This is a genomic window from Lacticaseibacillus thailandensis DSM 22698 = JCM 13996 (assembly GCF_001436135.1).
In the GTDB taxonomy this organism is placed as follows: Bacteria; Bacillota; Bacilli; order Lactobacillales; family Lactobacillaceae; genus Lacticaseibacillus; species Lacticaseibacillus thailandensis.
Genome location: NZ_AYZK01000010.1, coordinates 1 through 41339, shown reverse-complemented (window position 1 = coordinate 41339; position 41339 = coordinate 1). Strand labels below are relative to the sequence as shown.

The following is a 41339-nucleotide window of genomic DNA, read 5'->3' as shown; positions in this document are numbered from 1 at the left end:
GCAGCGTACTACGCTCTGTATTTCTTTTGTACCCAGTTCGATATCCACGTCAGGACCGTAATGATGACCAAGTAAATCAGTGCGACCATCGTCCAAATCTTAAAGCCCTCCATGTTGCGGGCAATGATTATCTTCCCCATCTGGGTCAATTCGAGTAATCCCAGCACGGACAAAATCGACGTATCCTTTAACGTGATGATGAACTGGTTGACGAACGACGGGATCATGATGCGGATCCCTTGCGGCATGATGACCCGGCGCATGGCTTTGCCCCACGGTAGCCCCAAACTACGCGCGGCTTCCATCTGCCCGGCGTCGACGGCCTGCATACCGCCCTTCACAAAGGCGGCCGTGTAGGCCCCTTCATTCAGTGTCAAGGTGACGACCCCAGCAATAAACGCCGGAATCTTCGTGCCAATCAAACTCGGAATCCCCGTGTAGATGAAGAGGGCCAACACCATCAACGGCAAACCACGGAAGATGTAAATGAAGACGTTCGCCGCTCCTTGTGCCCACGGGTTGGGGATGACGCCAACAAGCCCAATGAGGATGCCAATAATGGTGGCACCAATAATACCAACCAGTGTCAGTTCGATCGTCTTACCCAGGCCGCCCATTAGTGTACCCCAGTTGGATTTGAGCAAGCCCATAAATGAATTATTACTGTCCTGGCTTTGCTTGTTCTTTTTGGCCTGTGACTTCGTAGTACCGTTACCAACGTACTTGTTGATGATTTGGTCATACTTACCGTTAGCTTTGAGTTTCTTCAAACCCTGGTTGATTTTGACCAGTAGCTTGTGCTGTTGTGACTTTGGTAAGGCGATACCGTAACCGCCAGTTTGGGCGGGCTTGCTAATGATATGTAGTTTAACGCCCGTTGCCATGGCGTACTGAATAACGGGTTTGTCATCCACGCACGCTGCGGAGTTACCCGTCGTCACGTCCTGGTACATGTTGTCAGAGTCGTCAAAGGTGACAGTGTTAAAGCCGTACTTTTTCTTCACACTGTTGGCATAGTCCGCCGCAGCGGTCCCGGTCTTGATGGCGACCCGCTTACCGCGCAAGTCCTTCATACTTTTGATGTTGCTCCCAGACTTGCTGGCAAAGACGATGCCGGATGGGTAGTAGGAGTCACTCATCGCAAACTTGGCTTTACGTTCCGGCGTGATGTTCATGCCGGCGATGACCCCGTCGATTTGGCCCGCTTCAAGCGATTGGACGGCGGTGTTAAAGCCCAGCTCCTTGACTTTGACCTTAAATCCTTCCTCCTTGGCGATGGCCCGGATCAGGTCAATATCGATGCCGACGTACACGTTGTGCTTGTTGGCGAATTCAAATGGTGGGTAGGTCACGTCCGTACCAAAGGTGTAAGTCTTGGTGGCAGCATTAACGGTTTGCGGCTGATTATTAGGGGCGGTCCAAACCGTTACCACTAGACACAACGCGGCCAACCAGGCCCAGAACCATTTTCTGCTCATAAAAATAGCACCACTTTCTCAAAATTTACTAATTGGGTTAAGCTTACTTTTTCAGCACGGCTCTGTCTACGCTTTGGGTTAGGTTTACTAACAAGAAAACGTTTACTACGCAACGAATGGTTGTCAGCGTGTTCACAGGGCGACTGCCAGCCACAAAAAAGGTGGGCGCCTGGGCCCCCACCTAGTGGTTATTCGTTGGTTTCATTCGGGAAAATAGTGCGGTGCGTGGTGGTGATGACGCCGCAGACACCAAGAATTGCGGCAATTACGGCCGCCAGCAGAAGGACGGCCACCCGCGAGGGGATGAGGCCGAACACCAGGGGACCGACCGCACCGAGTAGGTACCCCAGGGACTGGGACATACCCGAAAGTCGGGCGGTATCGACGGCGGAGACGGCCTTCTTTTGGAACAAGATGATGGCCAGATTGAACGCTGCACCACTACCAAAGCCAGCAATCACGGCGCAAAGGCAGTTCAGGGCAAAGTTGGTGCCAAACACCAGCATGCCCAAGACGCCGAACAGGTAACCACCGGCACTAATGGCAACCACGATGGCCTCACCATGCCGCCGGTAAGCTAGGGTGGGGACCAGAATTGAGAACGGTAACCCGGCAAACTGGAAGACCGTGGTCAGCGTGGTGGCTGCCACTTGGCTGAAGCCGGCTGTGGCCCACAATGACGGTAGCCACGTTAATAGGGAATAATAGAGCAGCGACTGCAGGCCAAACACCAGCATGATGGCCCACGACAGGGGTGCACTCATGATGGGGCGCCGGGGCCGCACTACTTTGCCGGTTGCCAGCGTTTGGGGGTGTCCGAACAGGGGAATACACAGGAACCAGAAGATCAGGGCCACGATACTGACGAGTGACAGGAGCGCCATGGTGGCACGGCTGCCCATGTGTAGTGACATCACACCGGCAAAGGCGGTAGCTAGCGATGCCACAATACTCATGGTGGTGCTGTACACCGCGGTCAGCGGGCCGATGCGGTCCGGAAATTTTTCCTTGATGAGTGCTGGTAGTAACACGTTGCCCCCGGCAATGCCGATGCCGACCAGGGCGGTCCCGAGGAGGAGCGCCCACGCCCCCGTGATAATGCGTAGGTAACTTCCCACCACCAGAATGGCCATAGTTAATAGCAGGGTTTGGCCGTTACCCCGGCGAATGCCTAGTTGTGCCACCACGGGTGAGATGACCGCAAACATGAGCAGGGGGATGGTGGTTAGCAGTCCGGCTAGACTGGTCGGCAACCCCGCGGCCCGGCGCACGCTGTCAAGCATGGGCGGCATCATGGTGATAGGCAGACGGAGGTTGGCGCCGATTAGGAGAATCCCAGTGGTAAGCATGATGATGGCACGACGAGTTGGTCTGGACATGATAGCGCCTCCTGCAAGTTAGTATCTTCAGATTACCACAAGGTGTGTGGTCCATTAGCACTTTTTGTTAGTGTGCGATGCAGTCTTCGTTATCAAAGTGGTAGCTTAGTGCTGCTGGCAACCGGCTACTGGCGGAACACTTTGTTTTTCAATTGGGCAATGTTCACGGTGCCCGTTACGGTTGGGCCATCACTTGTTTTGGGGGAATAAGTCATGGATGAACGAGAATTGGTGGAACTGCAGGCGGCGGTCAATGATGACCGATTATTGGAACGTAACTTTATGCGGTATATCCGGATTCCGCGGCGGTTGATGGCAATGTATAATATTCGCGGGTTCGACCGGGCGGACTGGTATCAGGAAGCGCGCATTGCGCACTTCAAGGCGGTGCAACAATTTAATGGTGCTGGGGGCTCACAATTCGGTTGCTACTACCGGTTGATTTTATCGTCGCACTTCTACTCGTTGATGCGGCGGGCGATGGCGCAAAAACGGATCGGCGACCTCTATACGCAGCCGCAGGCCTTGCTCGGTGAAGACGATGAGTGGGGGTGCAGTGCGTACGGTGCGCGCTCACGGTCCATCGAGTCAGAGTGCATTATTCGGGCGGACATCGAGCATTTATGGTCGCGGCTTAGTGCCACGGAGGCGGAAGCTTTGCGGCTGACGTTGTCGGGCCGACCGAACGATTCGCGGCGCCACCGTCAGGCGATGGGGCGGGTGCGCGTTAAGATCAAGGCATTTCTGTATGCTTGACCCAGATATTGCTGGGTTGTGATAACTAGACGGACGGGGGTGCTGGCGGCCAACTGCGCGCGCCGACCTAGCTTGCACTGCTCGCAGCAATCATGGTAAAATATTGAAGATATTATTAGAGGAGGTGCGCTATGAGTGTTCGTAAGGTAGCAATGGCATGTAGCGTGTGCGGGCACCGGAATTACTTTATTCCGGAAAAGAAGGAGCGCACCGAGCGCTTGACGTTAAACAAGTTTTGCAAGTATTGTGGCAAGGTAACACCGCATCAGGAAACACGGTAAGGAGACAGTTATGAACTTCATTAAGGGTGTATTTCACGAAATGAAAATGACCACTTGGCCAACATGGAAGGAAAACCGGCGCGATACCACTACGGTCATCGTGACGTCGATCCTGTTTGCCGTCTACTTTGCTTTGTGCGACTGGGCTATTACGGCAATTCTGGAAAAGTTTGTTTTCTAGCTGAGCCTGGGGGACAACTTCGTGACAACGTACTGAAAATTTGTTATCATGAAAGCAACTTAAAACCAACACCCACGGGTGGCGGTTTTTTTATTTGGTCACGATTGAAAGGAAGACAATCATGGAATCATCCTCAAAGCAATGGTACGTGTTACATACGTACGCTGGTTACGAAAATAAGGTTAAGACGAACTTGGAATCACGTGCTGCTTCAATGAACATGGAAGACTACATTTTCCGGGTAATTGTGCCGGAAGAAGAACAGCACAAGATCAAGGACGGCAAGGACAAGGTGGAGGTCGAAAAGACTTTTCCGGGTTACGTATTGGTTGAAATGGTCATGACCGACGAATCCTGGTTTGTGGCTCGGAACACGCCTGGTGTAACTGGTTTTGTTGGTAGTCATGGTGGTGGGAGCAAACCCGCACCACTGATGCCCGACGAAGTGGAAAAGATCCTGCGTGAGATCGGTATGAGCACGCGCACCGTGGACGTCGACTTTGAAGTGGGCGAAAAGGTTAAGATCGTTGATGGTGCGTTCTCCGGCATGGCCGGGACCGTCACTGAGGTCGACAAGGAGCACTACAAGCTGCACGTGAACATCGAAATGTTCGGTCGGGAAACGGCGGCTGAACTTGACTTTGCGCAGGCGGATAAATTCTAAGTGTCTTAAGTACAAATAAATAGTGGTACGTTGTGCACCCGCCGGCTGGGCGTTGCATGACGTACCGCTTTTTTTGCATTGTTACCTGACGGGCACCGGGACTTCAACGATGCGTTCAGCGCCCGTAACAATGTGCGCCCGCCCGTTCGTTTGGTCCGTAATCTGGGCGCGCACGTCGTCAACATCGGGGGTTGGCACGTAGATGGTCGTGGTCACGTCCGCGAGAAAACTCGGGTGCTCCTCGGGCCAACCCTGGGCGGCCAAAAAGGCGGTCAGGGGCTGGTAGTTCGCGTAATCGACCGTGATGTTGAGTGCCTGCCGTGGTTCCAGGGCCACGATGCCCAACGCCTGGATGGTCGCGGTGACCGCCTGCGTGTACGCACGAATAAGGCCGGATGCCCCCAGCTTGATGCCACCAAAGTAGCGGGTGGTCACGGCCGCCGTATCCGTCAACTCATGCACTTGTAAGCCCCGCAAAGTGGGGGCGCCAGCCGTGCCGGAAGGCTCGCCGTCGTCGCTAGCCCGCTCAATTAGGGGTGCGGTGCCGAAGCGGGCGGCGCCCACGTTGTGGTTGGCCTTTTTGTTGGCGGCACGTACTGTCGCCCAGAAGTCGTTAAATTCTTCCTGGGTATGGACGCGCTGAATGGTGGTAATGAACCGCGATTTTTTGATCACGATTTCGTGTTGGCCGCTAGTGGCAATAGTTTTGACCGTCAAGTTAGCGAAATCTCCCTTCGAGGTGATGTGGTGATGGATACCAGTAATGTTTGGCCGGCGCTAGCAGGACAACAGTTGACTGCACGGGAAGCGCAGCACGCCGGCGTACCTGCGCATATTTTAGCACAGATTCTGAGTGTCCCCGCGGTGGCGCGGGGCAAGTATGGTTGGCACTGTGCACGGTGCCAAGGATGGGTGGCCTCCAATGTGGGGACGTTACCGGCCCAGTGGGGCTATTGCCCGGAATGTATCGTGTTGGGACGGTTGACGAGCACAGACCAATTGTACCGGTTTCCCAACCAGCCATTACCGCCCCAGCCAGACTTACGCATGTCCTGGTCAGGGCAGCTCACTGCGCAACAGACACGGGTCGCTGGCGAGCTCATTACGGCGTTCGATGCGGGCGAGCGGCGCCTCTTGTGGGCGGTCACGGGTGCGGGCAAGACCGAAATGTTGTTTCCGGTGATCGAACACGCCCTGCGTCAGGGCGGCCGGGTCGCCATCGTCTCCCCACGGGTGGACGTGATTCTTGAACTGGCGCCGCGGTTGCAGCGGGCGTTCACGACGGTGGAGCAGGCGGTGCGGTATGGTGGCACTGGTCCCGCGTCGTCGGTGCCATTGTTGCTGGCGACGACGCACCAATTATTGCGGTACTATGCCGCCTTTGCCCTGGTTGTAGTGGACGAGGTCGATGCGTTTCCGTTCACAACTGAGCCCATGTTGGCGCGGGCGGTGAACCAAGCAGCGTGTGGAACGGTGCTGTACCTAACGGCGACGCCCGGTCCGGATTTGTTACGCCAGGTGCGCCGGCACCAACTGGCAGTCAGCTACCTACCGCGGCGGTTCCACGGGGCGCCACTGCCGGAGCCGGATGTGGTCCTAGCGCGGGGTGGTGGCCTGAGCCTGCCGCGCCGTTTGTTGCAGCAACTCAGGATGGTAATGACGACGGAGCAATCGCAGGTCATGATCTTTGTGCCAGCCATCCGGCAGTTGCGCCAGGTGCAGGCTACCCTAGCCAAACAGGGCATTGTGGCGGCGACGGTTTACGCCGGTGATCCGGCGCGGGCGGAGAAGGTCAAAGCGTTTCGGGACGGCCACCCGCGGGTCTTAGTGACGACGACCATTCTGGAACGCGGGGTGACCATCTACAATTGTGCGGTCATGGTGTTACAGGCCGATGCACCCCTTTTTGGGGTCTCGGCGTTGGTCCAGATGGCCGGTCGTGCGGGGCGTGACCGGGAACATGCAGATAACCCGGTTTGGTTTGTGTGCGCCCACTATACACTCAGCATTCGGCGGGCGTGCCGGCAGATTCGGCAGCTCAACGCGCGGGGGGAGTCTTGATGGAGTGCTGTCTGTGCCACCGACCGTTGACTCAGAGCTGGCGGTTAGCCGCGCTGATGGCCAGTGCCCCACTTGTCCCACCGGACTTATGCGGTGAGTGCCGCCGTGACTTTGACCGTATCGACCCCGACCACGTCTGCACCGGGTGTGGGCGCCCCAGTCACGCTGAGTTGTGTGGGGATTGTCAATACTGGCGCCACCGCGATGGCGTGACGTTACATAACCGAGCCGTCTACCACTATAATGCCGCGCTTAAGGACGTCATGCACCAGTACAAAGCGGTGGGTGATTACCGCCTGCACACGGCGTTTCGGGCGGATCTGTGCACGTTGTGTCGGGGCGTAGGCCGGTTGGTGCCGTTGACGACCGAACCCAGCCACTATGCGCGCCGCGGCTTTGACCCGGTGGTGGGGTTGTTTGGCCACCTTAAGCTGTGGGGTTGTCTGACTAAAAATGACACGGATCTGCCGCAATCGCGTAAGAAGCGCGGGGCCCGACTACGGACGCCGCAAAGCTTTGTGTGTACGGCGTCGACGGCGGAGTTGGCCCGAGTGCGGCAAATTTGCTTGGTGGATGATTTATACACGACTGGAACAACACTGCACCACGCCGCACAAGCACTCCGGGACGCAGGATACCGGGGAATAATCATTTCGCGGACGCTCATTCGGTAACAACTTTGGAAAAAGATAATTGTTTCACTAGACGCGTAACGTTATAATGAGTTTAAGGAAGTTAAGCGCTTCCGCAAACACCCGTCGCCATTGGGTAATGGTGACCGAAAGGGGAGAGGTTTTATGCTTACTTACAATGTACGTGGCGAGAACATCGAGGTTACTGAGGCGATTCGTAACTACGTGGAAAAGCGTATCAACAAACTGAACAAGTATTTCAGTGAGGGTGCACAGGCAATTGCCCATGTGAACCTCAAGGTCTACTCGAACAAGCAGGCCAAAGTCGAGGTGACGATTCCAATGCCGTACCTGACGTTGCGGGCTGAGGAAAAGAACCCAGACTTGTACGCGGCGATTGACCTGGTTACGGATAAGTTGGAACGCCAGATCCGTAAGTTTAAGACCAAGATTAACCGTAAGTCCCGTGAAAAGGGCTTTGCTGACCTGGTAGAAACGCCTGAGGAACCAGACTTGGAAGAAGCTGACGACGACTCCACGGAGGCCACGGACTTGAACGTTGTCCGGACGAAGCGGGTGGCCCTGAAGCCGATGGACTCACAGGAAGCCATCTTGCAGATGAACATGTTGGGCCACAACTTCTTCATCTTCGAAGATGCGGAGACTAACGGCACGAGCATTGTGTACAAGCGTCGTGATGGCCGCTACGGCTTGATCGAAACCGACGAATAAATTGCAATTAACACGGCGGGTTCCCACACGGGAATCCGCCTTTTGCGTCCCGTTGTGTTGTTAGTGGGCCGTTATAAGCGGGTGGGACGCATCTGCATGTGGGGGTGTGACGGTACTTGGCCCCAGCAGCGGTCATTGTGGAGCCCCCATCAAGTCATAGTCGCTCTCACTATCGGTGTGGCCAGCTCCCAACACTACCCCCAAACACTACCCCCCAAAAGACGTCACAAAATTGTTAACTACCATTAGTACAATTGCAATGCTATCAATGTTACAATTAACCAGATGTTGTACGCACTGTTAGTGTGGGAGAGGATTTACTAATGCCAAATATGATTCGTAAGTGGGTGGAGAGTGACGCCCGCGAAGTGAAAAGAATTGGAAAAATTGCTGACAAGGTCATGAGTTACGCCGACGACTTTGCCAAGCTTTCTGACGAGGAACTTCAGGCCAAAACCCCCGCGTTTAAGGAACGCCTAGCGCAGGGTGAGACCCTTGATGATATCCTGCCAGAAGCCTTTGCCGTGGCCCGTGAAGGTGCGCGCCGCGTTCTGGGCCTGTACCCATACCGGGTGCAGATCATCGGTGGAATTACCCTGCACGAAGGGAACATTGCCGAAATGAAGACCGGGGAAGGTAAGACGCTGACTGCCACCATGCCGGTGTACCTCAACGCGTTGTCTGGCCTCGGGGTGCACGTTATCACCGTCAACGAATACCTGAGTGAACGTGACGCCACCGAAATGGGTGAACTGTACAACTGGCTCGGCCTTTCGGTGGGACTCAACTTGAGCGACAAGTCGCCCGAAGAAAAGCGTGAAGCCTATAACTCCGATATTACGTACTCCACGAACAGTGAGCTTGGGTTTGACTACCTCCGTGACAACATGGTGGCCTACAAGGAACAAATGGTGCAGCGCGGGCTCAACTTTGCCGTAGTCGACGAAGTTGATTCAATCCTAATCGATGAAGCGCGGACGCCACTGATTATTTCTGGTGGGGCCACCAAGTCGACCGGGTTGTACGTGCGTGCCGACGCGTTCGTGAAGACCCTCAAGGAAACCGAGGATTTCAAGATCGACTGGGCCACCAAGACTATTGGTTTAACCGAGTCCGGGATCATCAAGGCCGAATCGCACTTTGGCCTGGACAACCTGTATGATACTGAAAACACGGCCCTGACCCACCACTTGGACCAAGCCCTGCGTGCCAACTTTATCATGCAGCGGGACATTGATTACATGGTCAAAGACGGTGAGGTTCTGATCGTCGATTCCTTTACCGGGCGGGCAATGGAGGGCCGGCGGTTCTCTGATGGCCTGCACCAGGCCATTGAAGCCAAGGAAGGCGTCGAGATTCAGGACGAAAACCAGACCATGGCGAACATTACGTACCAAAACCTATTCCGGATGTACACTAAGCTGGCCGGGATGACCGGGACTGCGAAGACGGAAGCGGAAGAATTCCGCGAAATCTACAACATGTTGGTCATCACGATTCCAACCAACAAGCCGGTTATCCGTTTGGACGAAGCCGACGTGCTCTACCCAACGTTGGAGAGTAAGTTCAACGCCGTGGCGGCCGACATTGAGCGGCGTCACAAGAAGGGCCAGCCGGTCCTGGTGGGGACGGTCGCCATTGAGTCCAGTGAGCGGTTGAGTGACCTGCTGGACAAATTACACATTCCGCACACGGTCCTGAACGCCAAGAACCACCTCAAGGAAGCCGAAATTGTTATGAACGCGGGTCAGCGTGGGGCCGTCACGATCGCCACCAACATGGCTGGTCGTGGGACCGACATTAAGTTGGGACCCGGCGTGAAGGCGTTGGGCGGCCTGGCCGTGCTGGGGACCGAACGACATGAATCCCGGCGGATCGACAACCAGTTGCGTGGTCGTTCCGGCCGTCAGGGGGACCCGGGGATCACCCAGTTCTACCTGTCACTAGAAGATGACCTGATGAAGCGGTTCGGTTCTGACCGAATCAAAGCCGTGCTGCAGTCCTTGCAGGTTGCGGATGATGATCAGGTCATCAAGTCCCGGATGGTGAGCCGCCAGGTTGAGTCCGCGCAGAAGCGGGTTGAAGGTAACAACTACGATACCCGTAAGCAGACGTTGCAGTACGACGACGTGATGCGCGAACAGTGTGAGGTCATCTACAAGCAGCGGCAACAGGTCATTAACGAAACCGACACGCTCAAGCCAGTCCTGATGGCTATGATCAAGCGCACGATCAACCGGATCGTGGACACGCACATTCAGGGCACGGATCCAGCCAAGTGGGACAGTGATGCTTTGCTTGATTGGGTGCACGCCAACATGGTGAGCGACGAAGCCTTTACCCAGGCCGATATTGATGGGCACACGGCGGACGAAATCAAAGCCAAGCTGATGGACCTGGTTGAAGCTAACTACCAGGATAAGTCTGAGCAATTGCCAGATAAGTCACAGATGCTGGAATTTGAAAAAGTAGTTATTTTGCGGGTGGTCGACTCCTTATGGCCGGACCACATTGACGCCATGGACCAGCTACGTCAGGCCATTGGGCTGCGTGGCTACGGGCAGATGAACCCCCTGGTTGAATACCAGGAAGAAGGGTTCCGGATGTTTGAAGAGATGGTCGGTGCCATCGACGAAAACACGACCCGGTTGTTCATGAAGGCGCAGATTCGTCAAAATATCGAACGTTAAACCACAACTTTACGTGGCGTGTTGCAGCCAGCTGGTCCTTGGACTTGCTGGCTGAACGCGCGTATGGCGGTTGTGCGGGGCACGGGTGCCGTAACGGGGCCCTTGCCCGTACATACTAAATTATGAGTGAGGTTATCAACATGGAATTAAGCCAAATTCGTAATGCGCTAACTGATTTGGGTGCTAAGATCACCCAGTTTAGGGGGTCGCTTTGACCTCGATGCGCTGAACGAAAGCATTAGTGTGAACGAGGCGCAAATGGCAGCGCCCGGTTTCTGGGACGACGCGGAGCATGCTCAACAAGTCATCGATGCGACCAACGCCATGAAGAGTAAGCACGACGCGTTTTACAAACTAAGTGACGCTTACGACGACTTGCAGGCGGCCTATGAGCTACTACAGGAAGAACCCGACGCCGATTTACAGGCTGAAACGGAACAGCAATTGAGCAAGTTGCAGGCGGCAATGCAAAAGTATGAGCTGAACTTACTGTTGTCAGGACCGTACGATGATAGCAACACCATTCTGGAAATTCATCCGGGTGCCGGGGGGACCGAAGCCCAGGATTGGGGCAGCATGCTGCTTCGCATGTACCAACGCTGGGCGGACCAGAACGGTTACAGCGTGGAGGTGGCCGACTACCTGGCTGGTGATGAAGCCGGGCTCAAGAGCGTGACGCTACTGATCAAGGGCACGAATGCCTACGGGATGTTGCGGGGCGAAAAAGGGGTCCACCGGCTAGTGCGGATCTCGCCGTTTGATTCGGCGTCACGTCGCCACACCAGCTTTGCGTCGGTCGACGTGATGCCGGAACTGAATAAGGACATTGACGTTGACCTGCGCTGGGACGACATCAAGATGGAAGTCTTCCGTAGTAGTGGTGCCGGGGGGCAACACATCAACAAGACCAGTTCTGCCGTGCGGTTGATCCACATTCCGACCGGGTTGGTCACGAGTTCTCAGGCCGAACGGTCGCAATTCCAGAACAAGGAAACGGCCTACAACATGTTGAAGGCTAAGTTGTACCAAAAGGAGCAGGAAGAGCAGGAACGGAAGGAAGCGGAAATTCGTGGTGTGCAGTTGGACACCGCCTTTGGCTCCCAGATCCGGTCATACGTCTTCCACCCGTACACGATGGTCAAGGACCACCGGACGAATTACGAAACGGGGAACGGTCAGGCCGTCATGGATGGTGATTTGAACCCATTTATCTATGCTTACTTACAATGGCAGTTATCCCAGAAGAATCCCGATTGAGGAAGGAAGGTTCCGCTAAATGATTGTGTTCGACAAGGTCACCAAAACGTACGACAACGGTGTTACCGGGATTAAGGACCTGACCCTGAAAGTCCAGCAGGGCGAGTTTGTTTATATTGTTGGTCAAAGTGGCGCGGGGAAATCCACGCTGATCAAGATGCTGTACCACGAATTGGTGCCGACCAGTGGTCACCTGACCATCAACGACTTTGACTTCGACACCATGCGGCCCCAGGACGTGCCGATGTTGCGGCGGTCGATGGGGGTCGTGTTCCAAGACTTCAAGCTGTTGCCGCGGATGACGGTCTTCGAAAACGTGGCCTACGCGATGCAGGTAATCGAGACTCCGGATGCGGACATCAAGCCGCGCGTGCTGGACGTACTCAAGCAGGTCGGGTTGGAACAAAAGATTCGGCGGTTCCCTAACGAGCTATCTGGTGGTGAGCAACAGCGGGTGTCCATCGCTCGCGCCATCGTCAACAAGCCGACCGTGGTCATTGCCGATGAACCGACGGGGAACTTGGACCCAGATACCAGTGAGGAAATCATGGATATTCTGGACCGGGTGCATGCCGCCGGGACTACCGTCATTATGGCGACGCATAACCGGGATATTGTTAATTCACGGACCCACCGGGTAATTGAAATTGCCGGCGGGGCCGTGGTTCGTGATGAAGCAGAGGGGGCCTACGAAGTTGAAGACTAACGTGATCAAGCGGCATGTCCGCGACAGTTTAAGGAGTTTGCGCCGCAACGGCTGGATGTCCGTCGCTTCCATTTCTGCGGTGACGGTGACCCTGTTTATGGTGGGGATTTTCCTCGCCGTCTTGTTTAACGTGAACCACGTTAGCCACCAGGTTGAAAATGACGTGCGGGTGCGGGTATCTGTGGACCGCAAGACGCCCCAGGCAGCCAAGGATAAACTAGCAAAGCAGCTCAAGGCGATCCCCCACGTGGAGAAGGTCACTTACCGTTCACGGAACGCCGAACTGAACTCCATCGTGACGGGTTACGGTCAACAATGGAAGATGTTCCGTGGGGACGATAACCCGTTGAATGACGTCTTTGTGCTGAAGACTAAGAGTTCCGCTAACACGATTGCGGTTACCAAGAAGGCCCGCAAGCTCGCCAACGTGGACTCTGCGAGTTACGGTGGCGATACGGCCCGCAAGCTGTTCAAAGTGGCGGATAAAGTCCGCAACTGGGGGATTGGCTTCACGGTACTGTTGCTACTCGTGGCGGTCTTCCTGATTAGTAATACCATCCGGATCACCATCATGTCCCGGCGTGAAGAGATTGCCGTTATGCGGTTGGTCGGCGCGACGAACAGTTACATTCGTTGGCCGTTTCTGCTGGAAGGTGCATGGACCGGGTTGTTCGGTTCCATCATTCCCATCGTGATTGTGGATATGGGCTATGCGGCGGTGATCAGTCACAGTGGCCTGACCGTGGCGTCGAATGGCTACGCCTTCTTCAGTACGATGCCGTTCCTGTTCTGGCTGGACGTCTTGTTAGCCGGTATTGGGATCGTGATTGGGGCCGCGGGTGCTGGCTTGTCCATGCGGCGGTACCTGAGGGTTTAAAAGTTGATTGTACGTAACGGTTACCTCAAAGCCGCGGTAGCAGCCGCGGCTTTTTGCGTGGCACGGTGTCCCGTGGTTGGTCAACGCTGGCACGTAGCGTCGGTGCATCGTGCCGACCATAAAATCGTGGTCACCAGGTGCGCAGAGGGACCGGGTTGTTTGGTATACTGACAGTAAACAAGTGGAGGTGCCATGATTGTGGGAGTTGAGCAGTTAAACCTATTTTTTCTGGTGAGCACCATCGTGGTGGCCCTCGTTGTACGCATTCAGGCGGGGCGGCGGCTCCGGCACGAGCGGGCGGCTGTACGGTTAGCGGTCACGCGTAACCTCCTCGAGGAAGGCTACTACTGGTTAGCAACTCTCTTGCCGGGCATAATGCTGAGTGTGTTGATGCTGGCATTAGGTGTGACGTTACCAATAGGGGTTGCGGCCGTCCTGGGACTGCTAGCGCTATTGGCGGCGTTGTTCATGCCTGGTTTTACGCCGCTGTACCTGGGCCTCGCGGGCGCGATTGCTTGGATCATACCCTCAGCAGTAGGGCGCGCGGTCGGATTAGCGGGCGGTTCAGTTGGCCACTGGGCACCGGTTTTTCTATTACTGACGGGGTGTGCGTTGTTAGTGAATGCGCGGACTGCCATTCGTGGTCACCGCCCCGTGTCGTCACCGCGGGTGGTGACGCGTGGTGGCCATACTTGGGCCCGTTACCGGGTGCGGCAACTGTTGTGGTTACCCGTTTTGCTACCCGTTTCGGGGCACTGGTTACCCGCATTACCTTGGTGGACGCACCTAAACTTTGCTTTGGGTCAGGCGCATTTTAGCTTGCTGGCATTACCCCTATTTTTGGGCTTTGCCTTTACACACCAGAGTGCTCAATCGCGACCAGCCCTCAAGCGGACTGCCTGGGTTGAGGGCCTGGTGGGCCTGTTCGCGGTCTTGACTGCCGGTGGTGTGCAGTGGCATTTACTGCCAGCGGTATCCGCTTTGCTGGGCTACGCGGACGTATGCGTCGTTGCAATGGTATTATTGTGGTGTATACGACGGTCGCAGCCCCAGGTGACGTTGGTTCACCCGGGGGTCCGCGTGGTCGGCGTAGTTGCTGACACTCCAGCGGCCCGCATGGGGTTAGCGCCGGGGGATGTTGTTTGGCAGTGCAATGGGGTTGACGTAACGGACACCGCGGTCTTGTATAACGCTTCGCAGCATCTGGGTACCTTCTGTCGGTTACGGGTCCAGGACACTGCAGGTGAGTTTCGGTTGGTTGAAACCGCAATTTACACGGGGACGCCGCACCTTTTGGGGATAATCACTTTTCCGGAGGATTGATCAATGAAGAAGATTCTGGTAGTGGACGATGAACCAGCAATTGTGACGTTGCTGAAGTATAATTTGGAAGCTGAGCACTATTCGGTGACCGCCACCGGTGACGGGCAGGATGCCGTGGCCTTGGCGTTGAACAATGACTTTGACTTCATTATTTTGGACCTGATGTTACCCGGCATGGACGGCATTGACGTAACCAAGGAGTTGCGCAAAGCCGATGTGACGACGCCCATCATGATTCTGACGGCGAAGGATTCCGAGGCTGATAAGATCATCGGGCTGGAGCTGGGGGCGGATGACTACGTCACCAAGCCGTTCTCACCGCGGGAAATTATTGCCCGCATCAAAGCCATTGAGCGCCGGGTCGGCAACACCAAGGACGAAGGCGCCAAAGTGCTCAAGGTCGGGGAATTGACCATCGAACCGTTGAACCACCGCGCCACCATGCGTGGCGAACGGCTCCACCTGACCCCGAAAGAGTTTGAGTTGCTCCAGTACTTTGCCACGCACCACGGGAAGGTTTTGTCCCGTGATGTGTTGCTCAATGGCGTCTGGGGGTACGATTACCCTGGTGAGACGCGGATGGTTGATATTCAGGTCAGCCACCTGCGCGAAAAGATTGAGCGTGACCCTAAGCACGCGGAATATTTACAGACCGTGCGCGGATTCGGCTACCAGTTGGAGGATCCTAATGCTTAAACATGCATGCCGGCGATTAATGGTAATAGCCCTGCTAGCGATAGCGGGCTTTTTTGCCCTCATTTGCTTACAAAATACGATTTTAGCCCGCAAACAGTACGATACCTACCAGCAATTGGCCATGGTGGCGCGGTCCGGTGGCTACCGGGAACAGCGTCTGGGGCGAATCAGCGAAGTGAATTTGGATGGACACTCGCACATTGCTGCGGTGGTGCGGGACCGGATTCGGAGCGGGGATGACCTGAATAATCAGGGCCACGTGTACATCCATCTCAAGGGTAAGCGCCAGTTCGTTTACATCGTGTCAGACTCGCTGGGCGATTGGGGCTTTGTCGGTCGGTCGTGGAATGTCGGTACGGTCGGGCGCACCGAGGGAATTGTGTACGCCGTCATTTACTGGGTACTGGTGCTGATCTTGCTGCTATGGAGTGCCCGGGATGACCGGCACCTGCAGGCAGAGATCAGGGCCCTAGCGGATAACATTCACCGCGTGCGCTACGACCACCAGGCACACCCCTTATTGGTGCCGCCGAGTTCCCGGGTTTACCCGTTGGCTTACCAGATTCAGGGTTTGGAAGGTGACGTTACCCATTGGCGGCGCAAGTTGACGGTGCGGTCCGAACGCTTTGTGCAGTTAGTTGACCACCTTCCGCAAGGGGTCATGCTTATTAACGGGCAGCGCCAGGTTACCATCGTGAACACCGCGATGGCCACCCTGTTGGGTCACGAAATCAGTCGTGACCGGCACCCGTACGTGGATGACATTCAGACCTTTGCGCTGAGCCACATGATTGAACACACCGCCCGTGACGCGCAGAGTCGGCACCAGGAGTTACAGTTGCAGGACGATACGGTCGACGTGGACGCCACCACGGTTGCCATCCGCAAGGGACCGGACGAGATTCAGGTGCTGGTCATTTTGTATGACGTCACCTTTATGCGCCAGGTAGAAAAAATGCAGTCCGACTTTGTGCAAAACGTGAGTCATGAATTGAAGACACCCGTCACCGCCATCACTGGCTTTGCAGAAACCCTGCTGGCGGGGGCCAAAGATGACCCGGAAGCGCTGGATAAGTTTCTCCACATCATTCAAACCGAGTCGCAGCGGTTGACCCAACTGATTCAGGACACGCTAGCCCTTTCCCGGGTAGGGTCCAGTAACGACCACATCGAAAAAGTACCGGTGGCGCCGTTAGTGCAAAACGCGCTGAACAGTATCCAGCAACCACTCAAGGACCGGAAGCTACACGTCAACGTGGAGTTAGATGCGGACTTGTCACTCGATACCAACCGGCGTAAGCTCAGTCAGATTGTGCGCAATCTGGTCAACAACGCCGTCTTCTATAACAAAGAGGGCGGGACTGTCTCCATCGTTGGCGTGCGCACTAATGGTGGAATCCGCCTCCAAGTTTCCGATACCGGGGTGGGAATCGCCGATGATGAGCAACAACGCGTCTTTGAACGATTCTACCGGGTCGACAAGGCCCGTTCCCGCAATAGCGGTGGGACCGGGCTGGGTCTGGCAATTGTTTCCGAACTAGTGGCGGACCTCGGGGGTTCGATCCACCTGGCCAGTCAGCTCGGCGTAGGGAGTACCTTTACCGTGGCGCTGCCGAACGCGGTGGCCAGTGAACACAATCAGGATAACTAGTACTTCAAAACGAAGCTGGTGGTGACACGCCGCCAGCTTTTTTAGTTGTGATCCTCGGAAACGCGACTATTTACACAACCATTACACTAAGGTGACTACGTAATTTACTTGTACCCAGTACACTTAGCGTAGACAGAAATCGTGGAGGTAGCACCGTGAAAAAGCTGGGCTTGTTCACAGTTTTAATACTTATGCTGGTCGGGCTGACCGCGTGCTCTACTAGCGGGAGCGGCGAGTCAATCACCGTGGTAGGTAGTTCTGCCTTACAACCACTAGTGGAAGCGGCGGGTGAGCAGTACGCGAGCGACCATTATGGGGTGTTTGTGAACGTCCAGGGCGGTGGTTCCGGGACGGGCTTATCCCAGATCCAACAGGGTGCCGTGTCAATCGGTAACTCGGACCTCTTTGCGAGTGAAAAGAAGGGCATCGATAGCCACAAGCTAGTGGACCACAAAGTTGCGGTGGTCGGCATTACTCCGGTGGTCAACAAAAAGGTGGGTGTAACGAATTTAACGACGGCGCAGTTGCGCAACATCTTTGCGGGCAAGATCACCAACTGGCGACAAGTTGGCGGCCCCAACCTACCCGTGGTGCTCGTAAACCGGGCGCAGGGGTCCGGCACCCGCGCCACCTTTGAACGGTGGGTCATGGGCGACGTCCCCACGATGACCGCTCAGGAACAGGACTCCACCGGGATGGTGCGCCAAATCGTGGCCAGTACTCCCGGGGCAATTTCCTACATGGCGTTCTCGTACGTCAATAAGGACATCCGCACGGTCAAAGTCGATGGTGTGGCGCCCACGGAGCACAACGTGCATACCAATCGGTGGCATATCTGGGCGTATGAGCACATGTACACGCGGGGTCCGGCGACGGGCCTGACCAAACGGTTTATCCAGTATATTCTTAGCCCGCAGGTACAGCGGACGCTGGTCAAACGAATGGGTTACATCCCCATCAATGACATGCAGGTTGAGCGCAATGCTCAGGGTCGCGTGACGCGGCAGTAGGAGGAAAGCATGCAAGAAGATCAAATTCGTGCCGCTATGTTGCGCAAGTCGCGGGCGGCCAAAATTGAACAGCGGGGGCGGGCCATCAGTTTTGCCTGCATCGCCCTGATCGTGCTGGTGGTGATCGCCATCTTTTACTTTGTAGCTTCCAAAGGGTTAGCGACGTTCTACCATAACGGGGTGAACGTCTGGGAGTTTTTGAGCAAGAAGAGTTGGTCGCCAAGCACGATTGGGCCCCACGGTAAACCAGAAGTAGGGGCGTTGCCGATGATCGTCGGCAGTTTCAGCGTGACGTTCCTGGCGGCCGTGGTTGCGACCCCCTTTGCCATTGGGGCGGCGCTGTTCATGACCGAAATTGCGTCCAACTGGGGGGCGAAGATTCTCCAGCCGGTCATCGATTTATTGGTGGGCATTCCGTCGGTTGTGTACGGCTTTATTGGTTTGAGCGTGGTCGTACCGGCCATTCGGAACGTCTTTGGTGGCACCGGGTTCGGGATCCTGGCCGGGACGTTTGTGTTATTCGTCATGATTTTGCCGACTGTGACTTCGATGACCGTGGATGCCATTCACGCGGTGCCGAGTTACTACCGGTCCGCGTCGGCAGCGCTGGGCGCCACCCGGTGGCAGACCACGTCACGCGTAGTGCTCCGGGCGGCGGTGCCGGGAATCCTGACCGGGATCGTCTTCGGCATGGCCCGGGCGTTTGGTGAAGCCTTAGCGGTGCAGATGGTGATTGGGAACGCCGCAATGTTGCCGAAGAACCTGATCAGCCCAGCCAGCACGCTGACTTCGGTGTTGACCAGTGGTATTGGGAACACGGTCATGGGCAGTTTGGAAAACAACGCGCTCTGGTCGTTGGCCCTGGTCTTACTGTTAATGTCGTTAGTCTTTAACCTGGTAATTCGTTGGATCGGCGGACGGGGGGCCCTGAAATGAACGCAAAACGTGTGGATAAAATTGCTACGGTCGTGATCGACATCATTGCGGGCATCATCGTGCTGATCCTGGCGAGCCTGTTGGGGTACATCCTGGTGCGGGGATTACCGCACGTGTCGTGGCACTTTCTGACCAGTCCGGCCAAAGCCTTCCAGGCGGGTGGTGGCATTGGCGTGCAGCTCTTCAACTCCTTTTACCTGTTGTTACTGGCGATGCTGATCTCACTGCCCATCTCCTTGGGGGCCGGCATTTTCCTGTCCGAATACGCGGGCAAAGGGTGGTTGGTCGACGTGGTGCGCACCGCCATTGAAATTTTGAGCAGTTTACCCTCCGTGGTGGTTGGTCTCTTTGGCTTTTTGCTCTTCGTCATTCAGTTTAAGTTTGGCTTTTCCATCATCAGTGGTGCGTTGGCGCTCACCATGTTCAACCTGCCGTTACTCACCCGTAGCATTGAGGATTCCCTCGAGCAGGTGCCGTTTAGCCAGCGAGAAGCGGGACTGTCCCTGGGCATCTCGCGTTGGGAAACGGTCATCCACGTGGTGATTCCGGAAGCCTTACCGGGCATTATTTCGGGGGTGATCCTGGGGGCCGGTCGGGTGTTTGGTGAAGCGGCTGCGCTCATTTATACGGCGGGGCAAAGCGCGCCCGCATTGAACTTTGGTGACTGGAATCCGTTTGACATTCAGAGCCCGTTGAGCCCGTTGCGGCCTGCGGAAACGTTGGCGGTCCACATCTGGAAGATCAACGCGGAGGGCATTCAGCCGGACGCCACCGCGGTGTCGGCTGGGGCCTCAGCGGTGTTGATCATCGTGGTGTTACTGTTTAACTTGCTGGCACGACGTATTGGTAACTTTGTTTACCGCAAGATGACGGCGGCTTAACGGGAAAGGAGTACGCATGGCAAACTATTCACTAGACGACCGGTTCATTCGCACACTACCCGATAGTACCGAAGTGGCGGTTGCCACCAAGGATTTGCGGGTCTTTTACGGTGATCATGAAGCTATTCACGGAGTATCATTACCGTTTGAACGCTATAAGATTACCGCGCTGATTGGACCGAGTGGTTCGGGCAAATCGACCTACCTGCGTTCAATCAACCGGATGAACGACAACATTTACGGTAGTCGGGTGACCGGGCAAATCATGTACCGCGGCGTGGACATTAATAGCGACGCGGTGGACGTCTACGAAATGCGGAAACACATCGGCATGGTGTTTCAACGACCGAATCCGTTCGCCAAGTCGATCTATGACAACATCACCTTTGCGTTGAAGCGGTTCGGGGTGCGGGATAAAGCCACACTGGATCAGGTCGTCGAAACGACCCTCAAGCAAGCGGCGTTGTGGGACCAAGTGAAGGATAAGTTGCACCAAAGCGCCCTCGCTTTGTCCGGTGGGCAACAGCAGCGGCTTTGTATTGCTCGGGCCATTGCGATGAAGCCGGATATCCTGTTGATGGATGAACCGGCTTCCGCGCTGGATCCCATCTCCACGGCGGCGCTAGAAGATACCATGAAGGCGTTGACGGAGCAACTGACGATCATTATCGTGACGCACAACATGCAGCAAGCGGCGCGGGTGAGTGACTACACGGCGTTCTTCTACAACGGCCAGTGCCTAGAGTTTGACGAAACCCGCAAGATTTTCACCCGTCCGAAGATTCAGGCCACGGATGACTACGTTTCTGGCAACTTTGGCTAAGTGTTGACCGCGGGAGTTGATGGAGGATAATTGATGACCCACAAGAATATTATTACGAGCCGGGACGTCCACATTTATTATGGTGACTTTGAAGCCATCAAGGGCGTCGACATCGATTTTCCCGAGCACGAAATTACCGCCCTTATCGGGCCCAGCGGCTGTGGTAAGTCGACCTATCTGCGGACCCTGGACCGGATGAACGACCTGGTGCCCGGAGCCCGGACGACCGGGGATATCCGCTTGAACGGTGAGGATATTTACGCCGCGAACACCGATGTGGTCCAGTTACGAAAGCGGGTCGGCATGGTGTTCCAGCAGCCCAACCCGTTTCCGTTCAGCATATACGACAACGTGGTGTACGGCTTGCGGTTGGCGGGGATCCGTGACCGGGCAATGTTAGACGAAGCCTGCGAGCAAAGCCTCAAGCAGGCGGCCATCTGGGATGAAGTCAAGGATCAGCTCCACGACTCTGCCTTGGGCTTATCTGGGGGTCAGCAGCAGCGGGTCGTTATGGCGCGGGTGCTGGCCGTCCAGCCCGAAGTGATCTTGCTGGATGAGCCGACGAGTGCGTTGGACCCCATTTCTTCGTCACAAATCGAAGATACGTTGCTCGAACTCCGGGAGCAGTATACAATCATTATCGTGACCCACAATATGCAGCAGGCCTCGCGGATTTCGGACCGCACGGCGTTCTTCTTGCAGGGTAACATCATTGAGGTGGGTCCCACTAAGGGCATCTTTATGGACCCACAACACAAGGAAACCGAAGACTACATTTCTGGTCGTTTTGGTTAAATACGGGGGATTAAATTAATGCGTGAGGAATTTACCGACGAGCTCAACGAACTGCACGTGCGGTTTTCAGAAATGGGGATGATGGTCAACGAAGCCATCTCCAAATCGGTGCGGGCGTTCATCAACCACGATAAGGACATGGCGCGGCAGGTGATTGCCGATGATAACCACATTAACGAGCGGGAAGTTGACCTGGAAAAACGCAGCTTTGAGATGATTGCCCTCCAGCAACCTGTTGCCAGTGAACTGCGGATGGTGGTCACCGTGATGAAGGCGGTCAACGACTTGGAGCGGATGGGCGACCATGCGGTGTCCATTGCCAAGTCGACCATTCGCGTGAAGGGTAATACCCGGGTCCCGGCGATCGAGGAAATGCTGGCGGCGATGGCGGACGCGGTCAAAGAAATGGTGGCTGAAGTCCTCGATGCTTACGTCAAGGAGGACGAGCATCGGGCGCGTTGGATTGCCGGCCAAGATCACGGAATTAACGACTTTTCCTACAAGATCTACCAGGAATGTATCAAGCAGATGCAGGCTGATGCGGAAACCGTTGTGGGCGGAATGGACTACATGTTAGTGGCGTCATACCTAGAACGAATCGGGGATTACGTGACGAACATTTGTGAGTGGATCGTCTACCTCAAAACTGGCAAAATTGTCGAGTTGCAATCGAGCGACCGGGAAGACAAGTTCTAACAAATAGCGACAAAAGTAAACAGGCTTGAACTACAATAAACGGCAACGTCTGGTGACGGTGCCGTTTATTTGGGTCTGGCCACCACTTTTGCGGGTAGTGGTTCCGGTTTTGTATCCGGTTGCGGTAGAATGACATTAATCATATACATATTACGGATTGGTGGAGGAATCAACATGCTTTATTTTGAAAATGATTACGCCGAGGGCGCGGCCCCGGCAGTCTTGCAGGCGCTCATTGATAGTAACATGGAACACTTACCGGGTTATGGGGAGGACCGATACAGCCAGGCCGCTGCGGACAAGATCCGCACGGCGATGGCTTGTCCGGACGCTACCGTAAAGTTCATCACTGGGGGCACACAGACGAACGCGCTGGCGTTGGACCTGTTGTTACAGCCGTACGAAGGGGTGATTGCACCCGACACGGCACACATCAACACCCATGAGGCGGGGGCAATCGAGTTAACGGGGCACAAAGTACTGCCGCAACCCAGCAAGTTAGGCAAAATTGACGCCGCCACGATTGAGCAATTTTTGACCGCGTGGATTTCCGACGGGAGCCATGAGCACATGGTGCAGCCGGGGATGGTGTACCTGACGTTCCCAACGGAGTACGGCACCCTGTACACGGCTGACGAACTGCGGGCGATTGCAACGGTGTGCCGGCAACATGATCTGCGTCTGTATATTGACGGCGCGCGCTTAGCGTACGGTCTGGCCGCGTCCAACGATGTGACTTTGCCCCTCCTGGCGCAGCTGTGTGATGCCTTCTACATTGGTGGCACTAAGTGTGGTGCGCTGGCCGGTGAAGCGTTGGTCTTCACGAGACCTGATGGCGTTCCGGCCCATCTGGTCAACCGTATCAAGCAGCACGGGGCGCTGGTGGCTAAGGGGCGGTTGCTCGGCGTACAGTTTGGTGTGTTATTCACGGACGGATTATATGAACAACTCGGCAAACACGCACTGCGGATGGCGGACAACCTGCGCCGTGCGCTAGTGGCTAATGGTATTCCGCGGTTCATTGAATCACCAACTAACCAGCAGTTTCCAGTTGTCAGCACTAGCCAACAAGCCCAACTAGCCCAAAACGTGCGCTTTAGCGTTTGGGGCAAGTATGACGATGACCACACGGTGATCCGGCTGGCCACAAGCTGGGCGACCACGGAGGATGACGTGACGGCGCTGGCAAAGGAATTGCAGCGGATTGGCGCCTAACGTAACGGAGGTTTGAGATGACGGTTAAGGGGACTATTGCAAGCATGGGGGATGAACTCAGTGTCGCCGAACACAAGGTGGCAGAATACATTCTTCAGTTTCCAGAGAACGTTTTGTTGATGAACGGTCAGCAGTTGGCGCAGGCAGCGGGAACAAGTGCACCCACCGTCAGTCGGCTCGTTAAGCATTTAGGTTTTAAAACGTATACGCAACTTAAAGTACAGTTGAGTGCTGATCAAGGTGCAGGTACTGATGAGTTTGATGGTGACGAAGAAATTCGCGCCGATGAAAGCCTGCACAGTATTACTACCAAATTATTGAAAAATGCCGAACGTTCGCTCCACGAAACCATTGACCAAGTCCATGAGGACACCATTAACAATCTAGTTAAGCAGCTAGAACAAGCTGATATAATTTTGTGCTTTAGGGTAGGGGCTTCATACTTGGTGGCGCAAAATATTGCTCAAAAATGGTCCCGCATTGGTTGTAACGTTATTGCTAGTGATGATTTGAACCAATTGTTACCATCAGTAGTCGACAGTAATAAAAAAATCCTCTTTTGGTTTATTTCAAATTCCGGAGAATCCCCCGAAGCCGTGATGGGCGCCCGTATGGCCCGACAACACGCTGTCATTACTGTGGGGCTCACACGTTTAGGGGAAAACTCGCTGGCACGCAATGTTGATATTCTGGTGCAGACCTCTCAGCCGGCGGAGGCTACGGTGCGGTTTGCAGCTACGCAATCTTTGCACGCGCAGTTTATGTTGATTGATACTATTTACTATGCATACGTTAGCAAGCATTATCAAAACAGTAAGCGTCGTATCTTGGACTCACGGTCGTTATTGGCAGAATACAAGCGGCGGTTTATGAACAGTACGCATAATTAGCATCGTTCACGGACAAGTTATCCAATTATTTCGGAAATTGTATTTCACCAATATGATAAAACGTTGAAATTAAATTTTACACATGATACACTTAGGTCGTTAGGAAAGGGCTTACATCCGTTCCTAATGGCTTTTTATTTAACGTTGAACTGGAGGTGACTAACAATTGATTGGTTTTGCAGTTTACCTGAGTCATAAACTTAATCTTGAGACGCGGCAATACATTCATCGAATGGCGCAAAGTGGCTTTAGTACTGTCTTTACCTCGTTACATATTCCGGAGGATGATGCCAGCAGCCTGGTGCCTCGATTACAACAACTGACTGGTTGGTGTAAAGAGGAAGGTCTCACCGTTATTGCCGATATTTCGGATACAGGCTTTGAGCAATTAGGCTGGTGTACGGATGATGTCGATACTGTACTGGCATCGGGACTAACAGGTTTACGTGTCGATGATGGTATTGGGATGAAGTCCGTGGCGGCTATGAGTCGGTATATGATGATTGCGCTCAATGCCAGCACGTTAAGCGCCCAAAATTTACAGGAATTACGGCGAGCTGGTGCGGATTTCAGTCATATTGAGGCTTGGCATAACTACTATCCGCGGCCGGAAACGGGTCTGGACACTGAATGGTTTAATCGAAAAAATACATGGCTACACAGTCAGGGACTGAAGGTTATGGCCTTTATTGCTGGAGATGGCCAACGGCGTGGTCCAGTCTTTGCCGGCCTACCCACCCTGGAAGGCCAACGCGGTATGTTACCTTTATGGGCATTTGTGGAGTTACAACAAATGGGTGTTGACGGTGTCTTTATTGGTGATGAGATGATCAGTGAAACGAGCGTGGCAACCATAGAGGCCTACGTAACTCAGCAGGTCTTAACCATTCACGTTGTCGGTTTACCAACAGTTTTGGCCCAAACCCAGTGGCATAACCGTCCTGATGTTGCCCGTGATGTTGTGAGGTTGCAAGAAGCACGCCGGCGTCAATTGGTGGGTACTGAGCCGGATATGGTTGCGCATGCGCGACCTGTGGGTAGTTTGACCGTTGATAATGATGGTTACGGTCGTTACCGGGGTGAAATTCAAATCACCAAACATGATTTACCGGCTGATGCCAGGGTGAATGTGATTGGACGCGTGGTTCGCGATGATTGGGTTGGCCTTTCACTGATTGGTGCTCATCAGGCCATTCAGCTGGTTCAGTCCGTTGCCGGGAAGCACTTTGATAGGTAGTAAAGTAGGGGGGAATAAGGCTGATGGATTTAGCAAGTTTAACCACGGAAAGTCGCAATGAACGTACCACGTATTTAGATCAAATGAGTATTCATGAATTTGCCGAAACGATGAATGCTGAGGATCGGACAGTGGCGGATAGTGTGCACCGCGCACTGCCCGCAATTGAGCAAGCCATTGCGCGTATTGCGCAAACTTTTAAGCAAGGTGGTCGGCTTTTCTATATTGGCGCAGGTACGAGTGGTCGGCTAGGCGTTTTGGACGCAGCAGAATGTGTTCCTACCTTCGGTACTGAACCAAGCATGGTACAAGGCTTAATTGCAGGTGGTATGTCGGCTATGACCGTTGCAGTTGAAGGTGCCGAAGATAACCTGAAGTTGGCTGCAGATGACCTGGCGGAGCGGCGTCTGGCTGACGTCGATACTGTAGTAGGGATTGCCGCCTCGGGACGGACGCCATACGTTGTGGGGGGCCTTGATTATGCTGCGGAGACTGGCGCCGGAACAATCAGCTTGGCTTGCAACGCTGGGGCCTTAATTTCGGACCATGCCCAAATTAATATTGAAGTACCCGTGGGCCCGGAGGTGTTGACTGGCTCAACACGGTTGAAGGCGGGCACAGCACAGAAAATGGTGCTGAATATGCTGTCGACTGGCGCCATGGTGCAGATTGGCAAGGTGTACGGCAACTTAATGGTTGACGTACGTCCAACTAATGCCAAGTTGATTGAACGAAGCCAGCGCATCATTATGCAGGCCACGGACTGTACTCAGGACGTGGCAACGAATGCCTTTAAGGAGGCCGGCGAGAATGTTAAGTTGGCCATTGTTATGGTGCTAACCGGGCTCGATCGCGCTACCGCAGCTGAACGGTTGGCGCAAGCTGAAGGGTTTATTGGTCGTATTAAGACAAATTAGGTGTCAGATAATTAACATAAGGAGGTAAACATCATGGCAGATAAGTACCAGACTATCGCAACTGGCATATATGCACATATAGGTGGTCCCCAAAACGTAGCAAAGTTGATTCACTGTATGACGCGGGTACGGATTACGGTGCGTGATGATAGTAAGGTAGATGTTGACGGGCTCAAGAAAGTGCCTGGCGTTTTGGGAGTTGCCCAGGAAGATACCTTACAGGTTATTGTGGGCCCTGGCGTTGTGAACAAAGTCGCCCAGGCGATGGTTGATCAGGTTGGTGTTGGTTTGGGTGAGCCTTTTCCCGATGCTAATAGTTCCGAATCATACGCGGCTGGGAAGTCAGCTGTAGAGGCGAAAGCAGCCGAAGTACATGCGGCACAAAAGGCACAGTTGAAGCAGACATGGTGGCGGCAAGCGCTGAAACATATTAGTGCCATCTTCATTCCATTGATCCCGGCGTTTGTTGGTGCTGGGCTGATTTCTGGTATTGCAGGCATTTTGGCTAACATGCAGACAGCTGGTGATTTAGGTACCAATTGGACTACGTTTATTACTGTGCTGAAAGTTATCAACAGTGGTTTGTTTACTTACCTAAATATTTATGTCGGGATTAATGCGGCGAAGGAATTCAAGGCAACCCCAGGATTAGGCGGTATCATTGCTGGTTTGATTTACCTTCCAGGAGTGGTTGCCCCGGTTACCTTGCCTAACATCTTTACTGGTTCAGCATTGGTTGCTGGTTCTGGTGGGATCATTGGGGTACTTTTTGCCGTTTGGGTAATGTCATACGTAGAAAAATTCTTCCACAAGGTTATTCCAGATTCTGTTGATATCATTTTCTCACCCTTTCTAACGTTACTGATTGTCGGTTGCTTTACGATTTTTCTGGTTATGCCCGCAGCTGGTTGGGTTTCCAGCTCCCTTGTTGGTTCGATTAATTGGATTCTGCACGTTGGTGGTGCTTTTGCCGGCTTCATGCTCGGACTATTCTTCCTCCCAATGGTTATGCTGGGACTACACCAGATTTTGACTCCAATTCACCTCGAGATGATCAAGAGTTTGGGCAACACGCCGCTGTTACCAATTCTGGCTATGGCCGGTGCGGGTCAGGTTGGTGCCGCAATTGCGCTGTGGATTCGTTGCCGCAAGAATAAGCAACTGACGGGAATGATTAAAGGTGCGTTGCCCGTCGGTGTTCTCGGTGTTGGTGAACCCCTGATTTACGGTGTATCACTTCCACTGGGTCGGCCATTCATTACGGCCTGTGTTGGTGGTGGTATCGGTGGTGCTGTGATTGGTGCCATCGGTGGTATTGGTGCTACTTCCATTGGTCCTTCGGGTGTGGCCCTAATTCCCCTGATTGCTAATGGCAAGTGGTTAGGTTACGTATTTGGCCTCCTTGCAGCGTACGCTGGTGGCTTCTTGGCAACCTTCTTCTTTGGGGTACCAAAGTCGGCGATGCTAGCGCACGACGTTGAAGGTAACTTGATTAATGCCAGTGGCGCTACAGTCGCATCCGCTACCGATGCGTCCAGCATTGATGTTGACCAAATTATGAATGCCACACCAGTTGCTGGAGCGGATACTAACTTGGTTGCTACTGCTTCTGGACAGCTAATACAGATGTCGGCAGTGAAGGATGCCACGTTTGCTCAAAAGATGCTTGGTGATGGGTTTGCGATTGTTCCTAACATGGAAGCGATTGTTGCTCCTGCAGATGGGACGATCATCAGTTTGACTGAGACAAAGCATGCATTTACACTCAAGACAGATTCAGGCTTGGAGCTATTGGTACACATGGGTATTGACACAGTTGAATTAGGCGGCAAACCGTTTAACTTCAACATCAAGCCAGGTGACCATGTAAGTCATGGCCAACAGTTGGGTACCATGGACCTCAAGCAGGTGCAGGCTGCGGGTAAAGATACGACAGTCATTACGGTCATTACCAACATGGACGCTGTGGCAACGCTATCACAATATAATGATGGTGCGGTCGAAGTTGGTAGCCCGGTTATGCAGGCTCACAACAAGTAGTCCTGACAATAGACTATTCATTGCTGCTACTGCACCAAAAGCGCGGCGCGAACTTACCCAGATGTTCGCTCCGCGCTTTTATTGTGGCGTAACTAATTGATGAATTCGGTATGCTGGGCCTTCCAGTCTAGCAGCTTAATGTGGACCCAGAAGCCGTAGATACCCAGAGTGATGACAGATAGCAGCAACCACTTGATCCAGTTGCCAAACAAGCCGACCGCCGAGCCGTTAAAATGCATCCGGTGGCCGTCGATCACGGTGTGGTTAATGCGCCAACCGTACCGCATGGTAATCGACCAGGGGTAACAAATACCACCGGTGCAAACCGTAACAATTGTGCCGAGGATGCTCCAGCCAATCAGGCTAAGCAGACCACCGTCGAAAAACGAGTGCCGTCCATGCTTTGTTTCCACGAATTATTCTCCTTTAACCTTACGCAATCGCACCCTCAACGGTTTCAATGTCACCCTGGCCGTTACGTTCCACGATGGCCGTGATGGCCGCCGTGATACCCCGTACGTCGTCATCTAGACTCAGTGACGGGGTGTTCGGTCGGTTAGTGACCTGATCCGGCAGGAAGGGGATGTGCATGAACCCGGCCTGGATTTGCGGGAACTCTTTGTCCCGCATGTACTGCACCTGGTACATGATGTGGTTGCAGACGTACGTCCCGGCACTATTGGAGACGCTGGCGGGCAAGCCCGCCGCCCGAATCGCTCGGGTCATGGCCTTGATAGGTAATTGGGCAAAGTAGGCGTTGGCGCCGTCCGCGTGAATGGTGTGGTTGAGGGGTTGGTAACCCGCATTGTCCGCTATGCGCCCATCATCCAGGTTGATGGCGATACGCTCGGGGGTCAGGCCAAAGCGGCCCCCAGCCTGGCCAATGCTGAGCACATAGTCGGGTTGTTCGCGTACGATGGCATCGTGCACCACCTCAGCACAGCGGTTAAAGATAGTAGGGATTTCCAGCGGCACGATGGTCGCACCTGTAATGGTGTCAGGAAGCCGCTTCACGGCTTCAATTGCCGGATTAATTTTGTCGGGTCCAAAGGGGTCAAAGCCAGTCACAAGAATTTTCATCATAATACCTCCGTAGTGTGGTGTAAATTAAAATGCCAATAAGTACATTAAGCCAATTTGTAGGACCAGCAGGATAATCGCGACGGGTACCTGCTGACGAATGACGCCCATTTCGTCGTCCATTTTCATTAGTGCAACCGGCAGCGAGTTGAAGTTGGCCGCCATTGGGGTCAGCAGGGTGCCGCAGTACCCAGAAGTCATCCCCATCGCCGCGACCACGGCGATGTTGCCACCCTGAGCGATGACAAACGGCACCCCAATGGCAGCGGTGATGACCGCAAAGGCGGCAAAGGCGTTACCCATGATGGCGGTGAACAGTGCCATGGCAACACAGTAGAGGACTACGCCACCGAACTGATTACCAGCTGGGAAAACGCCGGCAATCAGCTTGGCCGTCAACGTGCCCACGCCCGCGGCGGTAAACACCGCGCCGAGGGTTGCCAGCAACTGGGGCAGTACCCCGGGGGCACCGACTGAGCGGACCATCCGCTGGGTGTCCCGGTAGACTTGCTTACCAGAAGTACGGGTCAGGATGACGGCGACAATCAGGGAGACCAAGGCACCAATCCCAATACCGATTTGGCCGCCCAAACTGGTAAACTGCGCGATGGCGATGGAGACGACGGCCAGGACGATGCTGGCAGAAAGATCCAACCGCCTAGCTGGTGCGCCGCGTTGGTAGCGGTCTTAACGTTCACGGCTGGCAGGTGCCCAACCTTGATCTGCCTAGCCAGGGCGAGCACCCCGATAATGATCAGCATGGCCCCCACCACGGTGGCGGGGATGAAGTCGCCAAAGGCAAAGATGACCGCCAGAAAGGTCCAGAAAATACCGGTCCCGTATCGTGCCGGATTCTCGCGGTCGCGGAAGGATTCAATGGCGGCTAGCGCCATCATGGCCCCAATGAGGGCGTAAAGTGCAATGAGTAAGTTATTCATCATTAGTGTTTGCCCCCCTGATCATTGTTGGCCCGAAAGCGTCGGTCAAATAGCGTGTTGTAGATGATGGTTACCACCAGCATGGTGATAGCGACCGGAATGCTGGCGATGACGATGCTCATGGCGCTGACTGGTTTGCCGAGTGACTTCATGGTGCTGGCGATCAACAACACCCCACCGGAGGCTACGAAGAGGTTTTGGGCAAAGAAGTTACCGAGGTTGTCGACCGCGGCACTCCGTCCCTTGGTCAAATCCACTTCGGCGGGAGTCAGGTGGTGGTGCTGTTCTGCTGCGGCTTGCACCATCGGTTGAATCAGGGGCCGCACGAACTGCACTTGGCCAGAGAGGCTAATGCCAAAGACGTTGGCCAGGGCGCGAATGATGACGTATAAGTTGAGGATGCGGCCGGGGGTCAATCGCTTCAGCTTTTGAATGGCGGCGACCGCCACCTGTTTGAGTCCGTGGCTTTCGACCAGACCAATCATTGGCAGGGTGAGGAAGAAGAGCGAGACCATGCGGTTGTCCAGAAAGCTTTGACCCAGGGTGTGCAACAAGTCGGGCACCGACATGCCGGCAAATAACCCGGTGGCCAGTGCGGCGATGACGACGACCGCGGTGGTGTCCCACTTGAGGGCAAAGCCAACCACAATGATGACGATCCCCAGTAACTTTAAGTATTCCATGTGGAGCCTCCTTTGCGTATGGTAATCAATGGTTTCGTGATGCCAATAACGCGCCAATCAGTTGTTGCATGACCGCCCGCCACTCGTTATAGGTTGCCGCGTCGGTTTGGTGCAACGCTTGGACGATCAACTTGGCGCTTTGGGGAAAGTTGCGGCGGAGCTCCGTGAGGGTCGACACTTCAGTCTGTTGGATGATGCGGTACGCCGCGTTGAGGGCCGCGGCTTTGGTGGCGTCATCCATGCTGTCGACCCATAGGTTGATGGTGCGTTGGGCGTGCTGTGATAGGGCGCTGGTGGTGGGGAGGTAGACAAAGTCGTTGTCCCTGACCGCCCACGTGAACGGGTCGTGTTGACGCGGCCCGTGCGCCGTACTTTGTACCACCTGGAAGTTATGGGTGCGTTCCATGATCATGCCGATCACCGAATTTTGGGGCACCAACTTATGCACGATACCGTTGGCGCTAGCTGGTAGTGGTGCGCCCAGACCCGGGCCATCCAGGTTGTACACGGCAATGACTCGTCGTTGGGTGGTCGGACCCGCGTGTAGGTAAGCGTACGTGGCTAAGTTGCCGCCCTTTGAGTGCCCACCCAGGTAGAACCTACCCGGGTAGCGGTCCATTTGGTGGCGGACGTAACGCGCGGCGTCAACCTGCGAGGGCGTGGCGTCCATGTAGGTCATGTTAAAGTCTTCCTTCCAGTCCACAAAGTTGGCGCGTGTGCCCCGAAAGGCAATGTAGTAGCGTTGCGGTGCCAGTTGCAACGTCATGACCGAAAACTGTTGCTCCTGATCTGGGTCTTGCCGATTCAAGTAGTTGAGGATGTGGGCGTCGCGGAAGCGCGGAGCCTGGCCTAAATGTTGCACTAGTTGTCGGTTACCCTCTTCATTCCAGGTACCAGCGACCAGGTCGTTGAGGGCGGGCAAAGTTGCCAGTGTGTCCAGGTTGGGCAAAGTCTGGTACTGCCACTCATCAAGATTGAGGTACGCCAATTGGGCCAGCGCCGCTACTTCGATGGGATTGAGTGGAATAGCCTTGGGGGATTCAGTCCGCGCGTGGGCCAGATAGTCCAGCATGGTGGCCATGGTGTCACCTCCTTGGGGTACCCATTAGTCAATGAAGTGGGGGTGCTGATTCGGTGGGAAGACCGTGGCAATGAGGTTGTTATCACCGTCCGTTATTTCATGCACCGGCACGGTGAGGCGTGCTTCCCAGACCATGTTGTGGCTGACCCGCTGCCACATGTGGGGGCTGAGGCTGTGGAACTCGACCCGCACGGTACTTGGGTCGGCAGCCCGCCGCAGTTCGATGACCCCAAACTTGGCGGTCTCGACGGTGAGCGTTTGCTCATGGTCGTTACCCTGAATGCCAGGTTGGGCCGCCAACTGTACAAATGGGTGGTCGGCCATAAACGCGTCAATATTCGGTGTGGGGTGCAAAGTAATGGTGAGCCCGGTCAACGTGACGTCAATGTCCTGCTCAGTGGTACCTTCTTGCTGTTGCCGTGCGACGACACGGTGAGCGACTTGCTGGCCCAACTGCGTAATGGCGTCCAGTTGTAGCGCCACATCGGCGGTGATGGCCGCGATAAATTCATCCGTAATGCTCATAATAACGCCTCCTTAATTCCGGTTACGGTCGGTGTCCGTATAACATCATTGTAGATTGTTCTGGCAATAATGAAAACGCTTTGGGTGTAAGAAGTTAGTTTGGTGGTTGCAATTGTAGTTGTAGTACATAAAACGCGCCCTGATTGGTCACCGGGGCGCGTTTCTACTATATATTGATTAAGACTTGTTGGTCCACTGCCAAGGATCCTGCCGCCATTGCCGGACGTTATCCAGTTCGTTAGCGGGCAGGTGGCCGTGGGCAACGGCGGCTGCAATCAGGTGGTCATAGTCGGTGATGCTGGTCAGCGTTAGTCCGGCCGCGGCAAAGTTGCGGGCGGCGTCCGGCAGTTGGTAACTGAAAATTGCGCAGATACCCAGCACGGTTGCGCCGGTTGCCTGGACAGCTTTGGCGGCGTTAAGCACGCTGCCCCCAGTCGAAATGAGGTCGTCGATCAACACGACTTTGTCTGTTGCTGCTAGCTTGCCCTCAGTTTGTTTCCCCTGGCCGTGGTCCTTGGGGTGCGCACGTACGTAGATCAACGGCAAGTTGAGGTTAGCGGCAACCAGCGTGGCGTGAGGAATGCCGGCGGTGGCAACCCCACCAATAACCGTGGCGTCCGGGTACCGTTCGGCAATTGTCCGCGTTAACGCCGCGGCAATTTGCTCACGGATACGCGGGTAGGCGATGGTAAGACGGTTGTCGGTGTAGATGGGGGCCTTGATGCCGCTGGCCCACGTGAACGGTGGGTCAGTGCGGATAGTGACGGCGTTGATATCCAACAAGTCACTCGCCACTAGGTTCGCAATGTCGTTATTCATGAATTGGTTCCTCCCAAAGTGATTTGATGTGCTGGTAGGCCGCCACGGGATCAGTAGCCTGTGTAATTGGGCGCCCAACGACGATGCCGGAACTTCCAGCGCGGCGTGCGGCGTCAGGCGTCATGACGCGGACTTGGTCGTCAACATGGGCGTCCGCGAGTCGAATTCCTGGGGTGATGAAGAGAAAGTCGTCCGGGAGGTGCGGCCGCATGCCAGCTACCTCCGCCGCGCTCGACACGACACCATCCAGACCACTGGTTGCCGCAAGTTGTGCGAGGTGGTTGACGGAGTCGGGTAACGGGACGGCGACTTGCTGTTCATCCCGGAGCGCTGCCGGGCTAGTTGACGTTAGTTGCGTGATGGCGAGCACCTTGGCTGGCTGCACGCCAGCATCCGCCGCTCCGGCGCGGACCCCACGCACAGCAGCGGCCATCATTTTGCGGCCACCTTGAGCGTGAACGGTAGTGAGGGCCACGCCTAAGCCACCAATGATGCGGGCGGCACGTTCGACGGTGTTGGGGATGTCATGCAACTTGAGGTCCAGGAAGACCCGGACGCCCAGTGCTTGGAGTTGCCGGACAACGGCGGGACCGCCCTGGTAGTAGAGTTCCATACCGACTTTGCAAAACAGTTCTTCCGGGTGGTCGAAACGCTGTACGAAGGCGAGGGCGTCGTCAGGGGTGGGGAAGTCTAGTGCGATGATGAGCGGTGGTTCAGCTTGGTTCACGATGGACAAAATAAAACACCTCACAGACTGCCCCGTGAGGTGTGCGGACGCGCCAAGATAGACGGCGCCCATACCGAAATTATCACTTGCTGGCCTCACGGGACCAATTTAAAGTCTTAAATTGACCACAGTATAACCGTCCTTGCCCGTCGGCGTCAACATATTTTTGCACTGTTGGCGTGGTGGGATAAGCTTGCACGTGGCGGTGCGCCCGCGGCTGACCGACTCTCCGCCGTAGCTTGTGACCACCCACACGTCCAACGCCATCAAATTTGAAGTAGTTAACGTGATCGTATGCCCAGGCATGCAAGATGGTGTTAGGGCTACGCTCCTCATCACCCCCCAGTCGCTACTTAAATTGACTCTTGTCACAGCGGTGCGAATGTGGCATACTGCTTGCGACGTATGAACACAAAATAACGGTTGCCTGTGAGCAGCCATTTTGGAGGGATTATTATGAGTCAAGTAGTGTCGGTCCCGCAGTCGCATTCCGTGACTGCGCAGCGTAAGTGGGTGCTGGCTTCCACCAGCGCCGGCTTTGCGTTGGAGAACATGGACGTCATGTTCCTGTCGTTCGCGCTGAGTTCTATCGCTGCAGATATGCATCTGAACGGAACCCAGGCGGGATTCATCGTCACCATCACCAACCTCGGCATGTTGGTGGGCGGCTTAATATTCGGTATTTTAGGTGATCGTTTCGGGCGTGTGAAAACATTCTCGCAGACGGTCTTTATTTTTGCCATTGCTACTGCCGCCATGTACTTTGCCCACAACGCCTATATGGTTTATCTCTGCCGCTTCGTTGCCGGAATTGGTGCCGGTGGGGAGTACGGCGTTGGCATTACGCTCATCGCCGATAACTTTCCGCGCAAAGATATTGGGCGCTTGACTTCCGTGGCCGCAATTGGTGGCCAGGTCGGTGCCGTGTTAGCCGCTATTGTTGCGGCCTGGGTGCTGAGCGTTAGCACTTGGAACACCCTCTTCCTGGTCGGCGTGGTGCCCGTGATCCTGATTGTCTTTATCCGGCGGCACGTGCGGGAGAGTGAGGGGTTCCTCGAACGCAAAGCTGCCGGGGCCACACCGCGAGCAACCGTGGGTGAGCTATTTAAAACGCCACGGTTAGCCGTGCAAACCCTGGCCCTGATCTTCATGGTGATCGTGCAAATTGCCGGTTACTTCGGCCTGATGAGCTGGCTGCCAACCATCATGCAGGCCCAGCTGCACCTGTCCGTGTCTGGCTCCTCCGTGTGGATGATCACGACCATCGTCGGGATGAGCCTAGGCATGATGACGTTCGGGACCATTCTAGATAAGTTTGGCCCGCGCCGCGCGTTTGGCATTTTCCTGTTAGCGTCAGCCCTGTCCGTCTTTGGTATCGCCATGGTGAACAGTCGCGCCACCATGTTACTAGCGGGTGCTATCGTTGGCTTCTTCTCCAACGGGATGTTTGGTGGTTATGGTGCGGTGATCAGCCAGCTTTACCCGAGTGCGATTCGGTCGACCGCCAATAACGTCATCGTCAACATTGGGCGGGCAATCGGCGGCTTTTCCTCAGTCGTTATTGGTTTCCTGATGGATCACTACTCGTTGATCGTGGTCATGGGTTCCCTGGCCACGCTGTACGTATTGAGCTGTATCACCATGTTGTCCATGCACGGGTTGAAGGCACTGCACGTGCCAGCCAAGGAGGCATAATCATGACGTTAACAACAAAATTTTTGGGACGGACGTACAGTAGTCCGTTGATGAATGGTGCCGGGGTGCGTTGCTCGACCGCTGGGGATCTGGAAAAATTGCGTCACAGTAGTGCAGGCAGTTTTGTGACCAAAACCGCGACCTTGACGCCGCGCGCGGGCAATCCGGGTCACCGGATGTCGCCGTTGCCGTATGGCAGTATTAACTCTATGGGTCTGCCCAACAAGGGGCTCACTTATTATCTCGACTACCTGACCGCCCTGCCTGATCACGGCGCCAACAACTTTCTGTCGGTGGCCGGCTTTTCCGAAGCGGACCAGTTGGCAGTGTTGGCGCAAATTGCCGCGAACGACTTTGCGGGAATCGTGGAATTGAACCTGTCTTGTCCGAATATTCCGGGCCACCCGCAGTTGGCGTATGACTTTGATGCGACCGATGCCCTGCTGGATAAGGTGTTTACGCGGTTCCCCCAGCTAGAGTTAGGGGTGAAGTTGCCGCCATTCTTTGACCCCATCCACTTTGACGCGATTGCACGTATCCTGAACCAATATCCAGTGAAGTACACTAACAGTATTAATAGTTTGGGTAACGGCTTCTTCGTGGATCCCCAAACTGATGCCCCGGCAATTGAGCCCAAAGGTGGGTTCGGTGGTATTGGCGGGGGCTACGCTAAACCAACGGCGCTGGCCAATGTGCGGGCACTCCACGAACGGTTGCGGGATGATATCGCGCAGATCGGTACTGGTGGCGTACAGACGGGGCGTGATGTTTACGACCTGATTCTCTGCGGGGCGTCGATGGTGCAGGTGGCGACGGCGTTCGGGCCAGAAGGCGTGCCCATCTTTGACCGGTTGAACCAGGAGTTGCAAGACATTTTGACTAGCAAAGGCTATGCCGACGTGACCAGCGCGGTTGGCCAACTGCACGTGGCCGCTACCCAGTAGGTCCTTGCATTGACTAGCGTTGTGCGGTGTCCGCAGCACCGCGTCGTGGCGATTGCTTCGCGCACCGCACTGTGGTATATTATTCAAGTATGTTTTGTGCATACAAGTGGGAGGCCAAAACTACTGGCCATCAACACCACAGCACGGAATAAGGAGGTAATTATTCGTGGCACAAAAAGTAGCAAATGTCGTTAAGCTTCAGATTCCCGCTGGTCAGGCAACTCCAGCGCCGCCAGTTGGTCCTGCTTTGGGGCAGGCTGGGATTAACATCTCTGGCTTCACGAAGGAATTTAATGCACGTACTCAGGACCAGGAAAAAGGTATCATGATTCCTGTTGTCATCACTGTGTACGAAGACCGTTCATTCGACTTCGTTACCAAGACGCCACCAGCAGCCGTTCTTTTGAAGAAGGCTGCCGGTGTTGCCAAGGGTTCTGGTGAACCAAACACCAAGAAGGTAGCTAAGGTTACCAAGGACCAGGTTCAGCAGATTGCTGAGACGAAGATGCAAGACCTTAACGCAGGTAGTGTTGAAGCTGCTATGCGCATGGTTGAAGGTACCGCTCGTTCCATGGGCTTTGAAGTCGAGGGCTAAACCTGCGCTTTAAGTCGGAACAGTAGGTCGGATTGTCGGTAAAAGCCGACGTAATCAAGTGGAAGGACGCATGCGTCCGTTGACCACATTTGCAAGGAGGAAAATCCCAGAATGGCAAAACATGGTAAGAAGTATCTCGAGGCCGTTAAGAAGGTTGACGCCGACAAGGTGTACGACCCTAAGGCAGCGCTCGAACTCGTAAAGGAAACAAACTACGCAAACTTTGACGCAACGGTTGAGGTGGCTTACCGCCTGAACCTTGACCCTAAGCAGGCTGACCAGCAGTTACGTGGGGCAATCGTCCTGCCTAACGGTACTGGTAAGAGCCAGAAGGTGATCGTCTTCGCTGAAGGCGATGCCGCTAAGCAGGCTGAAGAAGCTGGTGCTGACCGCGTCGGTGGCCGGGACTTGGTTGAGGACGTCGCTGACGGCTTCATGGACTTTGATGTTGCTGTATCCACGCCCCAGATGATGGCCCAGGTTGGTCGTCTTGGCCGTGTCCTTGGTCCTAAGGGTCTGATGCCAAACCCCAAGACTGGTACGGTGACGATGGATGTTACCAAGGCTGTTAACGACATCAAGGCTGGCCAAGTAGCCTACCGTGTCGACAAGGCTGGTATTATCCACGCCATTATCGGTAAGGTTAGCTTCGATTCTGACAAGTTGCTGGAGAACTTCCGTGTCTTCAACGACACGATGATCAAGGCGCGCCCATCCACCGTTAAGGGTGTTTACGTGAAGTCTCTGACTGTCACGAGCACGTTTGGCCCTGGCGTCCGTGTTGACGCTAACCAGTTCTAATTAAGCGCGTTGAGAACAACCATCGACCGTTATGGCCGGTGGTTGTTTTTTATTGCCTGCCTTATTTTTGTTGCGGATGTCAGCACAGGCTTGAGGTAGCATCACTATTAACAAGCAGTCGTGCGACGTATTCGCGTCAGTGCACGCTGTGGTATACTTTGCACAAGGTTACCGTTCGCAAAGTGAAGGAGAGCAATCATGGACAATTCGCAACTACAAACAGCTAAGACACTGTCATTAATTGGGGCTATTTTTGCCATCGTGATGGGGGCATTGTATTGCCTGACGATCATCGGGATTATTCTGGGCATTCCCATGATTATTGGTGGGATTTACTTGTTGCGGCTCCGACACTATAACGATGACAATTTTTATGCCCACCGTGGTGCCATGCTAGGGTGGGGGATCTTCTTCTTATTTTGTACCCTCGTTGGCGGTGTGCTGGAGTTGGTTGCCTACTTCCAGGTGAACAACCACGTGCCAGCGGCGAACGTTGATGCGCGACCGACCATGAGCTTTAGTAGTGTTGAACGCGCATATGAACTCAAGGAGAAGGGCGTCATTTCCCAGGCTGAGTTTGAGGATATTAAGGCGGCGGCGTTGAAGCAAGAGGGAGTGGACGTTAACGACGCTCATGCTGCCACGCAGGATGCTTCCGCGTCAACGGCTGCGAGTAGCGACACCCCGACGGCGTCAGGGACCAGTAGCGATGCGGACGCACCAGCAAGTAGTGCGGCCAACTCGGAGGACCCCACGACGCCGCCAACTCACCCGGAGGCATAAATCAGTCCAACGGCGGATGCGATTGCCACCAGCCCCAGTTATCCTTTAAGTGTTAGGTGATCAAGGACACGGAGGGTGAGATTATGCGTAATCCAAATTTGCAGACAGCCAAAACGCTGTCTTATGTAGGGGCTATTTGGGCCATCGTTGTGGGTGCGCTCTGCACGCTCACGATCATTGGTGCCATCGTCGGGGTGCCGATGATTATTGGTGGGTCGCTCCTGTTAAAGTTTCACAATGCGAGTGATGAGGCGTTCGTTGCCCAACGCGGTTCCATGTTGGCGTGGGGAATTTTCTTCCTGATCTTTACAATCGTTGGTGGGGTTCTGGAGTTAGTCGCCTACGTGATGGCGGGTAGTGCGGACACTGAAGAGTTTCGGCAGGCTGCAACGCAGCGGCGTCAACAAGCAACCAGTGACTTTGACGACCTAGAACGGGCAAGTGAGATGAAGGCCAAAGGAATCCTATCCGCAGATGAATACGAAGCAGTCAAGGACCGGATTTTGCACCAGCACCACGACCAAGATTAGCATGCTGACACGGGGCATCAACGCCTGTTGGTACCTGTGTTCGCCATGGCGGTTAGTGTGAGCAGGGGGTCAAGATTGGCAACCATTACTAAACGCTGGCGCCACGGACCGTGGTCGGCAAGTAGGGCTTGACGGTTAGGGGCAGGCATGGTAAGCTGTCACTTGTGTTAAAACTTCACCTAAGACTCAGGGGGCGTTAGCCTTAATCATCCTGCCGAGGTGGTATCAAGTAGTATTCGATACCTCTATGTCTTGGTGGACATGGAGTTTTTTTATATAAAAATTCCACCACAATACTACAAAGGAGGTAAAACACATGAGTGAAGCAATTATTGCTGAAAAGGCTAAGGTTGTTGACGAAGTCGCCGAAAACCTGAAGAACGCCGCTACCGTAATCGTTATCGACTACCGTGGTTTGACGGTTGACCAGGTTACCCAGTTGCGTAAGGAATTACGTGAAAGTGACTCCAAGATGGAAGTGGTTAAGAACACTTACCTACGTCGTGCCGCTGACAAGGTTGGCTACGAAGGCTTGGACGAACTGTTCACTGGCCCAACGGCTATTTTGTATTCTGAAACTGATGTTGTGGCTCCGGCCCGCATTGGTAAGAAGTTCGCCGGCGAATTTGAAACCCTGAAGCTTAAGGGTGGTATCATTCAGGGCGAGCAATCCAGCCTTGAAGAAATCGAACAGCTGGCAAGTCTGCCAGACCGCGATGGCTTGATTTCGATGGTCGCATCTGCCATTCAGGCACCTGTACGCGACTTCGCATACGTCATCAAGGCGATTGCAGACAGCAAGGACGAAGAACCAGCCGCTTAATGTCGGTTTGGCGATTCGTTGCGTAACGTTACTAACAAAACTAACAAAATGGAGGATTCAATCATGGCTTTGGACAAAGACGCTATTATTGAACAGATCAAGGGTGCTTCCATCCTTGAATTGAACGACCTGGTAAAGGCTATCGAAGACGAATTTGGTGTTACCGCTGCTGCCCCAGTTGCTGCTGGCGCTGCTGCAGGTGACGATGCTGCCACTAAGGACAGCTTTGACGTTGAACTGACTGATGCTGGTCAGCAGAAGGTTAAGGTTATCAAGGCAGTTCGTGAAATCACTGGTCTTGGCTTGAAGGATGCTAAGGGTGTCGTTGACGCCGCTCCTTCTAACGTCAAGGAAGGTGTTACTGAAGACGAAGCTAACGACATCAAGTCCAAGCTTGAAGAAGTTGGCGCTGAAGTTACCGTTAAGTAATTTTGGTTCCGTCCAGGAAACGTCCACCATCCCCGCGGGGGTGGCGGGCGTTTTTTTGGTCTTCGTCAAATCGTATTGGTGA

General features: G+C 54.5%; 43 protein-coding genes, 1 pseudogene and 1 other annotated feature. Of the genes and pseudogenes, 33 read left to right on the top strand and 11 right to left on the bottom strand.

What is annotated here, in order from left to right:
- Window positions 1–8: 8 nt before the first annotated feature.
- Window positions 9–1478, bottom strand: a complete 1470-nt coding sequence (locus FD19_RS09135; RefSeq protein ID WP_054750625.1) for an ABC transporter substrate-binding protein/permease — start codon at window positions 1476–1478, stop codon at window positions 9–11.
- Between the two features lie 188 nt (window positions 1479–1666).
- Window positions 1667–2857, bottom strand: coding sequence for an MFS transporter (locus FD19_RS09130; protein ID WP_056969877.1), 1191 nt, complete (start codon window positions 2855–2857; stop codon window positions 1667–1669).
- 213 nt (window positions 2858–3070) lie between these two features.
- On the opposite strand from FD19_RS09130, the gene FD19_RS09125 reads away from it, so the two are divergent.
- The 4 genes from FD19_RS09125 to nusG all read left to right on the top strand — a co-directional run bounded on the left by FD19_RS09125 (window position 3071) and on the right by nusG (window position 4739).
- The gene (locus FD19_RS09125) at window positions 3071–3613 is read left to right on the top strand and encodes a hypothetical protein (protein WP_054750621.1); all 543 of its coding nucleotides are present in this window, start codon (window positions 3071–3073) and stop codon (window positions 3611–3613) included.
- Between the two features lie 131 nt (window positions 3614–3744).
- Window positions 3745–3894, top strand: a complete 150-nt coding sequence (gene rpmG, locus FD19_RS09120) for a 50S ribosomal protein L33 (RefSeq protein WP_056969875.1) — start codon at window positions 3745–3747, stop codon at window positions 3892–3894.
- A gap of 10 nt (window positions 3895–3904) precedes the next feature.
- Complete coding sequence (gene secE, locus FD19_RS09115) at window positions 3905–4075, top strand: preprotein translocase subunit SecE (protein WP_054750620.1); 171 nt, start codon at window positions 3905–3907, stop codon at window positions 4073–4075.
- A gap of 121 nt (window positions 4076–4196) precedes the next feature.
- A complete protein-coding gene (gene nusG, locus FD19_RS09110; RefSeq protein ID WP_054750619.1) occupies window positions 4197–4739 on the top strand; it encodes a transcription termination/antitermination protein NusG in 543 nt (180 codons plus the stop codon).
- 81 nt (window positions 4740–4820) lie between these two features.
- Here nusG and FD19_RS09105 read toward each other — a convergent pair whose 3' ends face one another.
- Window positions 4821–5456 (bottom strand): IMPACT family protein, encoded by a 636-nt coding sequence (locus FD19_RS09105; protein WP_054750618.1) that lies wholly within the window; start codon window positions 5454–5456, stop codon window positions 4821–4823.
- 33 nt (window positions 5457–5489) lie between these two features.
- Between FD19_RS09105 and FD19_RS09100 the strand changes: the two genes are divergently transcribed.
- From FD19_RS09100 to FD19_RS09000, 21 genes are all read left to right on the top strand, one after another.
- Window positions 5490–6800 (top strand): helicase-related protein, encoded by a 1311-nt coding sequence (locus FD19_RS09100; RefSeq protein ID WP_054750617.1) that lies wholly within the window; start codon window positions 5490–5492, stop codon window positions 6798–6800.
- Between the two features lie 263 nt (window positions 6801–7063).
- On the top strand, window positions 7064–7474 hold the full coding sequence (locus FD19_RS09095) for a ComF family protein (RefSeq protein WP_156321912.1): 411 nt from the start codon (window positions 7064–7066) through the stop codon (window positions 7472–7474).
- Window positions 7475–7597: 123 nt separating this feature from the next.
- Window positions 7598–8164: a ribosome hibernation-promoting factor, HPF/YfiA family gene (gene hpf / locus FD19_RS09090; RefSeq protein ID WP_054750616.1), complete on the top strand. Its 567-nt coding sequence runs from the start codon at window positions 7598–7600 to the stop codon at window positions 8162–8164.
- A gap of 323 nt (window positions 8165–8487) precedes the next feature.
- Window positions 8488–10854 carry a preprotein translocase subunit SecA gene (gene secA / locus FD19_RS09085; RefSeq protein ID WP_056969874.1) on the top strand — a complete coding sequence of 789 codons (2367 nt, stop codon included), beginning with the start codon at window positions 8488–8490 and terminating at the stop codon, window positions 10852–10854.
- Window positions 10855–10994: 140 nt separating this feature from the next.
- Window positions 10995–12111, top strand: a protein-coding gene (prfB, locus tag FD19_RS09080; RefSeq protein ID WP_156639700.1) for a peptide chain release factor 2 whose coding sequence is annotated in 2 segments (ribosomal slippage) — window positions 10995–11066 and window positions 11068–12111 — 1116 coding nt in all. Because the reading frame shifts where the segments join, the coding sequence is not laid out codon by codon here.
- 19 nt (window positions 12112–12130) lie between these two features.
- Window positions 12131–12817, top strand: coding sequence for a cell division ATP-binding protein FtsE (ftsE, locus tag FD19_RS09075; RefSeq protein ID WP_054750615.1), 687 nt, complete (start codon window positions 12131–12133; stop codon window positions 12815–12817).
- Window positions 12807–13694 (top strand): permease-like cell division protein FtsX, encoded by an 888-nt coding sequence (ftsX, locus tag FD19_RS09070; RefSeq protein WP_054750614.1) that lies wholly within the window; start codon window positions 12807–12809, stop codon window positions 13692–13694. The genes ftsE and ftsX overlap by 11 nt, the downstream gene beginning before the upstream one ends.
- Before the next feature lie 192 nt (window positions 13695–13886).
- Window positions 13887–15017: a PDZ domain-containing protein gene (locus tag FD19_RS09065; protein ID WP_056969870.1), complete on the top strand. Its 1131-nt coding sequence runs from the start codon at window positions 13887–13889 to the stop codon at window positions 15015–15017.
- 3 nt (window positions 15018–15020) lie between these two features.
- On the top strand, window positions 15021–15713 hold the full coding sequence (locus tag FD19_RS09060; RefSeq protein ID WP_054750612.1) for a response regulator transcription factor: 693 nt from the start codon (window positions 15021–15023) through the stop codon (window positions 15711–15713).
- Window positions 15706–17364: a two-component system histidine kinase PnpS gene (gene pnpS, locus FD19_RS09055; protein WP_082619547.1), complete on the top strand. Its 1659-nt coding sequence runs from the start codon at window positions 15706–15708 to the stop codon at window positions 17362–17364. The genes FD19_RS09060 and pnpS overlap by 8 nt, the downstream gene beginning before the upstream one ends.
- 191 nt (window positions 17365–17555) lie before the next feature.
- The gene (locus tag FD19_RS09050) at window positions 17556–18374 is read left to right on the top strand and encodes a phosphate ABC transporter substrate-binding protein PstS family protein (RefSeq protein ID WP_156321911.1); all 819 of its coding nucleotides are present in this window, start codon (window positions 17556–17558) and stop codon (window positions 18372–18374) included.
- Between the two features lie 9 nt (window positions 18375–18383).
- Window positions 18384–19310, top strand: coding sequence for a phosphate ABC transporter permease subunit PstC (gene pstC / locus FD19_RS09045; protein WP_054750608.1), 927 nt, complete (start codon window positions 18384–18386; stop codon window positions 19308–19310).
- Window positions 19307–20191 carry a phosphate ABC transporter permease PstA gene (gene pstA, locus FD19_RS09040; RefSeq protein ID WP_056969866.1) on the top strand — a complete coding sequence of 295 codons (885 nt, stop codon included), beginning with the start codon at window positions 19307–19309 and terminating at the stop codon, window positions 20189–20191. Before pstC ends, pstA begins: the two co-directional genes overlap by 4 nt.
- Window positions 20192–20207: 16 nt before the next feature.
- Complete coding sequence (pstB, locus tag FD19_RS09035) at window positions 20208–21014, top strand: phosphate ABC transporter ATP-binding protein PstB (RefSeq protein WP_054750607.1); 807 nt, start codon at window positions 20208–20210, stop codon at window positions 21012–21014.
- Window positions 21015–21047: 33 nt separating this feature from the next.
- Window positions 21048–21809 (top strand): phosphate ABC transporter ATP-binding protein PstB, encoded by a 762-nt coding sequence (gene pstB, locus FD19_RS09030; RefSeq protein WP_054750606.1) that lies wholly within the window; start codon window positions 21048–21050, stop codon window positions 21807–21809.
- Window positions 21810–21827: 18 nt separating this feature from the next.
- Entirely contained in the window at window positions 21828–22505 is a 678-nt protein-coding gene (phoU, locus tag FD19_RS09025) for a phosphate signaling complex protein PhoU (RefSeq protein ID WP_056969864.1), read from the top strand.
- Window positions 22506–22679: 174 nt separating this feature from the next.
- Window positions 22680–23720, top strand: coding sequence for a threonine aldolase family protein (locus FD19_RS09020; RefSeq protein WP_054750605.1), 1041 nt, complete (start codon window positions 22680–22682; stop codon window positions 23718–23720).
- 17 nt (window positions 23721–23737) lie between these two features.
- Complete coding sequence (locus FD19_RS09015; protein ID WP_056969863.1) at window positions 23738–24610, top strand: MurR/RpiR family transcriptional regulator; 873 nt, start codon at window positions 23738–23740, stop codon at window positions 24608–24610.
- Between the two features lie 166 nt (window positions 24611–24776).
- Window positions 24777–25847 (top strand): MupG family TIM beta-alpha barrel fold protein, encoded by a 1071-nt coding sequence (locus FD19_RS09010; RefSeq protein ID WP_056969861.1) that lies wholly within the window; start codon window positions 24777–24779, stop codon window positions 25845–25847.
- Window positions 25848–25870: 23 nt separating this feature from the next.
- Window positions 25871–26764 (top strand): N-acetylmuramic acid 6-phosphate etherase, encoded by an 894-nt coding sequence (murQ, locus tag FD19_RS09005; protein WP_054750604.1) that lies wholly within the window; start codon window positions 25871–25873, stop codon window positions 26762–26764.
- Window positions 26765–26794: 30 nt separating this feature from the next.
- Window positions 26795–28804: a glucose PTS transporter subunit IIA gene (locus tag FD19_RS09000; protein WP_156639697.1), complete on the top strand. Its 2010-nt coding sequence runs from the start codon at window positions 26795–26797 to the stop codon at window positions 28802–28804.
- Between the two features lie 92 nt (window positions 28805–28896).
- Here FD19_RS09000 and FD19_RS08995 read toward each other — a convergent pair whose 3' ends face one another.
- From FD19_RS08995 to pyrF, 8 genes and pseudogenes are all read right to left on the bottom strand, one after another.
- Window positions 28897–29217, bottom strand: a complete 321-nt coding sequence (locus FD19_RS08995) for a DUF898 family protein (protein ID WP_054750603.1) — start codon at window positions 29215–29217, stop codon at window positions 28897–28899.
- A gap of 19 nt (window positions 29218–29236) precedes the next feature.
- Window positions 29237–29884, bottom strand: coding sequence for a pyroglutamyl-peptidase I (pcp, locus tag FD19_RS08990; RefSeq protein ID WP_056969859.1), 648 nt, complete (start codon window positions 29882–29884; stop codon window positions 29237–29239).
- Between the two features lie 27 nt (window positions 29885–29911).
- A pseudogene (locus tag FD19_RS08985) lies at window positions 29912–30825 on the bottom strand (DUF979 domain-containing protein).
- On the bottom strand, window positions 30825–31505 hold the full coding sequence (locus FD19_RS08980) for a DUF969 domain-containing protein (RefSeq protein ID WP_056969858.1): 681 nt from the start codon (window positions 31503–31505) through the stop codon (window positions 30825–30827). The pseudogene FD19_RS08985 and the gene FD19_RS08980 overlap by 1 nt, the downstream one beginning before the upstream one ends.
- A 25-nt stretch (window positions 31506–31530) precedes the next feature.
- Complete coding sequence (locus tag FD19_RS08975; protein ID WP_056969856.1) at window positions 31531–32586, bottom strand: Mbeg1-like protein; 1056 nt, start codon at window positions 32584–32586, stop codon at window positions 31531–31533.
- A gap of 24 nt (window positions 32587–32610) precedes the next feature.
- On the bottom strand, window positions 32611–33111 hold the full coding sequence (locus tag FD19_RS08970) for a hypothetical protein (RefSeq protein WP_056969854.1): 501 nt from the start codon (window positions 33109–33111) through the stop codon (window positions 32611–32613).
- Window positions 33112–33288: 177 nt separating this feature from the next.
- A complete protein-coding gene (gene pyrE / locus FD19_RS08965) occupies window positions 33289–33930 on the bottom strand; it encodes an orotate phosphoribosyltransferase (protein ID WP_054750600.1) in 642 nt (213 codons plus the stop codon).
- Entirely contained in the window at window positions 33923–34681 is a 759-nt protein-coding gene (pyrF, locus tag FD19_RS08960) for an orotidine-5'-phosphate decarboxylase (protein ID WP_235804154.1), read from the bottom strand. The genes pyrE and pyrF overlap by 8 nt, the downstream gene beginning before the upstream one ends.
- Before the next feature lie 432 nt (window positions 34682–35113).
- Here pyrF and FD19_RS08955 point away from each other — a divergent pair, with 432 nt between their 5' ends.
- The 8 genes from FD19_RS08955 to rplL all read left to right on the top strand — a co-directional run bounded on the left by FD19_RS08955 (window position 35114) and on the right by rplL (window position 41257).
- Entirely contained in the window at window positions 35114–36352 is a 1239-nt protein-coding gene (locus FD19_RS08955; RefSeq protein ID WP_054750598.1) for an MFS transporter, read from the top strand.
- Between the two features lie 2 nt (window positions 36353–36354).
- Window positions 36355–37296 carry a dihydroorotate oxidase gene (locus FD19_RS08950; protein ID WP_054750597.1) on the top strand — a complete coding sequence of 314 codons (942 nt, stop codon included), beginning with the start codon at window positions 36355–36357 and terminating at the stop codon, window positions 37294–37296.
- 166 nt (window positions 37297–37462) lie between these two features.
- Window positions 37463–37891 (top strand): 50S ribosomal protein L11, encoded by a 429-nt coding sequence (gene rplK / locus FD19_RS08945; RefSeq protein ID WP_054750596.1) that lies wholly within the window; start codon window positions 37463–37465, stop codon window positions 37889–37891.
- A gap of 111 nt (window positions 37892–38002) precedes the next feature.
- Entirely contained in the window at window positions 38003–38692 is a 690-nt protein-coding gene (rplA, locus tag FD19_RS08940) for a 50S ribosomal protein L1 (protein ID WP_056969852.1), read from the top strand.
- 198 nt (window positions 38693–38890) lie between these two features.
- Entirely contained in the window at window positions 38891–39475 is a 585-nt protein-coding gene (locus tag FD19_RS08935) for an SHOCT domain-containing protein (RefSeq protein WP_054750595.1), read from the top strand.
- 83 nt (window positions 39476–39558) lie between these two features.
- Window positions 39559–40005, top strand: coding sequence for a DUF5362 family protein (locus FD19_RS08930; RefSeq protein ID WP_054750594.1), 447 nt, complete (start codon window positions 39559–39561; stop codon window positions 40003–40005).
- Window positions 40006–40165: 160 nt separating this feature from the next.
- Window positions 40166–40287: a sequence feature (ribosomal protein L10 leader region), on the top strand.
- Between the two features lie 34 nt (window positions 40288–40321).
- On the top strand, window positions 40322–40828 hold the full coding sequence (rplJ, locus tag FD19_RS08925) for a 50S ribosomal protein L10 (RefSeq protein WP_056969850.1): 507 nt from the start codon (window positions 40322–40324) through the stop codon (window positions 40826–40828).
- A 63-nt stretch (window positions 40829–40891) separates the two neighbouring features.
- Window positions 40892–41257, top strand: coding sequence for a 50S ribosomal protein L7/L12 (rplL, locus tag FD19_RS08920; protein ID WP_054750593.1), 366 nt, complete (start codon window positions 40892–40894; stop codon window positions 41255–41257).
- Window positions 41258–41339: the final 82 nt, after the last annotated feature.

Coding starts and splice junctions, on each gene's coding strand:
- FD19_RS09135 (WP_054750625.1), bottom strand. CDS start 1,478: ATGAGCAGAAAATGGTTCTGGGCCTGGTTGGCCGCGTTGTGTCTAGTG.
- FD19_RS09130 (WP_056969877.1), bottom strand. CDS start 2,857: ATGTCCAGACCAACTCGTCGTGCCATCATCATGCTTACCACTGGGATT.
- FD19_RS09125 (WP_054750621.1), top strand. CDS start 3,071: ATGGATGAACGAGAATTGGTGGAACTGCAGGCGGCGGTCAATGATGAC.
- rpmG (WP_056969875.1), top strand. CDS start 3,745: ATGAGTGTTCGTAAGGTAGCAATGGCATGTAGCGTGTGCGGGCACCGG.
- secE (WP_054750620.1), top strand. CDS start 3,905: ATGAACTTCATTAAGGGTGTATTTCACGAAATGAAAATGACCACTTGG.
- nusG (WP_054750619.1), top strand. CDS start 4,197: ATGGAATCATCCTCAAAGCAATGGTACGTGTTACATACGTACGCTGGT.
- FD19_RS09100 (WP_054750617.1), top strand. CDS start 5,490: ATGGATACCAGTAATGTTTGGCCGGCGCTAGCAGGACAACAGTTGACT.
- FD19_RS09095 (WP_156321912.1), top strand. CDS start 7,064: ATGCACCAGTACAAAGCGGTGGGTGATTACCGCCTGCACACGGCGTTT.
- hpf (WP_054750616.1), top strand. CDS start 7,598: ATGCTTACTTACAATGTACGTGGCGAGAACATCGAGGTTACTGAGGCG.
- secA (WP_056969874.1), top strand. CDS start 8,488: ATGCCAAATATGATTCGTAAGTGGGTGGAGAGTGACGCCCGCGAAGTG.
- ftsE (WP_054750615.1), top strand. CDS start 12,131: ATGATTGTGTTCGACAAGGTCACCAAAACGTACGACAACGGTGTTACC.
- FD19_RS09065 (WP_056969870.1), top strand. CDS start 13,887: ATGATTGTGGGAGTTGAGCAGTTAAACCTATTTTTTCTGGTGAGCACC.
- FD19_RS09060 (WP_054750612.1), top strand. CDS start 15,021: ATGAAGAAGATTCTGGTAGTGGACGATGAACCAGCAATTGTGACGTTG.
- pnpS (WP_082619547.1), top strand. CDS start 15,706: ATGCTTAAACATGCATGCCGGCGATTAATGGTAATAGCCCTGCTAGCG.
- FD19_RS09050 (WP_156321911.1), top strand. CDS start 17,556: ATGCTGGTCGGGCTGACCGCGTGCTCTACTAGCGGGAGCGGCGAGTCA.
- pstC (WP_054750608.1), top strand. CDS start 18,384: ATGCAAGAAGATCAAATTCGTGCCGCTATGTTGCGCAAGTCGCGGGCG.
- pstA (WP_056969866.1), top strand. CDS start 19,307: ATGAACGCAAAACGTGTGGATAAAATTGCTACGGTCGTGATCGACATC.
- pstB (WP_054750607.1), top strand. CDS start 20,208: ATGGCAAACTATTCACTAGACGACCGGTTCATTCGCACACTACCCGAT.
- pstB (WP_054750606.1), top strand. CDS start 21,048: ATGACCCACAAGAATATTATTACGAGCCGGGACGTCCACATTTATTAT.
- phoU (WP_056969864.1), top strand. CDS start 21,828: ATGCGTGAGGAATTTACCGACGAGCTCAACGAACTGCACGTGCGGTTT.
- FD19_RS09020 (WP_054750605.1), top strand. CDS start 22,680: ATGCTTTATTTTGAAAATGATTACGCCGAGGGCGCGGCCCCGGCAGTC.
- FD19_RS09015 (WP_056969863.1), top strand. CDS start 23,738: ATGACGGTTAAGGGGACTATTGCAAGCATGGGGGATGAACTCAGTGTC.
- murQ (WP_054750604.1), top strand. CDS start 25,871: ATGGATTTAGCAAGTTTAACCACGGAAAGTCGCAATGAACGTACCACG.
- pcp (WP_056969859.1), bottom strand. CDS start 29,884: ATGAAAATTCTTGTGACTGGCTTTGACCCCTTTGGACCCGACAAAATT.
- FD19_RS08980 (WP_056969858.1), bottom strand. CDS start 31,505: ATGGAATACTTAAAGTTACTGGGGATCGTCATCATTGTGGTTGGCTTT.
- FD19_RS08975 (WP_056969856.1), bottom strand. CDS start 32,586: ATGGCCACCATGCTGGACTATCTGGCCCACGCGCGGACTGAATCCCCC.
- FD19_RS08970 (WP_056969854.1), bottom strand. CDS start 33,111: ATGAGCATTACGGATGAATTTATCGCGGCCATCACCGCCGATGTGGCG.
- pyrE (WP_054750600.1), bottom strand. CDS start 33,930: ATGAATAACGACATTGCGAACCTAGTGGCGAGTGACTTGTTGGATATC.
- FD19_RS08955 (WP_054750598.1), top strand. CDS start 35,114: ATGAGTCAAGTAGTGTCGGTCCCGCAGTCGCATTCCGTGACTGCGCAG.
- FD19_RS08950 (WP_054750597.1), top strand. CDS start 36,355: ATGACGTTAACAACAAAATTTTTGGGACGGACGTACAGTAGTCCGTTG.
- rplA (WP_056969852.1), top strand. CDS start 38,003: ATGGCAAAACATGGTAAGAAGTATCTCGAGGCCGTTAAGAAGGTTGAC.
- FD19_RS08935 (WP_054750595.1), top strand. CDS start 38,891: ATGGACAATTCGCAACTACAAACAGCTAAGACACTGTCATTAATTGGG.
- FD19_RS08930 (WP_054750594.1), top strand. CDS start 39,559: ATGCGTAATCCAAATTTGCAGACAGCCAAAACGCTGTCTTATGTAGGG.
- rplJ (WP_056969850.1), top strand. CDS start 40,322: ATGAGTGAAGCAATTATTGCTGAAAAGGCTAAGGTTGTTGACGAAGTC.
- rplL (WP_054750593.1), top strand. CDS start 40,892: ATGGCTTTGGACAAAGACGCTATTATTGAACAGATCAAGGGTGCTTCC.